Below are 56088 nucleotides of genomic sequence, written 5' to 3'. Positions count from 1 at the left end.
CCGTTATTTCGCAGAGCAGTTGTTCGGTTTCGAAGATCACTTCCAGGGCACCCTGGGCGAAGTGGCCCGCGCCCCTGAACTGGGGAACAAGGGGGTGCAGTCGGCTGAAACCGGGCAGGGCGGCGGCCTGTTCCATGAACTTGGGGCTGTACTTCATGGTGCACGAACCCAGGGGATAGAAATGGCTGTCCACTCCGAAATTCAGTCGGGAAAGGCGGGTGAAATGGCGGACCACGTCCAGCTCCCCGACCTGGGGCAGACAGGGCAGGCTGGTTCTTGCCAGTTCCTGGGGGATCAGACCGGTCAGGTCCTTTTTCAGCTCGCGCATTCCAACACCGGGTCGCCCGGAGACGGATTGGTCGAATATGGTTTTCATAATGCCCCTCCCAGCAGTTCCTTGAGAATGCCGATGTCTTCGCGAGTGTTTTTTTCCGTGCAGGCCACAAGCAGAACATTCTCCAGGCCGGAATAATAGCGGCCCAGGGGAAAGCCGGGCAAAAAACCGCGCCGGGTCAACCGGTCGATGACGTGATAGGCCGGTCGCGGCAGGACCAGGGCGAATTCATTGGCAAAGGGCGCCGGGCTGAGCATTCTTGTTCCCGGGAGTTTGAGCAGCCGTCTGGCGGCGTAATGGGCCAGTTCAGTACAGTGGGTCGCCGTGTTGGCCAGCCCCCTGGGGCCCATCAGGCAGAGGTAGACAATGGCCCGCATGGCGCACAGGGCCTGATTGGAGCAGATGTTGGACGTGGCTTTCTGACGGCGGATATGCTGTTCCCGGGCCTGCAGGGTCAGGACGTAGCCGGTCCGCTCTTCGGCATCCGTGGTTCTCCCGACAATGCGTCCGGGCATCTGGCGGATCAAGGCTTTGGAGCAGGTCATCATGCCCAGGTAGGGCCCGCCGAAGCTCAGCGGCAATCCCAGGCTCTGGCCTTCTGCCGTTGCGATGTCCGCCCCCATGGCGCCCGGGGTCTTCAGGATCGCCTGCATCAGGGGATAGACGGAGATAATGTTCAAGGCGCCGTGGTTCCGGACGTGGGAGAACAGGTCGGTGAAGTCCTGGATGACTCCGAAAAAATTTGGGTTCTGGACAATAACCCCGGCGGTGTTTTCATCCACGGCCGCGGAAAGGGCCTCCATGTCGGACGAACCTTCCTGGTGCGGCACCAGGATCATCTCCAGGGACAGGTTCGAGGTGTAGCAGTCCAGCATGCGGCGATAGATGGGGTTGACGCATTCATCCACCACGATTCTGCGACGTTTGGTCTGGCGCACCGCCATCATCATGGCTTCGTAGAGGGCGGTACCGCCGTCGTAGACCGATGCGTTGGCGAAATCCATGTCCAGAAGCCTGGCAATGGCCGTCTGGTATTCGAAAATGGCCTGCAGGGACCCTTGGGAGGCTTCAGGCTGATAAGGGGTGTATGCCGTGGCGAATTCCCCCCGGGAGGTCAGAAAGTCCACGGCCGCGGGAATGGCATGATCGTAGAAACCGGCGCCCAGAAAGCTGATCAACTGGGTATTGTTCTTGTTCGCCAAGGCTTCCAGTCGGCTCAGCACTTCATGTTCGCCAAGGCCTTCGGGCAGGTCGAAGCTTTTGGGACGAAGCGTCTCGGGAATTTCCGCGAACAGATCGTCCATGCCGGCCGCGCCGATCACATCCAGCATCCGTCGCTGTTCATCCGGGGTGTGAGGAATATAGGGCATGGGCTACTCGCGGCATTCGGCCAGGACTTTGTATTGCTCTGATGTGAGCAGCTCCCGCGGCGTTTCGGAGAGTTTGACGCGGATCATCCAGCCGGCGCCGTAGGGATCCCGGTTGATTTTTTCCGGGGCGCCGTCCAGTTCTTCATTTACTTCCAGAACCGTTCCGGTAACCGGACTGTTCAGTTCGGTTGCCGCCTTGACCGATTCGATACTGCCAATTTCCCGGCCCTGAGCGACGCCGTCGCCCGCCGAGGGCAGTTCGATGAAGGTGATGTCGCCGAGCTGGCACTGGGCGAAGTCCGTGATTCCGACCAGCGCTTCCTGGCCGTCTATACGGGCCCATTCATGAGATGCGGAATACAACAGGTCGTCGGGGATCATGTTTCTCTCCTTGGGTGGACATGGAAGATGGTGTCGGAAAGGTAGGCGTGATGAGCACGCTCAGTCGCTGGGCGGTGATAACGGTTCAAGCAGGATTCTGGCAATATCCCGGGCCAAGGATATGACCTGGAATGGAGACCGGCTATAGACGGCCTCGGCTTGGGCGGGGCAGGAGTCCGTGATCCAGATGGTTTGAAATCCTTCATTCTCCAGACGCATCCATGCCCTATCCGGAAATACTCCGTGGGTTGCAAAGGCGCTGACGCAGGTTGCGCCTTTTTCCAGGAGAACGTTCTTGCACTCGATCAGGGTCCCACCGGACATGATCAGGTCGTCCACAATGAGGACGTGCCGGTCGCGAGGATCGCCTTCCTTGATCAGGACGCCCCGGCGATCTCCCTGTCGGGCCTTGAGGCAGACAATCTGCGGAAATTCCGAAAAGAGTCGCCCGAAGCGCTTCCAGGCGCCTTCATCCGGAAAAGCGATAGACACGTCGGGCAGACTCTGGATCTCTTCCTTGAGCAGATGCACGGCGGTTTCAAGCCGGGGAATGACGCTGTCCGAAAAATAGAAGCGCTCCTGCAGGGCATGGATGTCGTAGATGACGATCTGGGCCGGGCCGGACATGGATAGCGGAATGTCCGAGAGCAGGCGGGCCAGAGTGGCGGCCGTGGCGATCTGGCCTTCTTCCTCGACCCGTTCCATGGTTCCCGTGGGAAAGTAGGGCAGGATCAGCTTGAAGGAGCGTACGGCATACCGAGGCAATTCGAAAAGCACGGCCAGTTGGGCGAACATCTCTCCGGGGGTGGTCAGGGTTCCGAGAAAGGCCACGTCACGGTTGCGGAGATTGGGAGCGTTTTCGATCCGCAGGTTGGGAAAGCCATCCTGGAAATAGGACCAGTCGATCCGCCCGAGGGTGATATCTTTCGGATGGGCCGTGTGGATGCGCAGAGCTGTTTCCGTCATTTGCGGGCAGAAGAAAAGATGGATCATGCGGGTCTCCTGTTCAAGTCGAGGGAGTCGAGCAGGGCGTTGATTTCCTTGGGAGTCAGGGACCGGCATGCGCCGCTGGGCAAATCGCCGAGCTGGATGGGACCCTGGCTCAACCGTCGCAGACCCAGAACATGCAGGCGAAGATCGCGGCACATCCGCCGGATTTGCCGGTTCACGCCCTGGCGCAGCGTCATTTCCAGAATCACGCCTCCTTCGGAATGGCGGCCATTTTGGCGGTATGACGTTCCATCATTGCCAATGATGCGAACCTCCACGGGTGCCAGCCGCTCGCCCTCGGCAAGCTGCATTCCGCTGCGCATGGTCTCGAGTTTCTCCCGCGTCACGTGACCACGGACCCGAACATGGTATGTTTTGGGATGTTCCCAGCGAGGGTGGGTCATGCGCAGGGCCGTTTCGCCGTCCGTGGTCAGCAGGAGCAGTCCTTCGGACAGTAGATCCAGGCGGCCAACGGGAAACGGCCTTCGGCGGCGTATTTCAGAGGAAAGGAGGTCCATGACGGTCTTCCGGCCCTGGGGATCGTGGGCCGTGGTCACCACGTCGGGGGGCTTGTGCATGGCCAGATACAGGAGTTCGCGGTGTTTCTCCGGGGTAAGCGGGATATCCTTGCCGCGAACCCGAACGCGGTCCCGGCCTGGATCAATGCGGATACCCGGAGTTCTCGTCACTTCGCCGTTGACCATGACGGCTCCCTCCAGAATCATTTCATCCGCCGCCCGGCGTGAGCAGAGTCCGGATTGCGCCAGCACCTTGTTCAGGCGTACTGTTTGGTTTGATTCAGGATGAGTCACTCGCTGACAATAGGGCGGCGGCCCCCGCCGGGTCAAGATGACGATCTGCCCGGCCTGCCCAAGCGGGTAACAGGGCAAGACTTGTTCTCGATTCTCACGCTCTATTCGATTAAGTATCGCAATCGCTATCGCAATCGTAATCGTAATCGCAATCGAATCGCAATCAGACGACATACCAAGAAGATGGCGTAATCATGAGGTGGTGTAATATTTTCGATTTCGATTTCGATTGCGATTTGGATTTGGATTATTGCTGAGAACACAGATTTTGCTCTGCGCGGGCGAGGCGTCCATTTGACCGTTTTTTCCGGCGTGGTTATAGGCAATATGAATGGAGCCGTAAAAGTGGCGTAGTTAGAATTCGGTTCGGAAAAACTTTGATTTCCTTCCTGACGGCCTGAAGCGTTCATTATGGCGACGAAGGCATCAATTGTTCGTATCCGGCAAGTTCTTGCGGTACTCGATTTTATCTTGCAAATATTATACTCAGTATCTCTTGCCGAACGTTGCAAGGCCAAGCTCATCTAAGATTAAGCTTCAGCCGTGTGCGCGCCGCGAATACGGTAGATAAACGATTTGATCCGAGGTGGAGGATCCATGCATCGAAAAATACTCATTGGGCTTGTCTGCCTGCTGGTTGTGGGCTTTTTTGTTTTTTCAAAGGATTCGGAACAGGAGCGGCGAACCATCGGTCCCATGGCCGAGGATGTCGACGTGGATGTAAGCATGAGCGGAGTGGAAATGCGATTGGGACAGCAGGGACGAATGCTTTGGACCTTGAAGGCCAATTCGGCGTCTTATGACCAGGGACAGCAGGTGGTTCTGCTCAATTCTCCGTACATCACCAAGAATCTGGTCGGAAATGATGTTCCGGTGATCGTCAACGCGCCCCTGGGCGAGGTGGATCAAGCCTCCAGCGATATCCGGCTCTGGTCAGGAGTGCATATGGAATACGGTCCGACATACCTGAATTCTCGGGAAGCCATTTTTGTCCAGATGGACGACACCATCTTTTTGTCCGGAGACATCCTGCTGGACCGTCAAGGGTTGCAGCTGCGTTCCGAAAAAGGGGATGTCGATCTGACGACCTGGGTGGTCAATGCCGAAGGCGGCGTGGAGGTTATCATTACCAAAAACAATTTTTCCAAAGGGTTGTAAGTGGCTGTTCGTCGCCCATTGAACATGGCTTGGAAATCCGTATTGTTGTGCCTCGTCGCAGTCACGGCCTTCGCGGCATGGAGCTGGGCGAATGACGAGGAGGCCGTGCCCACCCGGATCACGGCTGAGCGTTTGCGCTATGATCACCATAAACACCAGATAGAGTTCATCGGAAATGTGCATGTGGACAGGCCGAATTTTCAACTCCGCTCGGAACGGCTGCTGATTTTTTTGCGGACCTTGCCCCGGGAGGATCGTCCGGAAGACGTGTCCGTGGAACAGGACATGGAAGCCCAGGTGGATATTGATAAGATGATCGCCCTAGGCAAGGTTTTTTTGAAGCATGAAGAGCGGATCGGCCACGGGGATATGGCTACATATTGGGTCGATCAGGGGGTGCTGCGCCTGGAGGGAAATGCCATTGTGGAAGGCGGAGGCACCAAGCTGGAAGGCAATGTAATCACGCTCAACGTCCAGGAGAAAGAGGTAGACGTGCAGGGACGCAAGGATCGGAGAGTGGAGGGCGTTTTCATGCTGCCCCGCGAGCAGGGGGAGCAATGAGTTCAATACTGATCGGCAGTGATCTGCGTAAATCCTTCGGCCAAAAAGAGGTAGTCCGCGGAATCACTGTTCGTGTGCGGCAGGGAGAAATCGTTGGGCTGCTGGGGCCCAACGGCGCAGGCAAAACCACGACGTTTTACATGCTGGTCGGAGTGGTTAAGCCTTCGGGCGGATCCGTCGAGCTGGACGGGCAGCAAATCACGACATGGCCGCTGCATGAGCGAGCCCGTCTGGGGCTGAGTTATCTGCCCCAGGAAAGCTCGGTTTTCAAAAAGTTGACTGTCCTGCAAAACCTGCAGATTATTTTTGAATACACTGATTTATCCCGTTCCATTCAGCACAAAAAAGCGGAAGCCTTGATGGAAGAGTTGGGGATTTCCAAGCTGGCAGATCAGAAGGCCATGTATTTGTCCGGTGGTGAACGTCGAAGGCTGGAGATCGCCCGCGCCCTGATTCGCAATCCAAAATTCATGTTGTTGGATGAACCATTTGCGGGTATTGATCCACTTGCGGTGGATGATATTCAGGTCATCATTACTTCGCTCAGAGAACGGGGCATCGGGGTGTTGATTTCAGATCACAATGTCCGCGAGACATTGAAAATTTGCACCAGAGCCTCCATTGTTTTCGAAGGGAAAGCCATTTTTGAAGGCTCTCCGGAGGAAATCGTGGCGGATTCAAGTGCTCGAAAAGTATATCTTGGTGAGGATTTTTGTCTATGATCACGCATTCCGCCTTGTGCAAGCAAGGCTTCCCTGCTCAAATGCATTCAACATCGAGGGTAGGGCATGGCTCTTGAACTACGCCAGCAGCTGAAGCTGACGCAACAACTGGTGATGACTCCCCAGTTGCAACAAGCCATCAAGTTGCTTCAGCTTTCCCGAATGGAGCTGGTTGAAAGCATTCAACAGGAATTACTTGAAAATCCGGTTTTGGAGATCGTCCCGGAAAGCCTCGATGAGGCCGTCATGGAGGTGGAGAAAAAAGATCCTGCCGACGAGCGTTTTCAATCCGTCAATGTTGAAGAGCCGCGTCAACTGCATGACCCGGAATGGCAGGACTATCTTGGGGAATTTTCCAGCGTCAGCCGGCAGATGCAAGGCAGGGACTGGGAAGTGCCTGAAGAAGGAATGAGTTTTGAGGCCCGGCTGGCGGGCAAGTCGACCTTGACCGGTCATCTTTCCTGGCAGTTGCGGCTTTCGTCATTGCCGCAAAAAGATCTTGCCATCAGCAACGTGATCCTTGGCAATCTTGATTCGGTGGGGTACCTGTGCGAGCCCCTCGAGGAGATTGCGCTCATGGCGGAGTGCAGCGTCGAGGAGGCTGAAAGGGTGCTCCGGATCATGCAACGGCTGGATCCTATCGGAGTATGCGCCAGAAACCTGCAGGAATGCCTGATGGTTCAGATGGAGGAATTGGGGCTGGATGATCCGGTGCTGGTTTCTTTCGTCAAGGATCACATGGAGGAACTGGAAAAGCGCCGCTACAAGCCTCTGGCCAAGAAGTTCAAGCTCACCATGGATGAGATCAGGGAGTACCTGGAGTGCATTCAACGGCTTGATCCCATGCCCGGGAAGAGCTTCAACACCGATGATCCGCAGTTTACCAGCCCGGATGTGTATGTGCATCAACAAGGCGAGGATTTCATCGTTGTCCTGAACGAGGACGAAATTCCGGGACTGATGATCAATGAGGCCTATGCCAAAGACATGGCCATTCATGGGAAGGGGGCAAAAGAGTACATTCAGGAGAAAGTGCGTTCCGCTCACTGGCTGATGAAAAGTCTGTACCAGCGTCAGCGGACCCTGTACAAGGTCGCGGAAAGCATTGTCCGGTTTCAGCTGGAATTTTTTCGTCACGGCGTGACCCACTTGAAACCGATGATTCTGAAGGACGTGGCTTTGGACATCAGCATGCATGAATCCACTGTGAGCCGGATCACAACGAACAAGTACATGAACACGCCGCACGGCATTTTTGAACTGAAATTTTTCTTTAACAGCGCCTTGGGAATGGATGACGGCAGTGAGGCCGGCTCGGAAAGCGTCAAGGCGGAAATCAAGAAATTGATATCCGAGGAGGACCCTAAACGACCGCTGAGCGACGAGTTGATCTCCCAGTTGTTGAAAAAATCCCTGGGGGTGAATATTGCCCGCCGAACCGTGGCCAAGTATCGTATGGCGTTGAACATTGACTCATCATCCAAGCGGAAATCGATATTTTAACCGGAGATGCCAGGAGTGAAAATCTGATTGCCGTGCAAGCCGAACCACGACAGGCCGCTGGCGCTTTCCCTCCGTCGGCAACACATGTTGCATGTCCGGCGCGGATGGCTTGGCGGATCAGAAATGCACCTTGTCCGAAACAATCAACCTTGAACCCTTTCTCTGGAGGTGTCTGCATGGAAATCACATTCACGTTTAAGAATTTTGAGCCGTCGAATCACCTCAAAGGGTATGCCCGTGAACGTTTTGACAAAATCAACCGCTACCTGCGGCCGGACGATGACGGCGAGATCGCGGTGAATCTCTCCGTGGAAAAATACCGCCACATGGCCGAGGTCATATTGACGGGCAAGGACATGCATTTTTCCGCGACCAGCGAGAGTGAGGACATGTATTCCACCATCGATCTGGTTCTGGACAAGCTCGAGGCCCAGGTCCGCAAGATCAAGGAGAAAAGCAAGGACCACCGTCGCGGCCAGAAAGGGCAATCCGCAAGGGTTGATGTGATCTCCTTCACCCAGGACGAAACCGGAAAGCGTGAACAGACCATTACGGAAACGGACAATTTTGAACCCAAGCCCATGTCCGTGGACGAAGCGGCCATGCAGCTTGAAGCTCTGGGCAACGAATTCCTGGTGTTCTTCAATGCGGATATTGAGCGCGTGAACGTAATTTATCGCCGAAAAAGCAGCGATTTCGGCTTGATTGATCCGGGAATATAACCTGATGATCCTCCGGGAATATCTAAGCAAGGACCTGCTACTTCCTGAACTGCAGGCCCGGAACAAGACTGAGGTTCTGGCGGAGCTGGTCTCCGCCCTGGCCCTGAAGTGGCCGAGCTTCGACGCCGAGACTGCGTTCCGGGTCCTGCGGGACAGGGAGAGTCTGGGCAGTACCGGAATAGGCGACGGGATCGCCATACCCCACGGCAAATTGGAGGGGCTTGAGCAGATTGTGCTCGTGGTCGGCCGCAGTTCCGCGGGGGTTGATTTCGAGGCCCTGGATTACAAACCGTGTCATATTTTTTTCATGGTTCTGGCCCCGGAACATGTAGCCGGAATGCATTTGCGCATACTGGCTTCCATCACTAGACTGCTGAAGAACGAAGAATTTAGGCACGCCTTCCTCACAGCCCAAGACAAGGATCATTTCTGGGATGCACTCAACACTGCCTGAGCAAACTTCTGTGCAGGAGCCGGAACAGCCTGGACAACCTCCCCGCGGCATCCATGATGTCTCGCTGGTGATGATTACAGGCCAATCCGGGGCCGGTAAAAGTACGGTCTTGAACGTCTTTGAGGATCTCGGTTTTTTTTGCGTGGACGGACTGCCGGCTGGACTGGCCGGACAGCTGGTCACGCTGGCCGAGGAAATGAAGCTGGATCGCTACCCCGGCGTGGCCCTGGGGCTGGATGTTCGGCTCCCTGATTTTGCGCTACAGTGGGAAAACTTCGTCCAGGAGATGGATCAGGCCGGGATTAGCCTCAAACTGGTTTTTCTGGAGGCCAGGGACGCGGTGCTCATCCGGCGATACGCCACCACGAGGCGGCCTCATCCCCTGGAAGCGCAGGGCATGGGATTGGACCAGGCCATATTTCAGGAACGGGTCATGCTGGAAGGCTTGCGCAATCATGCCGATCTGGTGGTGGATACTTCGGATTTTTCGATTCACGATCTGCGCAGGGTGATCCAGGAGAAATGGCCTCTGGAAAAAGAAACCGGTGAGGGAATGCGGATCCATCTCATTTCCTTCGGCTTCAAGTACGGTGTTCCCCTTGAAGCGGATCTGGTCTTCGACCTTCGGTTTTTGCCCAATCCCTATTTCGATCCGGAGTTGCGGCCTCTGTCAGGGTTGGACGAATCCATCGCCCGATACGTGCTGCAGCATGATCCCGGGAAAGCTTTTATTGACCGTTTCGAGGATTTTTTGCGATACCTGCTGCCTCTCTATGCCGCCGAGGGCCGCTATCGTCTGACTCTGGCCCTGGGATGCACGGGGGGGCGGCATCGGTCCGTCGCCGTATCCCAAGCGCTTCTGACCTCTTTGCAGGCCACGGGATTTGCCGTGACCATTGAACATCGTCACCTGGATCTGGGATGAACCCGATCGCAGGCATTTGGAGTTTATGGTGATTGGAGTCGTATTAGTCACCCATACCGAATATGGGGCGTATCTGCTCAAGGCAGCGGAATTAATTCTCGGGCCGCAGCAAGACTGCTATTTCGTCAGCGTGGATGTGACCAAGGAAGTGGAGAAGTCCCTCGCGCAGATCAAGGCCAGCGTAAAAAGCGCGGACCATGGGCCCGGGGTCGTCATCCTCACGGACATGTTCGGGGGGACCCCGACAAACCTGAGTCTTTCCTTGCTGAACAAGAACGACCACCAGCTGGAAGTGATCACCGGCGTCAATCTGCCCATGTTGCTGCGTGTGCTCGGTTCCCGCAAACTGCCTCTGGCCGATTTGGCCAGGGAAGCCAAGGCCGCCGGATCCCAGGGTATCGTGGTGGCTGGAGAGTTGCTGCGCAGCAAGGTGGCCAAAGGATAGTACGGTATCGTCATGAACTGGGTGCGAATTGATAATCGACTGGTCCATGGTCAGGTCATCGAAGCGTGGGTTCCCTATCTGGGAGCAAAGAGCATTATCGTGGTCAACGACGAGTTGGCCGAGGATGATTTGCGGCAAGAGATTGTCAGGTTGGCCGTGCCCGCGAACGTGGAGTTGCTGTTCACCACGGTGGAAGGGGTTGCGAAGTTTTTGGACCAGTGCGTGCAGTCAAAACGGCAACGGGGCGGCATTCTTGTTCTTTTCGCCACCTGCGGGGACGTCCAGCGGGCTTTGCAAAACGGTTTCGCGCTGACCACGGTCAACATCGGCAACCTGCATTATTCTCCGGGCAAGCAGCAGCTCTGTCCGCATGTGGCATTAAGCAACGAGGACATCGGTTGCCTGAAGTCCTTTTGCAACCGGGGCATTCAGCTTGATTTCCGCTGCGTGCCCAATGATTCGACGCAGGTGAAGGCGTCATGGTGAGCTTTGAATTGAATTCCCTGACCTGGGTCGGACTTGCGTGTTTTTTTTTGTGCTTTTTTCCCTGGCCCGTTTCGGGCTGAACATCGGTTTCCTGGATCGTCCCCTGGTGATCGGCATGATCTGGGCCGCCGTGACCGGACATTGGGAAACGGCGTTGCCGGCAGCGGTCTTTTTTGAACTTTTTTTTCTGGATCTATTTCCCATCGGAACATACATCCCCCCCCATGGGCCCTTTGCTCTGCTGACGACATTGGCTCTCGCCCATACCTTTGATATTTCCCAGCCGCCCGCGATCTTCATGCTGATGCTGCTGTGCCTGCCCATGGCATTTTTGGGCAGCAAGCTGGAGCATGCCCATCGGCGAAGACAGAATGTCGAATACACGCGCATGCTTCTGTCCACCAGGTCTGGACGAGAACACTCCGTTGCCATGTCGAGCCTTGTCGGCAAGTCTTTCTTTCCGCTGTGCATGTTGAACCTGGTTGTCTTTGTTCTGGTCATGGCCCTGCTTGTACCGCTTACCGACTGGCTCTTGCATCATGTCCGCGGTCGTGTCCTGGTCCTTCCGATTACATGGCCGATGATCTGGATGCTTGGGACCATCGGTGCCCTGCTTTCCCTGCGTTCGCGCAGGGTATATGCCATTTTGCTCGTAGCCGTGTTCCTGGCCGGCGGGATCTATTGGGTCAACGTGATGTAGTGGGGGCAAAGGAAGCTCCGAACTGTCAGACATGAACATCCCGGCTTCATCAGACATGAGAGGCCGCAGTATCAAAACCAGCCGAACCAGGTTACCCGTCTTGTGTGTTCAAAATTTGCTGAAGTTGCTTCGAATCTTCCCCAACCTGTTTTTCCCTTCGAAGGAGGATGTGGCGTGATTTACGATGTTGATAAGGAGACAGCGCCCCGTGAGGATCTGGAGCCGTTGCAGTTGACCAGATTGAAGAGCCTCGTGGAACGCGTCAATGCCAATGTTCCGTTCTATCGGCGCAAGTTTGAGGAGGCCGGCATTCGGCCTGTACACGTCAAGAGCCTGAAGGATTTGCAACATCTGCCCTTTACGGAAAAACAGGACTTGCGCAACAATTATCCCTACGGGCTTTTTGCCGTTCCCAAAGAGAATGTGGTCAGGATTCATGCCTCATCCGGAACAACCGGCAAATCAACGGTTGTCGGTTACACGCACCGGGACGTTCGCAACTGGGCCGGTTTGATGGCCCGCGCTTTCATGGCCGCAGGGGTGAATCGCGGCGACGTGGTGCATAATGCCTACGGCTACGGCTTGTTCACCGGCGGGCTGGGGGTACATTACGGCGCCGAAGAACTGGGAGCGACCATCGTGCCGATTTCCGGTGGCGGAACGAAGCGACAGGTCATGCTGCTTCGGGATTTCGGTCCCACGGTGCTCTGCAGCACGCCGTCCTACAGCCTCTTTTTGTATGAGGCTGCGCTGGAAGCGGGGATCTCCATCAGCGAATTGCCCATCCGGATCGGCATCTTCGGCGCCGAACCCTGGTCCGAGGAGATGCGTCACGACATCGAAACGAAACTGGGCCTTATCGCTCTGGATATTTATGGTTTATCCGAGATCATGGGCCCTGGAGTGGCGATGGAATGCGCCGTGGCCCAGAAAGGTCTGCATATATTCGAGGATCATTTCCTGCCGGAAATCATTGATCCGGTAACGGGAGAGGTGCTTCCGCCCGGTGAAACAGGCGAACTTGTCCTGACCACCCTGACCAAGGAGGCCCAGCCTTTAATCCGCTATCGGACCCGGGACATAACTTCTTTGAACTACGTCCCCTGCCTGTGTGGGCGGACCCACGTGCGCATGAGCCGGATCAAGGGACGCAGCGACGACATGTTGATCATCCGCGGCGTGAATGTCTTTCCTTCCCAGATCGAGGCCATACTGGTGGAAACCGAGGGCCTGACGCCCCACTATCAGTTGATCCTGGATCGGCAGGGCGTTCTGGACACCCTGGAAGTCCAGGTGGAGGTGAATGAAAACATCTTCTCAGACGAAGTGCGTCACCTGCAGCGTCTGGAAGCAAAGATTCAGGGGAACATCAAGGAATTTCTCGGCGTCACGGCAAAGGTCAAACTGGTCGAACCGCGCAGCCTCGCCCGATCCGAAGGCAAGGCCAAACGGATCGTCGATCGCCGCAACGCAGCATAAGAAAGCCGGGAAGAGGCGGCATGGGGAGGTTCAAACTATTGGCCTCCCCATAACCATTTGCCAAAAACAAGAACTCCGCAAAGGGAGGACTCAATGATGAAGGTGGAACAGATTTCTATTTTCCTGGAGAACAGGGCTGGTCGCCTGACCGATGTGACGCGGGTCTTGTCCGAATCCAAGGTGAACATCCGGGCTCTTTCCCTGGCCGACACGTCGGACTTTGGCATTCTCCGCCTGATTCTCACGGATCATGAGCGGGCAAAGCAGATTTTGAAAGACAACGGCTTCACCGTGGGGCGAACTTCCGTGGTGGCCGTGGAGGTGGACGACAGGCCGGGCGGGCTGCATTCGATCCTCGAACTGCTGAGCAACAGTCAGATCAATGTCGAATACATGTACGCCTTTGTTCAGCAGTCCGGCAAGAACGCCGTTTTGATTTTTCGTTTCGATCGGACGGATCAGGCAATCGATATTTTGCAGAAAAACAATATCCGGATCATTCCCGGCGATGAATTGTACAACTTGTAACCTGTTCGGCGGGAATGCAAGTGGTCAACTGCATCCATCTGATCGATATGCCACTTTTTTCGGCGCGGGATGTGCTTTTATGACCTTGCGCCGGATGATCTACCCAACAAGTTGAGGAATTTATGATGAACAGAATTGGCGTAACAATATTGGCATTGCTGATGACGCTGGTTATGAGCGCGGGTAGCGCCGGAGCGTCAGGGAAAACTGTGACGTTGCGCTTGGCCCATTTCTTCCCGGCAACCCATCCGGCGGAAACGGTCATGGTGCAGGGCTGGGCTCAGGCCTTGGCCGAGGCTTCCGATGGTCGAATAAAAATTGTCAGTTTTCCTGGACAAACTTTGCTCGCCGCGTCTGAAGTCTATGACGGCGTGGTCACAGGAATCGCGGATATCGGTTTGTCCGCTTTCGCCTATACCCGGGGCCGGTTTCCGTTGCTGGAAGTTTTCGAATTGCCAGGCGTGACCTATGAAAATTCGAAGGTTGCCAGCCAGGTGGCCTGGGAGGCGATCAAGGAACTGAATCCGACGGAAGTGCGGGATACGAAGCTGTTGATGGTTCTGGCCACCGGGCCCGGCGATCTGTTCACGAAGTCACCGGTTCGGACTCTTGAAGATCTGCAAGGAATGGAAATCCGGGCCACCGGTCTGAGCGCCAAGACCTTGTCCGTCCTGGGAGCAATCCCCGTGGCCATGCCCCAATCCGAGGCCTACGAAGCCCTATCCCGCGGACTCGTCAAGGGCAACCTCTCTCCCCTGGAAGTTCTGCAGGGATGGCGGCACGCCGAAGTGACGGAATATCTGACCCTGACGCCGTTCTTGTACAACACGCTGTTTTTCGTGACCATGAACCAGCGAACCTGGAACTCTTTGCCCGCGGATTTGCAGGCCGTAGTGGAAGAGGTTTCGGAACGGTTTTTTCAGGATGTGGCCATGGGGCTGTGGGATACGCAAAATGAGGCCGCGCTGAAGTACGCGGTGGAAGACACGGGCCAGCAGGTGGTCACTTTGTCTGATGAGGAAACTGCCCGTTGGACCGAATTGGTGCTGCCCATCCAGGTTGAATTTGTCGAGGAAATGAGGAAGAAGGGGCTGCCCGGGCAACAGGCCCTGGATCTGGTCCAGGAATTGTCTGAAAAATATAATGCGCTCTATTGAGAAAGAACTAATTGTTATTGAGTTGAGTTTTTACTTTGTATCCCACAACTGATGGGGGACTCTCCGAATGGAGCGTCCCCCCTTTCTGACAGCGCTTCGCTGCTGATTATCCAACCATATCTTTGAGTACCATGCCGTCACGTTCGACCATCTATTTGAAACAAGCTGAAAAACATGTCTGGGGCGCGTGCAAGGTCTTCGATGCCATTGCCGGAATCAGCCTCATCGCCGTCATGCTGTTGATCGTTTTGAACATCATTTTGCGGGCTTTTTTCAAAAGCCCTATCCTTGGAACCTACGAGTATGTTGGATTTTTAACTTCCCTCACGGTGAGTTTGGCATTGGCCCATTGCGCATTGAAAAACGGACATATTGCCGTGGGCTTTCTGGTGGCCAAGCTGCCGGATCGCCTCCGGGCGGGCATTGACGCCATGACCAACGCCGTATCCGCGGTTTTTTTCATCTTTTGTGCAAAGCACATGCTGGACTACGGAAGGAGCTTCGCGGCCAGCGGCGAAGTCGGTCTGACCACAAAGATTCCATTTTACCCCTTTGTTTACGGACTTGCGGCTTCATTGATCCTGCTTTGTCTGGTCCTGTTCCTGCGTACCCTTGAGATGATCGGAATGGCGGTGCGGCGGTGAGTGCGACGCTTGTGGGGCTGGGGGGAATCGGACTTTTCTTCCTGCTGCTGATTGTCCGGATGCCCATCGCCTATGCCATGGTCCTGTCCGGATTCCTGGGGTTCAGTTGGCTGATTACCCCGGAAGCCGCCTTCCGGGTCGTTTCCAAGGATCTCTACGCCACCTTTTCCTCCTACTCCTTGAGCGTCATCCCCATGTTCATTTTCATGGGGTTTCTGGCGTTCTACTCCGGCATCGGAGCCAGGCTGTTCACGTTTGCCTACAGGACTATGGGGCATTTCCCCGGTGGATTGGCCATCGCCACTCAGGCCACGTGCGCACTTTTCGGCGCGGTGTGCGGTTCGAATACGGCCACGGCCGCGACCATCGGCGCGATTGCCATTCCGGAGATGAAAAAATACCGCTATGCCGACACCCTCTCCACAGCCAGCGTGGCGGCGGGCGGCGCCCTGGGCGTGCTGTTTCCCCCCAGCGTGATCTTCATCGTCTACGGCATGGCCACGGAGCAGTCCATCGGCAAGCTGTTTCTGGCCGGAATCATTCCCGGCTTCGTGCTCATGTTCCTGTACATGGCCACCATATTCATCATGGCCAGGATCAATCCGGCTTTGGGGCCTGCAGGTCCGAAATTTACCTGGAAAGAACGACTTGCCGCGCTCAAAGGCGGAATCTGGGAAGTGTTCGTGATCTTTTCGCTTTCCCTGGGAGGGCTTTTCGCCGGCTGGTTCACGCCCACCGAGGCCGGAGCCGTGGGGGCGGGCGGCGTTTTTTTCCTGACCCTCATCCAGCGCAAATTGCGCTGGGAAGGATTGAAACGCGCCCTGGCGGACTCCACCCGGACCACTGCCATGATCATGCTGCTGGTGGCCGCCGCGGTCATCTTCGGGCGGTTCATGGCCGTAAGTCGTATTCCCTTCGAACTGGCCACCTGGGCCGGACAGCTGGACCTGCCGGCATATGTGGTCATGGCCTTGATCCTGCTCATCTACCTGGTACTGGGGTTTTTCATCGACGCTCTGGCCCTGGTGTTGTTGACCATCCCGATCTTTTATCCCGTGGTGGTCAACGTGCTCGGGTACGACCCGATCTGGTTCGGCGTGATCATGGTCATGGTCGTGGCTATGGGCGTCATCACCCCGCCAGTGGGCATGAACGTCTACATCATCAAGGGCATTGCCGCTGATGTGCCCCTGGAAACCATATTCAGGGGAATCTGGCCATTTCTGGCCGCGCTGATCCTTTGCATCGTCATTTTACTCGCTTTTCCCTCCCTGACGCTGTTCCTCCCGAACATGATCTGATCCAAACACCAGACAACCGACTCATCTTTTTGAGATCCCAGCAAATCCCTTCGCCGACTTCAGGACATCCCGCGTTTATCCTCCTGCATGCGGAGCAGCATCAGGGGGAGAACGGATTTCGCACTTCTTCACAAGCCGAGGTTTGGTCTTAGACTTATCAGAAGTTGGTTTCGGCTGTGGCACGAACCGTGTTCTGGAGGTCGATGATGGAAGGCATTTTCTTCAGTGACTGGGAGACCCTGCTTCGAACATTTATTGTGGGCTGTATCGCCTATGTTGTCTTGGTCTTTTTTCTGCGGATATCGGGGCGGCGAACGCTTTCCAAGATGAATGCCTTCGATTTTGTCGTGACTGTCGCGCTGGGATCTACCCTGGCAAACATACTGCTCAACCCGGAAGTGAGTCTTGCGGAAGGCGCGCTGGCTATGGGGCTGCTGATCGGGATCCAGTTCGCCGTCACCTGGTCGAGCGTCCGTGCTCAATGGGTCAGAAAGGTGGTCACGGGAGAGCCTGCGCTGCTGCTGTACCGCGGGGCATATCTTACGGACAGCCTTCGCAAAGCACGGGTAACGCGGGATGAGGTGCGTTCAGCCGTGCGGACTTCCGGAACGGCCGCGCTGGGTGAGATTGAAGCCGTGGTCCTGGAGACCGACGGTTCGTTCAGTGTGGTCAAAAAAAGCAATACTCCCGGCGAATCGGCTCTGGCCGGCATTGATGCCCCTGATGCATCCAAAATAATTAATAAAGGTCATTAATCTGCTCGCCAGTGTAGAAGAAAAAAATGCGACCAACCTCCTCGGACATGGCTTGTTCCTTCGTGCTCGTCGTCGTGATCAAAAGCGAGATGAATCAAGAACCAGTCCGCATCAGGATTTGCTGATAACTATTCAGCTGAGGCCCGGAGTGCCTTGATTTTGCGGCCTCGCACACTCCTTCGCCAACTTTTTAACATCTTACCACTACAGTATCCAGATCACATCCCTCTTTTCGTCTCCCGTTGTTGGATCCCGATACATCCACAGCTTTCCTTGCATCGCATATGATTACCTAATATTGCGTCCGGCGTACTGCATGAGCCGGTATTGGAATAGCTACGAGAATATCTCAAAGCGGCAGTACTGCCGGACTTTTCCAAAGGTCCGGCTGATGCGCGGGCTGTTTCCACACCATGAGAAAAAGGTTCTCAATCTCGGAAACCTGCTTGCGTCACGCTGGATTTCCGCATCTGGGCTTGTGTCCCTGGGTGGTCCACCTGCCGTGGACGCGTCATAGGCCAGTACCGTCACGCCACGATCCCGTCCTTCTCCGTCATGAGACAAGCTGATGTGGATCTGTTTCGCGGAACCGCCGACGATTTCCTGAGGAGAATTTATTTTTTCCAAGGCCCGAGATACGGCCAATTCTTCCGGGGATTCACGTCGGATGCCCTTTCCTGAAAGAAGGCTTTTGACTTCTGTCCACCAGGGGTCGCGTTCGCCCTTGACACGGATTAAGAAAGACTTCATTGGAGGTGCTCCTTTTCATTATTGCAATTGTAAAGTAAAGTGCCGCATTCTTGCAATGGCGGCAAGACCTCTCTCTGCAGCGATCTGTACATTTCGAGACGTACATTCAACAGTGCCAGACGATCGCCATGTCAAACAGCACAACATTTGGAGATAGAAACGGTGTCCGACACGGAACAAAGATATCGACGGTTTTATGATTTCGTGGTCGAACAAGCCGTACGCAGGAAGTGGGTTGGAAAGGATAACGAAACCCAGTGGCTGCAGATGGCGACTTTTGATCTCGATCTTGAACCCTTTTCCGCAAGGGCGCTGGTTCTGGGCGCCGCTGCCGCACGTGATGCCTTCGTGGAAACCGAAGTCGAGCGTGTGCTGGATGAGCTCGTCAAGCAGGCAGCCGGTCGTTCCAGGCGTCTGAGTAAGAAGGATTTCACGCGTATTTCCATGTTGTTGCAGTCTTTCTCTCGAAATGTACTGGATCAAGATCATGCCGAGCAATTGGTCAAGGACGCTGTACTGCGCAACAATCTCAAACCCCGCGGCAACGGCCTGTTTCGCTCCCGCCGATGGTTTCGAACAAAAGGTTTGTCGCAATTGAAAGTCTGATCCTAATCATGGATCAACCCAGAATCCAACTGAACTGGATATTATTTCATTCCAAAGTGTAAGCATGCCCGAAAACGTCTTTGAATGGGTCGCGGTAACCCCTTTTCTGATAGCATTTCTAGTGCTTGCCATACCTTCTGTGGTGCTCTCGGTAATTGGCATCATTCTGATCCGCATCGCGTATCCCCCGTTAGAGCGTATGCAAAGTCAGATCGCGAGCGGCAAGGTCAACTACATGGCGGAGACGTATGCCGTTGTATTGGGTTTTTTTCTGGTTACAGCGTATGAAATGTACCAGGATATGCAGGTTACGGTCAAAACGGAAGCCATGTCCGTGCGTGCCCTGGATCAGGTCGTGCGGAGTCTGCCGGATTCCGTCCGAAAAGACCTGACAATGCACCTTGAGGCATATGTGCACACCGTAGTAGAAGAAGAGTGGCCCCTGCTTACTTTCGGAGACTGGAGTCCGCAAGCCCAGGCCCATCTGGATGCCGTTTTTCTGGCGGTCGGAGAAATCGCGGTCAGCGGCGTTGAATACCAGGCAAGCGCTCTTCAGGCGGAGCAGTTGGCACGCCACATCATGCTCAACCGCGCGGACCGCATTGCGGCTGGCCCGGGTGACATCCTCGGCGGCAAGTTGTCCTATGTTTTACTGGTGGCAACGTTGATTGCCTTTGCCATGCCCTGGTTTCTCTTCACGCCCTATCTCGAGGTGCACATCATTCTCGGCACGTTGCTGGTGGTGGTCTTTATTTCCCTCATCGTTATGTCCGCAAAGTTAATGTATCCATTTGCCGGCGAACTGACGATCCCTCCGGAACTCTTTCATGATTATCTTACGCAGATAGCTGGCCGAAGAGGAGGGTAGACAGATGAAGTTCGGCGTGTACAGCGTATTGCTGCGATGGATGCTCATCGCGGGTATTGTGCTGGGAACCTACAATCCGAGCGGACGCTCATACTATCACTGGGCAACGACCTCGGATGTCGAAATCAGCCTTAAGATTTCCATTGGATTGATTCTTTTTGCTCTGAACATGATCTTTGTCCGTCTCACGTTTCGCTCCATGGGACTGTCTGGAGCCTTAGTGTTGACTCTGGTTGTCACCTCCGTGGCCGTGACTTTGCCCAGAATGGGCTGGGTCTCCCTGGTCAATTTGGACATGTTTATTCTGTATGTAACTCTTTTCTTCAGCTTTGCCCTCACACTTGGGGTTTCCTGGTCCGCGTTGCGCACCCGGTTATCTGGACAGGTAGATTCCGACGACATCAGCAAGAGGCTTTGAACATTATGAAACGATTAATGTACGCTTTGGCGGTTTGTTCTCTGTTCGCGTCAATGAATGTCGGGACCCTGAATGCTGAGGATGATCCCAGTGTGATGGTCAGACCGAAGGAAAATACTCCACCCCATGAGCGTTCCGATGGTTATATTTTGTTGGATGCGGATGTGCAGTCGGCACATCCGCTGTTTCAGCTTCTGGTTGAGCCGCTGAGTGCCGAATGGGAGGCTCGTCTTGTCCCACCGCTGCTGCACAGCCTTCTACGTCTAGCACCGTTCACGACGTTACGCGTGGAGCCGGAGCTTGGTTTGCGAGCTGTGGCCGTGGCACCCGGCCGATTGGCCTTGGTCCATCGTTCCAGCGCTTTGGATCTGGGAGCCGCGGAGCTTGGTCTGGAACTGCTAGAGGTGGGGCCGGCATCCTGCATGCTCCTGGCAGTGCGGCAGGATGCGCTGTGGAATGGTTTTTCCGATCTCAACTACGGCTCGACGCAACCACTCCGGGTGGAGGCTGTCAGCCCGGCTGCCAAGCGAAAATTTGAACGCATTCTTGAAACATTTCCGCTGGCAACGGATGTCGCGCTGACGGTCAGGCCCACCCATATCGCGGTGCAGCGACTTATCTCCAGTGATTCGGATGTGCTGGTCATTGATGCGCCTCGCCTCGGAGTGTCCGGTGAAATGGCGGATGTTGTGGCTTTTGTGAAAGAGAAAAAACTGCGGCTCCTGCCTGTACCCATGTATCTTTTCAAGCACCACGATCGATTGAGCCCGGGACATGTGGTGATTGATCGGGCATGGTTCTGGCAAAACCCTCAGGTGTATGAAACGGTTTGTGATCCTTTCGTTTTGGCCATGCCTCGGGAAGGCGCCGACGAATTGATCTATGCACTCTACAATGCATTGGCGGACGTCAATGTAAATGACCGCATCGAGACCAAGGTCGTGTCAGCTGACAATGGTAATGGCAATGGTGGAAAAGGCGAAAGTTTTTTCGACAAGTTCCTCGATGCAAGTCGCAGCTTTCTGGTCATGATAGGGCTGCTCAGGTAGATACGTCAGGGTAATCTTTCTCGTCGGCGGACCCCTTACCGCTGGTTTCTTATTTTTCCTCCGCGGCTTGCGTGATGATTCCCTCGTCCATGTCCATGATAATATTCAGGTCCCGGGCAAGTGGCGGGTAGAGCAGTGGAAATTCCGATGCCCGAAAGAAGGTTTCATAAGCCCAGTTGATCGAATAATAGGTTATGGCAGCCGCTGCGCCGGCACTGCATCCAAGTAGCGTTGCGCCGGTTGTTGTCACGGATGCCGGCATTACCATCGTCCCTCCGGTCAAAGCGCCAACGACAGTCGGTCCAACGGACAGGGCCGCGACTCCCATAACCGCTCCGCCAACAAGACAGGCGGTCCCGGTCCCCTGTAGGAACTCTTCTCCCGTCGTAGTGGCTCCCGCCAGAGCAGGATTTGCGAGCCACAGCCAGACTGCCATACACATAGCGATCGTACTTTTCATGATTTCACCTTTGATGAGGTCATGGCGAACCTGGTTAGGAGTTACCGCGTTGCCGTGGAAAATTGTGAATCATAATTCAAAGCCGCCCGACGATGCGTTATTACGCCCTGCAGAGCCTGAGTAAGTAGGATGTGTGTCTCGACATCGTCGCCCCTTTTGATGACGGCCTTTTCCAGAAGGGCAAGAGCAGGTTCGGGCTGTCGGTGATCGAGATATAAGCGCGCCAAACTGATTTGAAGTCCCGGATCATCAGGAGTCTCTTGCAACCCCTGAATATATGCCTCACGGGCCTCTTCCGGAAAGCTGTTGCGAGCCAGCGTGTCCCCCAAAAGCTGAAAAATTACCGCCGTAGCGTTCTTTTTCGATACTGCCAGCCGCATATTATCGAGTCCTCCCTGCACATCCCCCATGGCCACCAAGGCTTCGCCCCAGCGCGCCAAGGCAAAGGCAAAATCAGGATCCAGAGCCAAAGCTCTTTGATATGATGCTATGGCCTCTTCATATTGTCCGGCACGATACGCCATGCGTCCCTTGAGCAGCATCGGCCACTGCTTCTGAGGGGTGGGCAACACGCTGATACAATGTTCCACAAGAGCAGGGGCATCGACAAAATTTCCCGAGGGATATTCTTTCCGAAAATAATACAGGGCCAGAACGTACGGGTCCACACGTTCAACAAACATTTCAGCCATTTTGTTGATGAGTGTCCGAATGTCACGACCACCGCTGGCGGACAAGAAAAACACTTCTCCTTTGGCCGTTTCCACGCGGGTTCCAATTTTCATTTCTCCGTTCTCGAGCAGGAGGTATCCCCCTACCGAATAAACCTGCAGATTCATGAACTCTTGTACCGCATCCACAAGTCCACCTAGCTGCAGCCGTTCGGCCAGAATTTCGATGGCCGACACGTCGTCGTGAAACACGCTGAGCACTTCACCACGAGCTGTTCCTGCCTCTTGGGCAATGTGCCGGATTCGTTCTCGTAGAAATTTGCTGACAATTTCGCCGGAATAACCATGGTATTCGGCATAGGCCGGCACGGAGAACTTGCGAATGGAAACCGGATCAGTGGCCAGCATGGCCGCGAGCACCAAGACGGAGGTGCCGCTTGTCAATAATGTGGTCAGGAACATGGCTTGGCCCTCTCGGTTTCAATTATATTCAGAAATGGGTTGCCTAATACTCTGCTCGTCGAATACGCCTGCAAGACCTGCAGGTTGTTCGGTGTTGTTCCAGGTTGGCGCCCATTCCAATCCCTGGTCCCACCACCAGTTGGTAAACAAACTGGAAGCAGATGCTCCGGCAAATCCGACCACGCATCCCAGGGCGGCGGCGCCGACTGCAATGCCGAATGTGGCGGAGACGGACAGCCCTTGTCCGGCAAGAGGCAGGCTGGAGATCAAGGTGCTGGCGGATCCAGCCCCAGCACCAAAAAAACAGGCCTCTCCCATTCGGCGCATTAATGGGTACGGTTCGGCAAGATTCGGTGATTCATCAGAATTCATGCCGTCCGTGTATTCCGAATCTTGTGCTTGAACCGGATACGTCGAAAAAAACAAGCAGATCGTTAAGGCGACTATTATTTTAAAATTGCGAGGATCACATACGTCCATCGTAGTCCTGCTGAGATGTCAGCTGCCGAGCTACTCAAAATCCTTCATCCCTGAGCTGAATCCTGAAGGACAAGGAGAATGAATAGACATGTTAAAATTTTGATCATCCTATCCACGATCACCAACACGCGCAATAAGATTGCCTCGGGCGGGATCTTTTAAGCATTTGGATGTAAATCTATAACGGATGCCGCAATATATTATAAAATGATTTTGCTCCTATGAAGTAAAGCACGGCAAAGATCAGCAGCAGCAACCAGAAATTCAGCCAGTGCACCAGCCAAGCAATCAAGATCACGGAAAGATAAAACCATGATGCGGCAGTCAGGGCGAGCAAGAAAAAAAGGGCGATTCCACGCCAGGCTTGACGATTGCGCCAAGCTAATCCGGCTACCGCGATCGCCACAATAAGAATTGTCAGAAATGATGCCGCGAGCCAACTGAATTTGAGAACTTCCGAAAAAAGCACTGCCATGCCGGCAATCCATGCCTGATACATAGCCAGGGGAGAAAGCCAGAGCAGATAGAGTTCCATGGGAGTAAGAGCCCAGTAGGTTGAGAACCAGATGCCCTGAACCGTAAATGACCGAGGAATATGCATTGCCGTAAGCATGGCCCAGCAAAAAATGATCCCGGCGGCGATGGGCAGTCCGGAGAAAGGAAAAACAGCGTACATGCCCCGGTCGTCAAGCCGCCGGACAAGCCAAGCGCTCATCAGGATGAGGGCTGTTGGCAGCAGAGGCGTAAGCAATGCTGCAAAGAGAATATCGGATACTGACAAGGGAATGTCTCTGGCTGTCAAAAAATGTTGGTAATTTAGTTCATCGCTGTAAAACGGCCCGCCTTTGCGGATATGAGAGATAAAAGACGGTACGATAAAAAATTCGTTCCCGTCCAAGCTGGTTCGCGCAGGTTCTGATGACGTTTGGTACCATGAATCACGGGGGATCTCGCAGTATCGTCGCCTGGCCGGCAAGCTGGCGAACATAGAATGGCAGGACATGTCCCAGGGTCAGATAGGCGGTGATGACCATCAGGCTGGAGAAGTACTGGGTCATGTAGTTCTGGGTAACCCATTCGCGAATGAACCAGAGCAGGGATAGGGTTGAAAGGAGGAGAGCCCCCAGGATTGTTGGGCCAAGAAGTCGAAAAGATGTCCACATATGCCGAACCAATACCAGGAGAACGGCGAAAATGAAGATGAGCAACGTGATGCGCAGTTCTATGCGAACCGTAGCATCACGAAGGAGATCCAATGCTGAAATATCGGTGGGATTGTGTATCAGGAACAGCAAGCCAGCAAAGTAGACAAAACGACGTTTTGTCGAGCCGGGATCAAGGCGTGTTCTGTAGGACACGGCTGGTGCTGTCTGTAGTTTACTCAGGAGTGAGGGTTCAACATCACTCCCGAGTTATAAGTCAACTATCGAGTAGTTGATTTAATCGACAACAAGATTTCGAGCATACATGCCGCCCGCGTAAGTACCGGAGACGACGCCAAGAGTCGTGACCGAAGCCGAAAGGAGTCGAGCTGTCATCCATGATAATCCGACACCGGTCGCCAAGCTGTGGGTCATCGGACCCAAAACGCCGGTCATCACCAGTCCCGAAGCCAGAAATCCAAGTCCGGCGCCTGCTCCGATGGTCAGGAAATCCCGCGTCTCATGCGACGTGGTTTCTGGGGCCGGAATGGAATTGACAGTCATCGGAGCGGACAGCTTTTCCAGTTCCGCCAGTTTGGTCGACAGGGCCAGGATATCTAGCATGGATGGCGAAGGATTTCGTTGAAGGACGTCGATATCAGAGTGCAGGGCATCAATTGCCGCATCCAGATTGGAACTGTTCGCCGGGGAACGTTCTGGCGAGGTAAGTGGTTGCTGGGCCATGACCGGAGAGAAGGAGAGGAGCAGTACGAGGGACAGGATGGGGATAATTTTCACGGATGTTACCTCGGCGTCTAGGGTGATCGCAGATGCGAACGATTGCGGTGAAAGATACACTGTCCAATACAACAAGGTCAAGGTGAAATCATGCATGCTTTCTGTAGTAAAATAAAAAGGTACATTGGGATGCACCTGTAAGTAATGCGACACATGAGACGGGTGTCGCAAATAGGGCTCCGGTATAAAATCGTTTATGTATCGGCATGGTATCGCTCCGGGGCGGCTAGAACTGCAGCACGGCGATGCTGGCGTGGACCAGGAGGGTGACAGAAGTACCGTAGACAATAGAACGAGCTATGGCGTTGTTGATGTCAATCACCGAATTCTTGCGACCCATGCCGGAGTGGATGGCGACCAAGGAAGCCAAAAACGTGCTGATGACGGTCTTAAGGACCACCCATCCCGCATTTTCCCAGAATATGTCCGGGCGCATCACAAAGAGCCGGAAGAAGTGTTCGCGCCACAACTCGAAGGGTTGGCCTGGAAATATCAACCGCCATGTCTGCAGGGCGAACCACGTGGCGACCCCGCTGGAGAGCAGAATAAGGAGCAGAGAACCGACCACCATGTTCAGCACAATGGCGGTATTCAGATACTTTCGCCCCGGGATGTGCAAATTGTGCATGGCACGAAATTGTGCGGAATAAAGGCGGTTCCCGATATCGGCCGTAATGATGGCGTTGTTGCGGGCAACGATCAAAATGCAACCGATCAACGGCACCGCAATGGTCATGATGATGAATCCCACGCCAAGCAAGGCGTCGTCGTGCACGAAAGAACGCATATAATCGCCAAGCATGTCGTAGTTGAAACCAAACCACATGGTTACGAAGCTGACAATGGCCGCTCCTCCCAGGACGTAGGCAATGGTCAGCGGGGAGGCGGTCAGCACCCAGAAGTACTCCCAAAGATAATGGAAGAACCATAAAATGGGAGGCCGTTCGCGCAATCGTTTTTCCCAGGCTCTGGAGGGAACGCCTGGGATTTCGTCCTGTGCGCGTTCTTCAGCGACAGCGCCGATGGCATTCAGCCGGGCCGCGATGGTTTCCCGTTCCGGAGGAGTTTGATGCAGCGTTCGCTGTACCGGATCCAGGATCAGCACCCGATCCGCCATCTCCAGGAGATCGTCATAATGGTGAGCGACGATCATGGCCGGCGTGCCCATCTTGATGCACAATTCCTTGATCAGTTCAGCCAGGCGCTGAGCAGCATGGGGATCCAGCCCCGAGTTGGGCTCATCGAACAACAGAATCGGGCGTCGGGCCAGGACTGTGCGGGCAATGGCCACCCGTTGCCGCTGTCCCCCGCTGAGCGAGGCTACGGACTGATTCGGGTCGACGTCGCGCAGCAGAGATTCGATCAGGCGCGCAAGTTCCGGGGTTGGGCTTCCTGCATGATCCATGACGATAGCCAGGTTTTGAGCAGCGGTCAGATCATCGAAAAGGGCGTTGTCCTGAAACACCAGTCCGCCGGCATCGCATACATCGTCCGCCAGGTCGTAATACTTCTCGTTTAGGGTCAAGGAGCCGCGGATTTGCCATGCAGCGCCTTCTGATCCCAGAAGGCCGCTGAGGACATTGACAATAGTTGATTTTCCGCCGCCGCTGGGGCCGATCAAAAGGAGCAACTCCCCGGCAGCCATTGTGAAATTGCCGTTTTCCAACAGCACCCGACCTTCGGGGGTCGCGATACGCAGATTTTCCAGGACAAGTCTGGAGTCGGAAGGCGCTGCTTTTTTGGGGCTCATGGCATTGTCCGATGCAGCGGGATGCCGGCTGTAAAGCCAAGTTCCGCCGTCTGATCCATCTGGGAATAATCGAAAGCCAGAACAACATATCGCGTGTCGCCCCGAATAATGGCCCGGACCAGGTACGCGACGAGCGGGTTGTGATCCTTGGGATGGCGATACCGGAGCAGGCGTTTGGGCAGTTCGCGAATAAGAAAATCAAGGTCCAGCTTCAAACCGTGGCCTTCCGGAAAAAGCTGCGGGTCCATCAGCATGCGGTCGATCAGCGGCGGCAGCCGAGGATCGGTGAGCATATCCTTGATGAATGCCTGGCCAAGGTGGTTGGTCAAGTGGACGACCTGAGGTTCGGCCAAAAATTCCAAACCAATCTCGAAGGCAAGCTCCAGGCCCCGGGGGTCTTCCGCGATGGATTGCAACATCCGACCGGTGAAGGAACCACGATTCGTATCTTCCCCCCAGCCGATTATCCCTCCGGCAAACCCATGCAGGCTGTTCCACAGGCTGGATCCGGCCTTTTCACGTACCACAGGCCAGATTTCATTGACATAGCGGTCAACGTATTGCGGGTTCACCATGCGCACGGTTTCGATGATCATGGCCTGCTGTTCAGGATCTTCAATGACACGGCGCGCGGCGTCACGGGCTATGGCCATCAGGTCCTGGCGATAGACCCGCTCATAATGGCCTGAATCAAAAGCATGCGTCACATGTCGGCCCAGACCCTGGGCAGATCCCCAAAAACCTTTCGCCAACGCCTCGCGCGCGTCCGTAGGCAGAAGAGCCCAGAGCAGATGCAGGCTGGCGGGCTGCAGATACAGCATTTGGGCCTCGTTGACCCCCCGGATGCAGACATTGGAACGATAGGTGGTCAAGGTAATGGGATTGGTTTCCGAGAGCTCAGGGGAGGGATGATGAACAAGGTTGGCGTTGCCGCATTGCATGGGAAAAAAATCGGCGTCGAAGAGAAAGACAGGCGTTGGGTGTTGCGGATATACCCGTGGCGAAGATTCCGCGAACAGTTGAAATGACGTCTCAGTTCGAGGAAAAACATTGGGCGGCAAGGTGGATACCCCCAGCCATAAGGCCATCAGGATAAGAAGGAGACTTGTGATGGCCGGCAAGATGCGGCGATGCGTCGAAGGAGCGGTAGTCATTATCAAACACCATGATAAACATGCGCATGCCCATTGCAGGTTGTCTTCGCGAAGATCACTGATCGGAGAAGCTCATGCATGCGGAAAGAATATAAAAAACAAGGCTCCTCGTTTCGAGCGGAATGCATCATGATTTGTCGAGAAAGTTGCTTGAGAGCAACAATTTCGGAAGCTATGGGAGAGATCGCGGGCGGGAATATTACGGGGACCGCGGATGCGATCCCCGAATCCGTCTCATTAGTCCATGACTAGGTTGCGCGCGTACATGCCACCGGCATAGGTGCCGGAAACAATGCCGATGGTTGTCACTGAAGCGGTAAGCAAACTTGCGGTCAATTCGGAAAAGCCCACGGCTCCGGCATAACCATAGACCATGGGACTGAGGATGCCCGTCATCACCCACCCAGATGCCAAAAATCCCAATCCAGCACCTGTCCCAACCGCAAGTATTTCCTGCATGCCAGGGGAAGTATTTTGACGCAGGCTTTCAAGATCCGCATACATTGCGTCAATCAATCTTTCCAGTTCAGCAACTGTTGCCGATGAATGCTCCGGTGACGAAGCAACCTGCTGGGCCATAGCTGGGCTGAAAGACAGGAGCAGGGTCAGGGCCAGTAACAAGGCAAGAAAGTATTTCATCGCGGTTCCTCCATAGGGTTGGCGTTGTATAGACCTTCAGAAAAGATTTCAAATTCCACATCATGATGCAACTTAGACTGACACTGAACCTGCGAATAAAGATACATCTGGACAACCTTGTGCAAGAATCCAAACAACAAACGTCAAGGCAAGGACGTGAACGCTTTATTATGACATCAAAATTTATTGGTTGTCTTTACGATCCACTCAAACCATCATCTGAAGGTCTATGGTAGCGATAAATTCGCTGTTGCAACGATGACTAGTCGAGAGATGTTGGCAGGTCAAGGGGAGGGAGGCGGATGCAGCAGTTCTCCAATACGCAGCAACTCCATTGGAGGCAGCCCATCGGTGACGATGGCCGCTGGTACATTTACTACAAAGGTAAAACGGTTCAGCGACTCAATGGGAATTTCTTCCACCCGGGCAAGCCCGCGCAGGATTTGCACGGCTTTGTAGCCGGCAAACTGTCCGACATTGTAGTATGCGCTGGTCAATCCCATGACGGCGCCTGCGGTTCTGATCGGCGCCTCAGTGGCCGAAAAGGTCGGAATTCCGGAGGTGTTCGTCAGGTCTGTGATGATTTTGGCGTGGGTTATGATTGTTGAATCAGAAGGCAAGTAGATCACCTCTACGCCGGCGCCGAGCAAATCCTTTGTGGCAGCGGCAACGGTGGCCGCGTCTTCAGCAAATGCGGCTTGAACGGTGATCGGGGCGCGGATGACGGTGATGTCGTCATTCGCCAGTTCATTCGCCAATGCATCCACGGACAATCGCGAATTCACTTCCAGTGGATTGTAAATCACTCCCAGACGGTTGAAGGTCAAGGCCCGGCGAAGCGTGCGCCCTTGGGCATCAATGGGAACGGCATGCGTGGTTCCGGTGATGTTTCTGCCGCTTTTTTGCAGGGTCTCGACCAGACGCGCTCCAACGGGATCGGCAACAATGTTGAAGAGGATCGGAAGATCGGTGACATGGAGTTCGGGATCTCGTTCATCCCATGTACCCGCCAATATCGTTGCCACCGTGCTGCCAAAGGCGTAGACCAAGTCCGGGCGTAGTTCCTTGATTTCAGTGCGCATTGTTTCAACAGTAGCGGCATTGCCGGCAGCATCACGGATGATGAAGCGTGACTCCAGTTCGGAAGCACGCAGGTAGTCCATGAACCCCTGTTCGGCTTCGGTGATGCCGCGATACAGGGCCAGATATATTATCGCGGGGTCGCCGCTGGGGCTTGACGTAGCGCCAAGCGACTTCTCAACAGGACCAGGAAGTTGAGCGGTATGAACTACATCGAAGAAATGGACTGCATGATTTTTTGAAAAGGCGAGGTCCTGGAAAGGTTCGGCGGCGACGGTGGATGCGATGCCTATTAGCATTACCAGGGTGTACAACGTAACGCACCCGAACAATGTTGATACTTGACGGTGTGAGAATGTTGCGAGGAAAAGACGATCGCCTGAACAGGTTGCGCTCATGAACGCTCCTTAGCTGTCTCGGTTACCGCGTATGACTTTCGGTAAAAAAATAAGATCCCCGCGAAGAGGAGCATGGATATCAGCAGATAAACGGAAAAGACGGTAAAGGCGCCGGAAAAGCCGAGGGCCGCGATCAATAAGGAGATGATAATCGGCCCCAAGACATTTCCGATACGTTCCAGCAGCCGAAAAATGCCCATGACTGTACCAGGTCCGATTTCAGCAATCTCTTCCTTGCTCCATTCCATCACCAGAGCCAGTTGCGGTGATATGCCGATGGCATGGGCGGCTCCCAGGAGAAGAATGCTCAGGACGGAAGCAATGGGGCCGGGTTGCAGCGTGATCAGCATGATCGCCAAGGCGGCAAGCAATCCTCCCGTCAAAACAAAATAGTGCCTCCGTCCCCAGATATCCGCCAGCAGGCCCACCAGTGGGGACAAAAGAATCATCGCCAGGCCGTAACTCATCATCACCCGCCCGATGTCTCCCGGAGAGAGCCCCAGTGATTTCAGGTAGAGGGGCATGGCGAAAAACAGGAACCCGGTCAGGGCCATTTTCGCTGGAATGGCGTTGAAGATGGTCATTGCCAGGAAGCGTCGGTTCCGGGCCAGGGTGAGGACATTTCGGACCCGCAATTTCTCAGTCTTGCGCGATGGGTTTGCAGGGCTCCTGGAAATATATCGCCCGACGAACAGCGCCGCCAGCATCCCGAGTCCGGCGGATATCAAAAAGACCGGTGCAAAGCCGATTCGTTCCGAAACGATCCCGCCTATGGCCGCACCACAGAGCGAGCCGCCAAAAAAGACCGCCAGAAACATGGCCATTGCCCGGGCGCGTTGCGTGGGCAGGGAATGATCGACAACGTAGCCTTGGACCGTGATGAATACCAGCCCGTAGCCAACCGCGGTGAGAGACCGCCACAGCATCAGATCCAGGATTCCCTGGGAGAAGGCGGTCATCAGCAGACCAATTGAAGCAATGACCGCGCCTGTCAGAAATGCCCGTTTCCGTCCAACCTGATCGGACCAGAATCCACCCGGAGGCAGGGAGAGTGCCCAGACCAGCATGAACAGGGATATCGGCAGGCCGATTGCCAGACCCTGCGGCACACCCGACATGGGAGTGTACAGCTGCTCCACAAACAGAGGGAAGAAGGACAGGGAGAGGGATTCGGCAAAGATGAACAGGAAAAACGGCCAGCGGATAATCGCCAATCGATCCCCGACAACTGTTGTTGCCGATGCGGAATCCGCAAATTTGACGCGTTGTTCCAGATAAACAACCGCCGCCCGCAGGTCGGGATTGTTTCGCGAAGCGTCTCGCATCCGCTGAAAGAAATCGTTGATGCGATCCAGTGAAGCGTTCAGCGCTGCCGACAACCTTCCAATTTCATCGGTCCCGTGCACCATCAGGCGCTGAGAGAAGTCTCCGTTTCGGATCTGGTTGGACAAGGACAAGATGGCGGAGATTGGCCCCCTGATTCTGGAATTCATCACAAACAGCATGAGTTCAAAAGTGATCAAGAGAATCACCAGGAGTACAGTTCCGAGATCCCACCAGACTTCCCGGACCATCCGGTCCACAAAGCGGCGGTCCTGTCCCAGGTGCAGACGGGCCACGACGCTGCCGTCCACGGCCCGAAGCAGGATGGTTCGGTCGATAAAGTTTTTCAGTATCAGCAACCGTGCCTCTTCGTGCCGAGAGTCCTGATGGGAACCGTCCAAAGGAGCATCCTGCAAATAACGCCAAGCCTGTTCGGGGAAGGCCCCGCTCTTATGCAACAGAAGGTCACCTGCGGCCTCTTCGGAGTCATTTGAATAATCCGAACCGCTTCTGCGCATCTCAAGGCTTGAGCCCCTTTCTTTTACAATGGCGACGTATGCCAATTCCGGGTTCTCTTCCCGGAGGTGGTCGAAGTAAGTGGTCACGCCCTTCAGACGGTCAAGGGGTATGCCCTGGGCGTGCAGCCGTTCGAGGCTTCTGGCGAGGGATTGGCCAAGAGTATCGATTTTTTGGTGCAACTGCGGCTCGAAACGTTCACGGAATTCCAGCCATGCAAGTGTGGAGACTGCGGCAGCCGCAAACAGAACCATCAACAGCCCCAAGGCAACCAGTAGGCGCAGGCCGCGGTTCAATTCCCTCCAGGCGGCATTCTCGTCTGTGGATGAGTCAACTTGGTTCTGCTGCTGATCTTGCAACGGAGCAGCAGGGGGGGCTTTCGAAACTGCTCCGGCAACTTCGGAGGCGAGAATCTGTGGTTTTCCGTGCCCGTCCGCGACCTGACGGAGCCGTGATTCGATAGAATCACAGGTGTTGACCAGGGCCTCCATCCGCAGCGCCAGGGGGGACTTGGCAGGGACAGAATGATCCTGAACCGTCATCGATGGCGGCAGGATAACGGTCCGTTGTGTCAGATCGACCAGGTGACGGAAGAACCTTCTTTTCAGCAAGGTCAATCCAACTATGATCAGAATCGCGAAACAAAACGCTGTGAGCAGCAGATTGCGGAACAACATTACAAGCATGGCTTCAACGGGTTCGTCCACCGCGCGGTCGTAGCGCACTGTGAGCGTGCCGATCGGGACATTGAAGCTGTTGAACAAAGGCATTCCATACACATGATATTCGGCCTGGCTCAGGTGCCAATGCCCTTTCATTTGATGAGGAGAAACAATCCAGGTGGAAGGAACCTCCGGCGGTACGTTGGAATCTGTGTCGATCAGCCGCAATCCTGATGTATCATGGATTCCCGCGCCGACAATATCTGGATCTTCGGCAACGGAGTGCAGCACCATACGGGCTAGATCATATATCTGATCCAGGCGCAGCCCAAGATCCAGGTTCGCCACGATCTGTTGTTGGAGGTCCATGGCAACCACGTGCATTCGGGATTGGACGAGCGCAGCATGGGACCGCTGAAAATTCGTGTAGTTGAGATACGTGGCCAAGCCGGATCCGAAGACAAGGATCAACCAGACTGCGAGTCCAGTCGAGAGTATCAGGCTGGTATGGCCAAGGCGAGCGGAGAGAAGACTCATTTGGAGGCCTTCGGATGCGAAGGGTGGATGAAGACGCCTATAGCCGTTTTGTGCCGCTGACCATGTTGAGCACTCTGTCGCAGCATTATGAACTGTCTCTGCTTTTACCAAACCAAAGACATTTCACGAGCCATGACGGCTGCATGATGTTGAAGTCCTGGTGGCAGGATGGAAGGGTGGAGAAGACGTATAGGCTGTTGGTAACAGCAACGCAAGATTGGTTTGCCGGTATCGTGTTGTAAAAGCAGATCGGGATATGTTTATCAGTCTGCGAAGGGTAAATGATTGGATGTTCTTGCGCTGCTAAGCCGGCAAAACCACCTCGAAAACACATCCAACCGGTTTATTCTTACGGACCAGAATAGTGCCGCGATGTTCACCGACAATGGATTTGGCAATGGTCAGTCCCAGTCCGGTGCCGCCTTTTTTGCGGGAAAAATATGGTTCGAAGATGCTTTGGATGTCCTCCACCTGATTCAACCCCAATCCGTTGTCGGCAAATTTCACGACCACGGTCTGGTTTTCAGGGAGATACGCAGCCTGGATGACCACCTCCGGATGCGGCTGTTCATCCAGGGCTTCCACGGCGTTGGTCATCAGGTTGATCCATACCCGGCGCAAAGCTTCCGGGTCGAATTTAAGCGGCGGAATGGGAGTTGCTATTTCCAGATGCCACTGGATGCCCACGTGGCTGGTCCGGAACATGTCCACGATTTCTTCAAGGTCCGGCTCCAGTTCGCCCTCGGCGAGGCGAACCTCGGGAAGCTTGGCAAAGGAGGAAAACTCCTGAACCATGCGCTGCAGATGTTCCACCTGGCGGGTGATGATCCTGGTGCACTGGCTGAAGACCGTCCGGTCGTCCACCTGGGAGCTGAATTTGCGCTCCAGCCGCTGGGCGGAAAGTTTGATGGGCGTGAGCGGGTTCTTGATTTCATGGGCAATGCGCCGGGCCACGTCCTTCCAGGCTGCAAGACGATGCATTTTCTCCAGCTCCGTGACGTCCTCAAAAACCGCGATGATCCCGCCTTGATCCTGGAGATGAACAATGTTCACCAGAAGCTTGATTTCCCGCTTGTCCACGCGCAAGTCCAATTGCCGTTGCCATTTCGCCTGGGGATGGGTCTGCAGATGCTTGGCCACGCCCTGGAGCATGACCAGGTAGTCCTGGTGCAGGAACTGATTAGGCGTTTTTCCCAGGATCTGTCGGGAATCGAAATTCAAGATGGCCTCGGCGGCCTTGTTCACAGTAGTCACGCGGCCGTCCGCTCCGATGGAAACAACCCCCGAGGTGATGTTGTCCAGCACGGCCTCCATGTAGCGCCCTCTGGTCTCCAGTTCCTGATTTTGCTCTTCCAGGCGTAAGTTGGCTTTGGTCAGTTTGGCCCGGTTGGCTTCCAGATCCTGGACCATGTGGTTGAAGGACTGAACCAGCATGCCCAGCTCGTCCTTGGCGTCGTCGTGAAGTCGAAAGGCCAGGTCCCCTTCGGAGATGCGCTGGGTGCCCAGGGCCAGAGCGTGGACCGGGGCCGAGAGTTCCTTGGCCAGACGGAATCCGAACCAGATCGCGGCCAGGATGATCAACAGCGTGATCAGCCCCAGAACCAGGTAGAGGGTCACCTTCAGGGGATATTTCAAGGTTTGCAGCTTCTTGTATTCGTCCACGCCGCGCACGATCTGGCGCAACTTGAAAAGCAGGCCTTCACCCAGGCTGTCGCCGAGGACCAGATATCCTGTGCGTCCGTCGTCCACGGGCAAAATTCCCACGACCAGGTCGAATTCCGGGCCTGGATGGATGGCTGAGAGGATGCGCGGATTTTCAAGCAGGGATTCCAGGTTCATCTCAGAGCGCAATTCCGGCCAGACCTTGGCCCAGTCCTCGTCCGCATTCCAGTTCTGTTCCCGAAGCTGCGTCGAAAGCACCCCCACCAGCCCCAGGTTGTATTCCAGGCGCTTTTCGTCCAGAAACGCGTTCATGTTCCGCCCGCCCCAGGCCATTTGGCGGTCGCGAATCTGGTACAGAAGGAAGGAGCCGCGTTGTTCCAGGCGATCCTGGGCCGATGAATAGAAGGATTGGCCGACATTCAGGGCCTGCTCCAGAGATTTTTCCACTTGGCCCTGAAACCAATAGTCCACGGAAGTCCTGACGAAGATCAGCGAAATTACGAACAGCAAAACCGTGGGAACGAGAGACAACGACACGAAGGCCAGGACCAGCCTGGTCCGCAAGCGAACGCCGATGACTTTCCGTCTGCGCTCCAGAACGAGTTTGACGACGTTTCTGGCCACCAGTAACAGGACGACCAGAAGCAAAATAAAATTCAGGTTGTAGAGGGCAAAAAAGACGTAGGAATCAACCTGCAGAAAATTGAGCTGCACCCAGGCCAGGACTACAACGGCGATAAAGCCGAAGAGGGCGAGATACAATTCCCGCTGTTGGCGTTTACGCTGGTTGCTGTCCGGAACGCTGACCCTGATCGGCTCAGCTGGAGGCGGTTTTTCAGGCATTGGGAAGCACGAAGCGAGGCTGGCAAGTTGTGAAGTGTGACATGGGATGCGGTGGGTGTTGTCCACTCTTCATCAAGGAAATGCTGAGTCTAGGGAGCCGTAAACTCGAGTTCATACCGGATCGGGGCCATGACTTCCCAGGACCAAAAGAAAAGAACGCGCCGCATCCAGACAGGAATGTCACGTCTGTCAAAGTTGATTTCCAGTTCCACATGATATGTCTGACCGGAAGAAAGCTGAGACCAGTCCCCCATTTCAAGGCTGATCTCCCGCCAGTGACTGGAGGTCAACTCTTTGAGGTTTTTGGACTTGACCAAATGTTCCTTCTGGGGCAGCGTCAACTCAAAATCCTGGGTCAGTGGATTCCATTCCAGAACATGTTCAACCGATTGTTGATATAGGGTTCTGTTGGGAAGAAAGAGCCGTTTGGATACCAGGCTTGCCGTTCCCTTAAGCCAGAGGTCGACCCCCTCCTGCAGCACCGCCTTGACCGGCTCCGGATCTTCAAGGCGAATCCCGAAACGGAGGTGTATCCTGTCGGCATGGCTGTCCAGTACCAGGTTGTCCAATGCCAGCATCGATGCCCCCATGGCTGGAAAGGAATGCATGAGGGTGAACAGAATAATAATGCAACACAGGTAAAATCGGCGAATGATGTTCATTGATGCGCTGTTGAATGCTTAAGGGATCGTCTACTGCAAGAAGCATTGATCCCTACCCTTATTGGCATGCCTTTGACAACCTGTACGGCTTTGTTTTAGCGGAGCATCCATGCAACTGAACGAACATGACAGCAAGACCTTGTTTCAGGAGTCCGGAATCGCCACGCCTCAAGGGATTCTGCTTCAACGGGACTTGATGGTAAATCCGGCGGCGGATATGTCTGCCGAGAACTTTTCAGTACCTTTGCCGTGGATGTTGAAAATCCAGGTGCTCGCCGGAGGGCGGGGCAAACAGGGCGGGGTGGTTGCCCTGGATTCTCCGGAAGAGTTGCCTACTGCCGCCCAAAGGCTTTTCGAACTGGAGGTCAATGCTCGGCCCGCGCCCTTTTTGCGGCTCGAGCACCGGGCAACCATCGCACGGGAGTTCTATCTCAGTCTGAGCCTGCAGCGAGAATGGGGCTGCCCCGTGCTCACGATCGGCCGCCAAGGCGGAGTTGAGGTGGAAACCATCGGAGCCGAGGATCCGGAAAATCTTCTGGTGCAGCGGCTCAATGCTTTGGCCGGCCTGGGCGCACATCAAGTCCGAGCGGCCTTTTTTCATCTCGGCTTGGACAAGTCACTCTGGCCCGACTTCCATTCCCTCCTGAAAAATCTGTGGGACTGCTTCACGAACAATGGCCTGCTTCTGGCGGAGATCAATCCCCTGGTGCTGACCCGGGAAGACAAGTGGCTGGCCCTGGACGGCAAGATCGAAGTGGACGACAACTTCGCGGACCTGCGTCCGGAAGTGAAACGTTTCGCCCGTGAAGTCTACTTCAGCGACCAGGAGAACCGGGCCAAGGCCGCGGGGTTGAGCTACCATCGCTTCGAGGGCCGGGTCGGGCTGATGGTCAATGGCGCGGGACTGGCCATGGCCACCATGGACCTGCTGAATCATTCCGGCCTGCAGCCGGCGAATTTCCTTGATCTTGGCGGTGGAGCAGGGCAGCAGGCCATGGATGAGGCCATGAATATCCTGCTGGGCGATCCCCAAGTGGAAGCCGTGCTGATCAACCTGTTTGGAGGGATACTTTCCTGCGAGAAGGTGGCCATGGCCCTGATGACTGCTCTTGGCGGTCAGGCTCCGGTAAAACCGCTGGTGGTTCGATTTTCGGGCCATGGAGCGGACGCCGGCCGTTCCTTGCTGTCGGATGTGCCAGGAAAGACCCTGCATCTTGCCGATGACCTGAATCAGGCTCTGGATATCTTGCGGGATATCCTGCAAGCGGACTCCACGCCGTCCGGAAAATTACCGCGTTCTTCTGCTCCAGGTGCTGATTCGGTGAGCAAAAAATCCTCCGGGGCGAACCGATCCCCGCGAGCAGGATCGCTGGTCGCGCAACCTTTCGGGCTGGATCGGACGTCCCAGGTTCTGGTCCAGGGCCTGACCGGTCGCGAAGGCCGGCGTCATGCCGAGTTGATGCGTGAATACGGCGTGCAGATCGTGGCTGGGGTGACGCCGTTCAAGGAGGGCGAGAACGTTCTCGGGCTGCCGGTCTATTCCAGTGTCGCCCAGGCCGCGGCGCGCCACCACATCGATGCGAGCATCATTTTCGTGCCGGCCTCCGTGGCCGCGGATGCGGTTCTTGAAGCGGCCCAGGCCAACGTGCCCTGGATCATCTGCATCACCGAAGGCATCCCCCAGATGGAGATGCTCACGGTTCTAGAGCAGCTCAAAGGGTCGAACAGCAGGCTGATCGGCCCGAACACTCCAGGACTGATCGTACCGGGTGAAATAAAAATCGGGATCATGCCGGGAGGGATTTTTTCCCCCGGGCCGGTGGCGGTTCTTTCCCGGAGCGGCACCTTGACCTATGAAGCCGTCCATCGCCTGGGAGCCGCGGGGATCGGCCAGTCCGTCTGCATCGGCGTTGGCGGCGATCCGTATGTCGGCCTGGGACTGAAGGCCTGCGCTGAACTCGTGGTTGCGGACCCGCGCACGAAGGCGTTGCTGATCCTGGGCGAAATCGGCGGCCGGGCCGAGGAAGAGACGGCTGAACACCTCCGCGCCCAAGGCTGGACCGGTCCGATCCTGGCGTTCATCGCCGGACGCACCGCCCCTGAGGGCAAGCGGCTCGGCCACGCCGGGGCCATCCTGGAAAAGGGCGGCGGCGGAATCCAGGCCAAACTGGACCGGCTCCAGACAGCCGGCGTCACTCTTTGCTCGGATCTTGACGACGTCGCGCGACTGACTGGGGAAGCTCTGGACCTTATTTGAGGCTGGCCGAGGGCAATCCTCCCCGGTTTCCTCATGCCTGTTATAGATCTCCATGAAATCAATTTGTTGTCTGGCCGTGGGCAGGCTGAAAACTCCGCATTGGGTGGCGGCCGCCGAACATTATGTCAAACTGATCAGTCGATTCACGCGTCTGGACCAGTCGGTGGTCAAGGATGCCCCCGGTCATCTTTCTCCGGAAGCGAGAAACGAGTTTGAAGGCCGCGCCCTGCTGGTCGGACTTGGACCGAAGGATCTTTTGTTGGGTCTGGATGTTCGGGGCCATGCCTATTCATCCGAGGGTTTTTCCGCGGCCATGGCCCAATGGCTGGAAGATCCCGTACGCAGACCATGTTTCGTGATCGGCGGTGCGTATGGCCTTTCCCCGCCTGTCCTGGACCGCAGCGACAGGCTGATCAGCCTGGGAACGATGACGCTGCCGCACGAACTGGCCCGTGTTGTGCTGTTTGAGCAGATCTACAGAGCCATGACGATTTTGCGCGGCACGGGATACCACCATTGATCGATTTCAGCTTGCCGTGTGAACAGTTCGCGGCGTCTCGCGAAGGTTGCTCCGCGGCATGGTCAGGTGTAATCGGATGAACTGCAAGGAGAGAGAATGAAACCGATGTTCATGCGGATTGGCATCTTCCTGTGGTTGTCCGGGCTTGGGCTGAGCGGCTGCGCTTCGTCTCCCTCCCAGCAGGGCCGGATGGGCAATCTGGAATATGCCTTGGTGGAAATGCGCGATCGCCAGGATCGTCAGGCCGCGGAATTTCGGGAGCGGCTGGAGTCCATGGAGATGTCGCTTCTGCAGCAGGAGCGCTTTCTCCAGGATTTTTTGGGGGAAGGGCGACCGGACAGCATGCCGCGGCATGTGGGCGACGGCGAAAGAGCACGTGATCCCGACGTGGAACCTTCATCCTCCGGCGACAAAGATGCGCTTGTGGCGCCAAAAACACCTCCAGCCCTGATTCCGCCGCCGGTTTCGAAAACAGGGACCGAACCTGCTCCCAAACCCGACGCGGGGTCGCGGGAAGAGGCCAAGGCTCTCTACGATCAGGCCCTGGCCAAATATTTCGATGCCCGATATGCCCGGGCCCGCGCTGACTTTTTTGCCTTTCAGGAACGCTTCCCCAACCATCCCCTGCTGCCTAACGCTCTCTACTGGCATGCGGAAACGCTCTACGCCCAGAAGCAGTTCGCTCAGTCCATATTCGTCTTCAAGGAGTTGAGCAGGCGGTTTCCCAAACATGCCAAGGCTCCGGACGCTCTGTTGAAAGCCGGATACGCCTATGAGCAGCTGGAAGACATCCCCAATGCCCGGTTTCATCTCCAGATCGTGCTTGAGGACTATCCCAACGCCCCGGCAGCGGCTCTGGCCCGGGAACGTCTTTCTCGAATGCCCGCGTTCATGCCCTGATTACCGCCAGATGCAGACGGATCGAAAAGACGAATATCTGGCCAGTCTGGCCCTGCGCAACACTCTGGGAGTGGGGCCGCGAACCTGGAAGAAGATTTTGACGCATTACGGCAGGGCTGATGTCGCCGTGGAGCATGCCGGTCAGTGGCTGGAGCTTGGCCTGGTGAACAAGGCCCAGCTCCGGGATTTTCAGGCCAAATCATGGCAAAATTCTACGGAATTGGAGAGCGGGGCGGCCTTGAAGCGGGACATGGACGTACTGCTCTGGTCGGATTTGGACTATCCGGAAGTCCTGCGCCGGATTCCGGATCCGCCGGCCCTGCTCTATGTCCTTGGGGACAGGGGACTGCTTCGGTCTCCGGCTCTGGCCGTGGTCGGGTCGCGGAAATGTTCCCGGTATGGACTGACCGCGGCCGGCACGATCTGCAGGGACGTCAGCCGGGCCGGACTTTGCGTTGTATCCGGCTTTGCAGCGGGAATCGACCGCCAGGCGCATGACTCGGCTCTGGAAGGAATCGGTTCAAGCATTGCCGTGCTCGGCACCGGCCTGGATCTTCTGTACCCCGCCGCCAACAGGGATTTATGGCTGCGCTTGAGCCGCCAGGGACTGATCGTGAGCGAGTTCGCGCCGGGAACCAAGCCCGATGCCGCCAATTTTCCACATCGTAATCGGATTATCAGCGGACTGTCGCTGGGCGTGCTGGTGATCGAGGCCGCGGTGCGCAGCGGGAGTCTGATCACGGCGACGACCGCCTTGGAACAGGGACGGGAGGTTTTTGCCCTGCCCGGGCCGGTGAACCTGGAAAGCTACAATGGATGCCATCATTTGATTCGCCAGGGCGCCACCCTGGTCCGGACAGCGGAAGATATTCTTGTGGAGCTTCGAGCTCTGCTCGCAGCCGAAGGAATGTCCGATCTCTCCCCAGCCGTCTCTTCTCCAATAAACGCCGTGCCGCCGGACTGCCGCCCATCCCGGACCGACCGCCGGACCGAACTCGGCAAGGACGAACTGGCCCTGGTCGCGTTACTGGAAGAACAGGGCAAGGTGCATATTGATGCCTTGTGCAATTTTCTGGACAGGGATCCTGCGGAAATCAGCCGCAAACTTCTGCTTCTGGAAATGGAATCCTTTGTCACGCAACATCCCGGGATGTACTATTCACTGAGCGATTAATTCCACTTTGCGTTCAAAGTTAAGATTGGTTCACCTTGGCATTGTTGCCATAATCGTAATCGTAATCGTAATCGTAATCGTAATCGTAATCGCAATCGCAATCGATATCGAAATCGTAATAGTTTCATGATCCATCTGTTTTTTCTTTTCGATTTCGATTGCGACCCTGAGCCTGCACTGGATGTTCGCTTCCATTGGACGCAAGATTGGAGGCAGCACAGGGACTGTGCTGTGTCGTTACTTGTTCCACGTCTTTTTGCTGAAATACTTCACTCGGACCGGTTCCAACCCGCTGATACTGGAAAAATATGCAGAAAATCCCTTTGAATCTTGCTCGTGAGGGCATGACCCTGGCCAAGCCCATTCTGCGGGACAACGGCCTGGTGCTGGTGGCCGAGAATACGGAGCTTACCGGTTCTCTGCTGGAACGTCTGGAACGCATGGAAATCGCCATGGTCACTGTGCAGGGCAACCCGGTGGATCTTGGCTCCGGGGGGGGGGAGAACCCGTACAGTATCCGGGCCGGAAGACTGGACCGTCTCTTCCGGAAACATGCGGATGATCCCTGGATGCAGAAGAATAAAGAGCACCTGAAAAACTATTTCCTGCTCAAGGCCGCAAGCGCCTTGGCGGGAGGCGAAAAGGGCGGACAGGTTTCGCCTGGAGAGGGCGTATGACCGAGGATCTCCGTACGGAACGCAAGGGGCAACTGCTGGCGGTCAAGGATCTCCCGACCCTGCCCACGGTCCTGGAAGAGGTTTCCAAGCTGCTGGAGGATCCCCAATCTTCATCCCAGCAGATCGCCAAGCTGATCTCGCGGGATCAGGTGCTTTCGGCCAAGGTTCTGAAAATGGTCAATTCCCCGATTTACGGTTTTCCCGGGCGGATCAGCACGATCCAGCATGCCCTGGTGCTTCTGGGCTACAATGTGATCAAAGGCCTGATCATCAGTACTTCGGTCTTTGAATTGATGACCAAGTCCATGTTCGGCCTCTGGGAGCACAGCGTGGGATGCGCCATGGCCTGCAACGCCGTGGCCCGGGAGGCCGGATTCAAGGAGCCGGAGGAATACGCCGTGGCCGGGCTGCTCCACGATCTGGGCAAGGTCATCGTGGCGTTGCAGATGCCGCAGGCCAAGGAGGAGATTGATGCCCTGGTGCGCAGTGAGGATCTGCTTTACCTGGAGGCGGAGAAAAAAGTGTTGGGCTTCGGGCACGACAGGGTCAATGCCTGGGTGGCGGATCACTGGAACCTGCCATTGAATCTGAAAATCGGCATTGCCGGGCATCACCGGCCCGTGACGGCCCAGCATTACCCGAAAATGGCCTGCGTGGTTCATGTGGGGGATTACTTGGCCCGGGTGCTGGAAGTGGGCTCCGGCGGCGATGACCTTGTTCCCCGGCTGGACCCTGAAGCCCTGGCCCTGTTGCAACTGGACCTGAGCCACCTGGACAAGGTTCTGGATGCCGTGCTGGTCGAGGTCGAGGACGACGGTTTGTCCATGGGGCTGGGATGACCCGAGGGCGGAAGCTGCGTTTTTTCCTGGTCTGCGCGAATTCGGATCGGGTCGCGTTTTTTCAGGGGCTCCGGCTGGACCGCGAGGTGGAATGGACGGTCTTTCAGCGCGGCCCCATGGCGTTGGAGCAGGTTTTCAATGCCCCTCCGGACATGCTGCTGGTGGATGCGGATCTGCCGCAACTCTCCGGGCCGACCCTGGTGAACATGGTCAAAAGCGAGAACGTCTATCGGCAATTGCCCGTGGTGCTTTGTCTGACCGAGGAACAGCAACTGGAGACCATTGATTTTCACAGCGTGGAAGCGGATGATTTTTTGCTTTTTCCCGTTTCTGCACTGGAGGCGAAGTCCCGGCTCAGTTTGGCCCTGCACCGGGCTTCCAGGGAACTCGACGCCAACCCGCTGACCAAACTGCCCGGCAATACATCCATCATCCAGCGCATCCAGGACTTGATCGATCGCCGGGAACCTTTCGCCCTGGCCTACGTGGATCTGGATCATTTCAAGTCCTTCAACGACAAGTACGGCTTTTCCCGTGGAGACGAGGTGCTGATGATGGCCGGCCGTGTGATCGTGAACACCATCCGCTCTTTTGTCGGCAAGCTTTCCTTCGTGGGACACGTGGGAGGAGATGATTTCGTCTTCATCCTCCCGCCGGAGGTGGTGGAACCCGCCTGCCAACGGGTCATTGAAAGCTTCGACGGTATAGTTCCCCACTTCTACGACCAGGACGACCAGGAACGAGGATACATCCTTTCCACGGACCGCAAGGGAAACCCCCAACAGTTCGCCATGATGTCCGTCTCCATTGCCGTGGTTTTCAATACGGACGGTCGGCTCAAACACTTCGGCGAAGCGTCCCAGATCGCCATGAACCTGAAGAAAAAAGCAAAATCCATCCCCGGCAGTTCCTATGTCCTGGACCGCAGACAGTCCTGAGCTGTCCGCCCGCGGCCGGATGTTCATGGCACATCTGGGCGTTGAAAAAGGATATGCCCAAGCCACCATCGACGCCTATGGGTTGGACTTGCTGCAGTTCGAACGATTCATTCGGGACAAGGGCCTGGACCCGGACAATCCCAAAAGCATATCCCGGGACCATGTGCGGGGGTATCTGGCTGAACTGCACCGCAAAGGAATCAAACGCAGTTCCGTGGCCCGGAAACTGGCCGGACTACGTTCCTATTTCCGGTTCCTGATCCGGCAGGACATTCTCCAGTCCAATCCCTGCGCCTCCATTGCCAACCCCAAACAGGACGTCCGTCATCCCACGACCCTGAACGTGGACCAGGCCCTGCAGTTGATGGAAGCATCCCGAAAGCCTGATCCGCGTTCCCTGCGGGATATGGCGCTGGTGGAACTGCTCTATGGTTCTGGTTTGCGGATCAGCGAGGCCCTGGGACTGGACTTGTACGACATGGATTTGAAACAAGGGCTGGTCCGGGTGATGGGCAAGGGGAGCAGGGAGCGTCTCGCACCCATGACGCCGGACTCGGTGCAGCGGATGCGCTCCTATCTCGAACACAGGGGCGCGTTCAGTCCCCAACCGGAGGAGCGGGCCGTGTTTCTTGGCCTGCGCGGAGGCCGCCTGAACCGCCGCGAGGGTGACCGCATCCTGAACAAGGCGGCCAAATCGGCTGGGATCAGTCAGCACATCAGCCCCCATGTGCTCCGGCACAGTTTCGCGACTCATCTCCTGGAATCCGGTGCGGACCTGCGCAGCGTGCAGGAGCTTTTGGGCCATGCCCGCCTGAGTACCACGCAACGATATACGCACCTTGATCTGGCTCGGGTTGTCCGGATCTACGATCAGGCGCATCCCCTGGCCGTAACGCAAAAGACGCGAGAGAGAACAAAAACAGCAGCGGAACCGCTTGCCGACAGCCCTGAGAATGTCCGTAAGCAGGGGCAGTTGGTAAATCCGGATCCGGCCGATGAAGGCACGCATGGATGATGCGTCACCCGGGCGCGGAGAGGACAGCGTTGCCGCCGGAACAGCTTTGTCGAAGCATGCTGCGTTTGACATGGCTGGTCAAAGTCACTACTTCCGGCACATCCGGTGGTCGCAAGACTGCGGTGTCTTCAGAAGGGAGCAGTCAACATGCGCGAAAAAGTGGAGCAGGTTCTGGACAAGGTCCGGCCGTATCTGCAGCGTGACGGCGGCAACGTCGAACTGGTGGACGTGACGGACGACGGTGTGGTCACCGTACGTCTGACAGGAGCCTGCAAAGGATGCCCCATGTCCCAGGTGACGTTGAAAAATGCCGTGGAGAAGACCATTCTCAAGGAGTTGCCGGAAATCCATTCGGTCCGGGCGGCATAAAAATCTGTGAATACACAAACTCTTGAGAGCGGGCCCTGGCCCGCTTTTTCTTTCGTGTCCCCGCTACGGCGACTTTGGATCATGTTCAGGGTCTGCTTGCTATCGCTTTCATTCCATTCAGTAATCATCAAGGAGTTGTGAAATGTCACAGGTACAGGTTGTCACACGTTTCCCGCCCAGCCCTACCGGGCACTTGCATGTGGGCGGAGCCCGCACGGCCTTGTTCAACTGGCTGTGGGCACGCAAGAATGGGGGCAAGTTCATATTGCGGATCGAGGATACGGACGTGGCCAGATCCACCGATGAAATGACCCAGGGCATCCTGGACGGGATGCAGTGGCTGGGACTGGACTGGGATGAGGGGCCGTACTTTCAAAGCCGCAGGGTGGACTTGTACAACCAGTACATCGATCAACTCCTGCAGACCGGGCATGCCTACAACTGCTCCTGCACGCCGGAAGAGGTGGAGGCGATGCGCAACGAGGCCCGGGCCACGGGGGCAGTGCCCAAGTATAATGGCCGGTGCCGTGAAAAAGGTCTGGCGGCCGGTCCCGGCCAGGTGGTTCGATTTAAAACCCCGCTCAGCGGCGAGACCCAGTTCCGGGACCTTGTCAAAGGGCCGGTCAGCGTCCCCAACACCCAGCTCGACGACATGATCCTGCGCCGGCTGGACGGCATGCCAACGTACAATCTGGCCGTAGTGGTGGATGACGTGACCATGGGCATGACCCATGTCATTCGGGGGGACGACCATCTCAGCAACACGCCCAAGCAGGTTCTGCTCTACGAGGCTTTGGGGCGGGAACTGCCGGAGTTCGGCCATGTGCCCATGATCCTGGGGCCGGACAAAAAGAAGCTGAGCAAGCGCCACGGGGCCACCTCCGTGACCGTCTACCGCGAGATGGGCTATCTGCCCGAAGCCATGGTCAACTACCTGGTGCGCCTGGGCTGGTCCCACGGAGACCAGGAAATCTTCTCCATGTCCGAACTGGTCGAGCATTTCAGCCTGGACCATCTGGGGTCAGCGGCGTGCGTGTTTGATCAAAGCAAGCTGCTTTGGCTGAACAACCATTACATCAAGAACGAGCCGGCGAGCCGCCTGGCCGGACTGTTGGCAACGCATCTGGGAGAGCAGGGAATCGGAGGAGCGGATCAGGAGTATTTGCAGGCCATTGTGCCGCTATTGCAGCCCAGGGCCGGAACCATGGTCGAGATGGCCGAGATGGCGTCGTTTTTCGTGGTCGATGATCGGGACCTGCCGATGGACGAGGCAGCGGCAAAGAAGTTCCTGACCCCCGAGATTAAAGGCCGGTTCGGGGATTTGCGCCGCCTGCTCGAGGCAGTCTCCACATTCGGTCAACAGGAGCTGGAAGCCTCGTTTAAAACGTACCTCGAGGAGCAGGGCCTGGCGTTCAAGGTTTTGGCCCAGCCTTTGCGTGTGGCCTTGACCGGCAGAACCAAAAGTCCGGGATTGTTCGAAACGATGGAAGTGCTGGGAAGGGAGCGCGTGCTCCGTCGTCTGGCCAGAGCGGAGGAGCAGATCGCCGGAGAGTAGTTCGCACAGCACGGGAAGTGCTGATCGAGATCAACAGGAAAGCAAAAGGGGCGATCAGATCGCCCCTTTTGCAAGGAAAATAATTATTGCAGGGACATGTAAAAAGACCGCTCAGGATGATCAGCTACTGAGCAGGCGAGAAGGACGGTTCTCCCCAGATGATGCTTTCCTGCCTGCCCCGTGATCCCTCTGGTTCATCTTCAGCGATTTTTAGACAAAAAATGTCGCTGACTGTCGCTACGATTATGCCGCGACGGCTTTGGCCGTGGGCTTGGTCACCGCATCGGAGCGGATGCACCTGGTGCACACTTTCAACCGCTTGGTTTCGCCGTTGGGCATTTCCGCGCGAACCTGCTGGAGATTGGGCAGGAAGCGCCGCTTGCTCTTGTTGTTGGCATGGCTGACGTTGTTGCCGGTATGGGGACGTTTCCCGCAGATGTCGCAAACCTTGGACATGATATTTCTCCTCAAATGGTTGACAAGTGCTCAATGCAGAATGAAGCTCAAGAAAGGGCGTCGGCAAAGCGGATGTCGCCGTGGAATGCCGCTGCATTACTTTGCCGCATTCACAAAAACAGAATCGAATGTATTAGCCGGACTCCTTTTTTTTGGCAAGAGTTTTCTTGACATCCAAAGCAAGGAAGGGATACTGAGTCCTTTTTGGGAGAGAGAAATGATTGAACTGCTTATCGAGACCTCGAATCTCCCGGTTGACGGCCGGGAGTTTTCTTTTGGTGAACAACGCATCTGGTCCGATCCCATTGCTGAGTTTCAGCTTCCGATACGCATTGCCGCTCCCTTGACCGCGGAGATGCGGATCCAGCCCCATCCGGATGGTTGCCTTATTGAGGGCACGATTCGCGGTGCGCTGGTCATGGCTTGCGATCGTTGCGTCGAGGAATTCGAATATGCCCTGGACGTCCATTTTCAGGAATTCGAGGCATATCCCGGCGATGAGGCCAGGCAGGAGGACGTCTGGTGGATTGTCGCCAAGGATGGCCTGAACTACTTGAATGCGGCAGGTTTTCTTTGGGAGCAGTTCCAGTTGGCCCTGCCGGAGAAACCCCTGTGCAAGGTGCTCTGCCGGGGCGTGTGTGTCACATGCGGCGTGAACGCCAATTTGCAAACCTGTGACTGCGACAAGCCCGAACCTGATGCACGGCTGGCGGTTTTTCGATCGATGAAACTCTCCTGACCTTTTTGTCTTTTATCCACCTTGACCCACTTGTGAAGGATACATCATGGCACTTCCCAAAAAGAAAACTTCCCGTTCCAAACGAGGCATGCGCCGTTCCCATGACAGCGTGGCAATCCCCAATCCCATTTACTGCGAGTGCGGTGAATTGGCGCTATCTCACAGGATTTGTTCCGCGTGCGGCTCGTACAAGGGAACGCAGCGCATTGCGGTAAAAGAGCCGGATGCAGAAAAATAAGCCCTGCATCGCCATAGATGCCATGGGTGGGGACTTTGGTCCCTCCGTGGTGGTTCGCGGCGCCCTGGATGCCTTGCGTTCCGATGAATTGAAAGTGATTCTCGTCGGGCGGGAGGCCGAGATCAGGGCGGAACTTGAGGCCGCGAACGCGAGGGATGCCGATGTGGAAATCGTGCATGCCGAGCAGGTCATTGAAATGCAGGACAAGCCTTCGGATGCCTTGCGCCGCAAGAAAAGCAGTTCCATTCAGATTGCCTTTCGCCTAGTCAAAGAAGGGCGGGCGGATGGGGTGGTCAGCGCAGGCAATTCCGGGGCAACCCTGGCCTGCGGAATGTTCACCCTGGGGCGGATCGAGGGCATTGACCGGCCGGCGCTGGCCGGGATTCTGCCCACGGAAAAAAAGCCCATGGTGCTCATCGACGTCGGCGCCAACGTGGACTGCAAACCGCACAACCTTGTTCAGTTCGCCTTGATGGCCGATGTTCTGGCGCGGAGCGTGCTCGGCGTGGCCAAGCCCCGGATCGGCTTGATGAGCATCGGTGAGGAGGAGGGCAAGGGAAATTATCAGGTCAAGCTGGCATATGACATGTTGCGCAAGTCCTCCTTGAATTTCAAAGGCAATGTTGAAGGGCGCGACGTGTTCACCGGCGATGTCGACGTTGTGGTCTGCGATGGGTTTGTCGGCAACGTCGTTCTCAAACTCAGCGAAGGGTTGGCTCTGTCCCTGGGGCGCTTGTTGAAGCGTGAACTGCTGGCCGGTTTCTGGTCCAGGTGCGGTACTTTGTTCTCAAAGGGCGCCTTGCGCCGCTTTTCGCGACGTATCGATTATGCCGAATATGGCGGCGCTCCCTTACTGGGTTTGAAAGGCATCGGCATCGTCTGTCACGGAGCGTCCAATGCCAAAGCTCTGAACAATGCGATTCACATGGCCGCCACCTTCGTCAAGAACCGCTCTAACGACCACCTGCTGCAGGAACTGAGTGTAAACCGGGATCTTGTCCAATACAGGCGAAGCGTTCAGTCATCTTCGGCTTCAGCAGTCAAAAAACTTGACGATCCGCTCGATATTGATGCAGCCAACCTGGCCAATCCTTGACGTGGAGCGGCATCATGTATTTTCGTTCAGCATGCGGCGCCATTTACGGGGAGAACCCTGGCCGGTGCGCATCCGCAGTATGCCCGTCTTAAACAAACACTACTGATTACCCAAATGGATACGAATATGCCGATTCATATTGTCGGAACTGGGGCCTTCGTTCCCGAGCGGGTGATGACCAATCTGGAAATCCAGCAATTTGTCGATACCACGGACGAATGGATCGTCAGTCGGACCGGGATTCAAGAACGGCGCATCGCCGGCCCTGATGAGTCCTGTTCCGTTCTGGGCGCCAGGGCAGCCGAACTGGCCCTGGCTGACAGCGGCCTGTCCGCGGATCAGGTCACGCATGTGATTTTGGGCACCTTTACCCCGGACGGCTACATTCCTTCCTCGGCCGCTTACGTTCGTCGTATACTGGGAATTCCGCACGGCATGGCCATGGATGTTTCCGCGGCCTGCTCCGGTTTTTTGTTTGCCTTGGAAACCGCACGGGCCATGGTCACGCTGCATCCGGAAGCCGTTATCCTTGTCGTGGGCAGCGAGGTGGTCACTTCGCGATTGAACTGGCAGGATCGCGGAACATGTGTTCTTTTCGGCGACGGCGCCGGAGCGGCCGTGGTCACTTCCCAACCCCGTCCCGGGAGCGGCATGATTGTCGATGTTATCCTGGACGGCGATAGTTCGCAGAGCGAATTGCTGGTGGTTCATGGCGGCGGTTCCGCCGCGCCGCTCAAGTTTGGTGAGCCGACAGGTGAGGATTTTTTCGTCCAGATGCAAGGACGCGAAATTTTCAAACACGCGGTCCGGTCCATGGCGAGTATCGCCAATCAGATTCTGGTTAGAAACGGCTTGCATCCTTCGGACATCGACCTGGTCATTCCGCACCAGGCCAATATCCGGATTATCGAATCCCTGGCAAAAAAGATGGATCTTCCAATGGAAAAAGTTTTCGTGAACATCGAGAAGTACGGAAACACTTCAGCGGCATCCATTCCCATCGCCATGGCCGAAGCCAGACATAAGGGATTGATTCCACCTGGAAGCAAAGTTATGTTGACCTCTTTTGGGGGAGGACTGAACTGGGCCGCGGCCTTGCTGCAGTTCTGACAATCTGCATTCGAGAGCATTTCTGAGCCATTCGTTCAGTTGCCGGCATGCATGCGTCGTATCAATCCAAAACATTACCTACCGGATGAATCACATGAGTGAAATGATGAAAACCGCCCTGGTCACCGGTGCTTCCAGAGGGATCGGCAGATCCATTGCGCTGCGTTTGGCGCAGGATGGATACCAGGTCTATCTGACCTATGTCAGCAAGCCGGAACTGGCCGAAGCAGTGCGGGACATGATTGTCTCCCGTGGTGGCAACGCCGCGGCTTTCCGGCTGGATGTGGGAGATGCGGCCGCCGTCACGGCTTATTTCAAGGAGCACGTCAAGGACAAGGTCCGCCTTGAGGTTCTGGTGAACAATGCCGGATTGACCAAGGACAACCTGATCATTCGCATGAAGCCGGAGGATTGGGATGCGGTTATGCGCGTCAACCTGACCGGAAGTTTCGTTTGTCTGCAGGAAGCGGCCAAGGTCATGATTCGCCAACGCTATGGCCGGATCATTAACATTTCCTCCGTGGTCGGACAGATGGGCAATGCCGGGCAGGCCAATTACGCCGCCTCCAAGGCCGGATTGATCGGGTTGACCAAATCAGCGGCTCTGGAACTGGCCTCGCGGGGAATCACGGTCAATGCCGTGGCGCCCGGATTCATCGATACGGACATGACCGCCGGCTTGTCCGAGGATATTCAAAAAGTATACATGGATCGCATTCCTGCCCGCCGTTTCGGTCAGGCCGAGGAAATCGCGGAAACGGTTGCCTTTCTGGCAACCGAGAGCGCCAGCTACATCACCGGGCAGGTGATTGGCGTGACCGGCGGATTGTACATGTAGTCCGGCCTTGTGCCGCGGGACGAACGGGATGTTCGTCATCGAACGATAGCTGAAATCGCTGCCTGAATGCTTTTGCAACAATAACCCATCTACTTATTTCACATGAGAGGAGATTAGCATGTCACTGGAAGAAAAAGTTAAGAAAATCGTCGTTGATCAACTTGGCGTTTCCGCTGATCAGGTTACGCCGGATGCTTCCTTTGTCGATGACCTGGGCGCGGATTCTCTGGATCTGACGGAATTGATCATGGCCATGGAAGAAGAGTTCGGCGTTGAGATCGAGGATGAAGATGCCCAGAAGATGACCAAGGTCAAAGACGCTTTGGCATATATTCAATCCAAGATCGGATAATTTCGATTTCGAGGGTTCTCGCATATGTTCCGGGCGTCTTGTGATCCATGTCGCATGATCACGAGACGCTCGTTTTTTTCCCGTCCTCACCCGTAAGGTGGAAGCGATGTCCAAAAAACAAATTGTGGTAACCGGTCTGTCGGCACTCACTCCCTTGGGGGTGGATCTTCAAACAAGTTGGGAGAGGCTGCTGAAGGGGGAATCGGGGATAGGACCGATGACTCGTTTCGATGTTCAGGAGCATGCAACCAAGATTTCCGGAGAAGTCAAAGGCTTCGATCCGGAAAAATACATGCCCGTCAAGCAGACTCGCCGCATGGAACTCTTTGCCCAGTTTGCCGTGGCAGGCGCGAAAATGCTTCTGGAGAACGCCCGCTGGGAGATCCCGGCGGATCTTGCCCACCGGACCGCGGTGATCATCGGATGCGGCATCGGTGGACTCGACGCCCTGGAGCGTTCCCAAACTCTGATGCTCAGTGGCGGGCCGCGCAAGGTTTCTCCGTTCTTCATCCCCTCCCTGATCGCCAACATGGCTTCCGGTCAGGTCTCCATTTTCACCGGCGCCAAGGGCAACAACGTCGTGACCACTTCGGCCTGCGCCTCGGGGCTGCACGCCATCGGAACCGCCTACTCCGAACTGCTGCTCGGCCGGGCCGATGTCGCCATCTGCGGCGGCACCGAAGCCAGCCTGACGCCATTGGCTCTGGCCGGATTTAATGCACTGCGCGCCCTTTCCACCCGCAACGACGATCCCCTGACCGCATCTCGTCCCTTTGAAAACAATCGAGACGGTTTCGTGATGGGCGAGGGCTGCGGACTATTGCTTTTGGAGACGCTGGAACACGCCAAGGCCAGAGGGGCGACGATCCTGGCCGAGGTCGTGGGCTACGGGGCTTCATCGGACGCCTATCACATTACCGCTCCCCATGAGGACGGCGAGGGCATGGCCCTGGCCATGCGGGCCGCTCTGGATGAAGCCGGAATTCCACCCGAGGAATTGGACCATATCAATGCCCACGGCACTTCCACCAAGCTGAACGACATCACGGAAACCCGCGCCATCAAGACGGTTTTCGGCAAACATGCCTCGTCCATTCCCATCACGGCCAACAAGTCCATGATCGGCCACCTTCTCGGAGCCGCCGGCGGCGTGGAGAGCGTTTTTTCCGTGATGACCCTGCACCATGGGGTGATCCCCGGAACCATCAACATGGTCGAGCCTGATCCGGAATGCGACCTGGATTACGTCACGGACGGTTCCCGAAAAGCGCAAGTCCGATACGTGCTGTGCAATTCCTTCGGCTTCGGCGGGACCAACGCCACCATTATGTTCAAGCGCTGGGAAGGATGACGATTGTTGATTGAAAGGCTTCGGCATTTACGTATTCAGCAAGCTTCATCTCGTTTATACAATTCATTGCCTAACAGAAAAATACTCCCGGAGACCACATGAACCTCGACGACCTCCGTCGCCACGACCCGGACATTGCTGAAGTCATTTATCTTGAAGAGCAGCGACAACTGAACAAGCTGGAGCTGATCGCTTCGGAGAACTTTACCTCGCCGTCCGTGCGCATGGCCATGGGCAGCGTCCTGACGCACAAATACGCGGAGGGCTATCCGGGGAAACGGTATTACGGCGGTTGCGAGTATGTCGATATGGCCGAAACCCTGGCCCAGGACCGGGCTAAGAAGCTGTTCAAGGCCGAATACGCCAATGTCCAGCCGCACTCCGGCTCCCAGGCCAACATGGCGGTCTATTTCGGAGCCCTGAATCCCGGGGATGTGATCCTGGGCATGGATCTCTCCCACGGCGGTCACCTGACCCACGGCAGCCCGGTCAATTTTTCCGGCAAGTTGTACAAGGTGGTTTTCTACGGGGTGCACAAGGATACCGGCGTTATAGATTATGATCAGGTCCTGGCCATGGCCCGGGAGCACAAGCCCAAACTGATTGTGGCAGGAGCCAGCGCCTATTCGCGGACCATTGATTTTCCCAAATTCAGGGAGATCGCCGACGAAGTCGGGGCCAAGCTGATGGTGGATATGGCCCATATCGCCGGCTTGATCGCCGCGGATTTGCATCCTTCGCCCGTAGGCAGCGCCCATTTCATCACCACGACCACTCACAAGACCCTGCGCGGACCTCGCGGGGGGATGATCCTGTCCACCGAGGAGTTCGGCAAGATGCTCAACTCCCAGATTTTCCCCGGAATCCAGGGAGGCCCCCTGATGCACGTCATCGCGTCCAAGGCCGTGGCCTTCGGGGAAGCCTTGCAGCCAAGCTTCGTCCGCTATCAGCAGCAGGTGATCAAGAACGCCCAGGTCATGGCCAAGACACTGGTCGACGCCGGTTTTTCCCTGGTCTCCGGCGGCACGGACAACCACCTGATGCTGGTGGATTTGACGTCCAAGGACATCACGGGCAAGGACGCGGAGATCGCCCTGGACAAGGCCGGAATTACCGTGAACAAGAACACCGTGCCCTTTGAAACCCGCTCTCCGTTCGTGACGTCAGGCATCCGACTGGGAACGCCGGCTCTGACCACGAGGGGGATGACCGAGGAGCACATGGCGACCGTGGTTGAATGGATCGTGGCCGCGCTGGAGCACCGCGACAATGAAAGCGAACTGCAGCGGATCAAAGCCGACGTCCAGGCCTTTGCCGGTCGCTTTCCGCTGTTTGTGGCCTGATAACGGATGAGTTTCAGGATCTTTTGAGAAATCCGCGGAGGCTCTGCACTATTGTGAACAGACTGGAAACTCGTCCGTAATGCGTCTGCCTTGGCCGGACTATTTCATGGGCATCGCCAGACTCGTGGCTGAACGCTCCACCTGTTTGCGGCGCCGGGTCGGCGCTGTTGCCGTGCAGGACAAGCGGATATTGGCCACGGGATACAACGGTGCGGCGGCCGGTCTGGACCATTGCCTGGATATCGGATGCCTGCGCGAACAAATGGGCATACCTTCGGGGCAACGCCACGAACTCTGCCGCGGGTTGCATGCCGAGCAGAACGTGATCATCCAGGCCGCCATGTACGGCATTCGCCTGTCCGGCGCCCAACTCTTCTGCACCACGCAACCCTGTCTGATCTGCACGAAAATGCTCATCAATTGCGGCATCGGGGCCATTTTTTTCGAGCAAGGTTATCCGGACGAACTGGCCGTGAACATGCTGCGCGAAGCAGGAGTGCGCTTTGAACAGCTTTCCGCTTCCTGACAACGCTGAAGCGATCATGCTGGAGGCTGTTGCTCTGGCAGAGCTGGGCAAGGGGCTGACCGTTCCCAACCCTTGCGTCGGAGCCGTCCTGACCCGAGATGGTCAGATCGTTGCAAAGGGCTATCATCACGGCCCAGGTCAGGCCCATGCCGAAGTGGAAGCCCTGCGCGACGCAAGAGAACGCGGCGTGGACCCTCGCGAATGCATCCTTTGGGTGACGTTGGAGCCCTGCAATCATACCGGGCGCACCCCCCCTTGTACTCAGGCCATTATCCAAGCCGGCGTCTCCCGTGTCGTGGTGGGGGCGACGGACCCGAATCCGCGCGTGGTGGGAGGCGGGATCGCCTTTCTACTCGATCATGGCGTGCAGGTCGTGACCGGCATCGCCGAAACGGCCTGCGAAGATCTGATTGCCGATTTTCTGACCTGGGTGCACACTCCCTGCCCCTACCTCTATTTAAAGCTGGCCGCGACCCTGGACGGACGTATTGCCGCACGTTCCGGGGATTCCCAATGGATCACCAACGCCGTCTCCAGGGCAATGGTCCATGAACTGCGCGGACGGGCCCAAGCCGTGATGGTGGGGGCCGGAACATTGCGCGTGGACAATCCCAGGCTGACCTGCCGCGGAGTTTCCGGCGCTGCACCGCAAAGCTCAAGATTCCAGCCCCTGGCCGTGGTGGTCGGGTCCAGTCTGCCTGAACCGGGCGCCGACCTGTTCCTCCTGCGCGAACGCCCCATGGAAACAATTTTTCTGACAACCGTCGAAACAGCGTCCAGCGCCCGGGCGGACGACTTGCGCGAGCTTGGCGTCCGGGTCTGGGGGGCAGGGACCGGCGATCTCGTCGATCTCCGGTCAGGTCTTGTCCGGCTGCGATCCGAGCTGGGCGTGATGGATGTCCTTTGCGAGGGAGGCGGCGGATTGGCCCAGCATCTGGTCTCCGAAAATTTGGTGGGCGAGTGGTGGCTGTTTCTCGCGCCCAAAACCCTTGGCGACGCCCAGGCCGTGTCCATGCTTTCCGGTTCCACGGTGGAGCGGATGAACGGAGCCCGGCATTGGCGAACAGCCCGGGTGCGCCGGCTTGAGAATGATCTTCTGCTGGTTTTGCGCCCGGATGATATGGCTGCGGGCAAGGCTGAAGACAAGGAGCGAAGCTGATGTTCACAGGCTTGATTCAAGGCCCAGGCAGGGTGCTCGGCGTGATGGGGCAGGGCGCCTCTTCGGCCCGGGAACGGGAAACCCGTCTGGAAATTTCGCCGGATACGCCCATGCAGGGGTACGTACGTGGCGAGAGCATCGCGATCAACGGCGTTTGCCTGACCGTGGAATCCTTCAGTGCCGACCGGTTTGCCGTGTATGCCTCCGGTGAGACCCTGAAGCTGACCAACCTGGGTAAATTAAAACCGGGAATGCGCGTCAACCTGGAGCGGGCTTTGG

62 protein-coding genes (2 of these 62 running past the window's edge) are annotated in these 56088 nt (G+C 56.1%); 42 read left to right on the top strand and 20 right to left on the bottom strand.

The genetic code is table 11. The features are described 5' to 3' along the window. The 5 genes in view from gcvPB to BLP93_RS12525 are tightly spaced (at most 60 nt apart) and all read right to left on the bottom strand, a layout consistent with a single transcriptional unit that may run on beyond the window. Nucleotides 1-376 carry the 5' portion of an aminomethyl-transferring glycine dehydrogenase subunit GcvPB gene (gcvPB, locus tag BLP93_RS12545; protein WP_092122227.1) on the bottom strand. It extends 1076 nt beyond the left edge of the window, so 376 of the gene's 1452 nt are visible here — the first part of the coding sequence; the start codon lies at nucleotides 374-376; the stop codon falls past the left edge of the window. After that, on the bottom strand, nucleotides 373-1704 hold the full coding sequence (gene gcvPA / locus BLP93_RS12540; RefSeq protein WP_092122224.1) for an aminomethyl-transferring glycine dehydrogenase subunit GcvPA: 1332 nt from the start codon (nucleotides 1702-1704) through the stop codon (nucleotides 373-375). Before gcvPA ends, gcvPB begins: the two co-directional genes overlap by 4 nt. Before the next feature lie 3 nt (nucleotides 1705-1707). Continuing rightward, entirely contained in the window at nucleotides 1708-2085 is a 378-nt protein-coding gene (gcvH, locus tag BLP93_RS12535; protein ID WP_092122221.1) for a glycine cleavage system protein GcvH, read from the bottom strand. 60 nt (nucleotides 2086-2145) lie between these two features. Beyond that, the gene (locus BLP93_RS12530) at nucleotides 2146-3078 is read right to left on the bottom strand and encodes a phosphoribosyltransferase family protein (protein WP_161946324.1); all 933 of its coding nucleotides are present in this window, start codon (nucleotides 3076-3078) and stop codon (nucleotides 2146-2148) included. Continuing rightward, nucleotides 3075-3965, bottom strand: a complete 891-nt coding sequence (locus BLP93_RS12525; RefSeq protein WP_244148745.1) for a pseudouridine synthase — start codon at nucleotides 3963-3965, stop codon at nucleotides 3075-3077. Before BLP93_RS12525 ends, BLP93_RS12530 begins: the two co-directional genes overlap by 4 nt. A gap of 519 nt (nucleotides 3966-4484) precedes the next feature. Between BLP93_RS12525 and BLP93_RS12520 the strand changes: the two genes are divergently transcribed. The 16 genes from BLP93_RS12520 (at nucleotide 4485) to BLP93_RS12445 (ending at nucleotide 17427) form a co-directional block, all read left to right on the top strand. Beyond that, nucleotides 4485-5045 carry an LPS export ABC transporter periplasmic protein LptC gene (locus BLP93_RS12520; protein ID WP_092122212.1) on the top strand — a complete coding sequence of 187 codons (561 nt, stop codon included), beginning with the start codon at nucleotides 4485-4487 and terminating at the stop codon, nucleotides 5043-5045. Between the two features lie 24 nt (nucleotides 5046-5069). Continuing rightward, nucleotides 5070-5606, top strand: coding sequence for an LptA/OstA family protein (locus BLP93_RS12515; protein WP_092122209.1), 537 nt, complete (start codon nucleotides 5070-5072; stop codon nucleotides 5604-5606). Next, on the top strand, nucleotides 5603-6328 hold the full coding sequence (lptB, locus tag BLP93_RS12510) for an LPS export ABC transporter ATP-binding protein (RefSeq protein ID WP_092122206.1): 726 nt from the start codon (nucleotides 5603-5605) through the stop codon (nucleotides 6326-6328). The genes BLP93_RS12515 and lptB overlap by 4 nt, the downstream gene beginning before the upstream one ends. 66 nt (nucleotides 6329-6394) lie before the next feature. Then, nucleotides 6395-7831 (top strand): RNA polymerase factor sigma-54, encoded by a 1437-nt coding sequence (rpoN, locus tag BLP93_RS12505; RefSeq protein WP_092122203.1) that lies wholly within the window; start codon nucleotides 6395-6397, stop codon nucleotides 7829-7831. 176 nt (nucleotides 7832-8007) lie between these two features. Continuing rightward, nucleotides 8008-8553 (top strand): ribosome hibernation-promoting factor, HPF/YfiA family, encoded by a 546-nt coding sequence (gene hpf, locus BLP93_RS12500; protein WP_092122200.1) that lies wholly within the window; start codon nucleotides 8008-8010, stop codon nucleotides 8551-8553. Between the two features lie 4 nt (nucleotides 8554-8557). Further along, a complete protein-coding gene (locus BLP93_RS12495; protein WP_092122197.1) occupies nucleotides 8558-9007 on the top strand; it encodes a PTS sugar transporter subunit IIA in 450 nt (149 codons plus the stop codon). After that, nucleotides 8988-9932 (top strand): RNase adapter RapZ, encoded by a 945-nt coding sequence (rapZ, locus tag BLP93_RS12490; protein WP_092122194.1) that lies wholly within the window; start codon nucleotides 8988-8990, stop codon nucleotides 9930-9932. The genes BLP93_RS12495 and rapZ overlap by 20 nt, the downstream gene beginning before the upstream one ends. 25 nt (nucleotides 9933-9957) lie before the next feature. Continuing rightward, nucleotides 9958-10377 carry a PTS sugar transporter subunit IIA gene (locus BLP93_RS12485; RefSeq protein WP_092122292.1) on the top strand — a complete coding sequence of 140 codons (420 nt, stop codon included), beginning with the start codon at nucleotides 9958-9960 and terminating at the stop codon, nucleotides 10375-10377. Nucleotides 10378-10389: 12 nt separating this feature from the next. Further along, the gene (locus BLP93_RS12480) at nucleotides 10390-10863 is read left to right on the top strand and encodes a PTS sugar transporter subunit IIB (protein ID WP_092122191.1); all 474 of its coding nucleotides are present in this window, start codon (nucleotides 10390-10392) and stop codon (nucleotides 10861-10863) included. 37 nt (nucleotides 10864-10900) lie between these two features. Beyond that, a complete protein-coding gene (locus tag BLP93_RS12475) occupies nucleotides 10901-11563 on the top strand; it encodes a PTS sugar transporter subunit IIC (protein ID WP_092122188.1) in 663 nt (220 codons plus the stop codon). A gap of 174 nt (nucleotides 11564-11737) precedes the next feature. Continuing rightward, complete coding sequence (locus BLP93_RS12470; protein WP_092122185.1) at nucleotides 11738-13042, top strand: phenylacetate--CoA ligase family protein; 1305 nt, start codon at nucleotides 11738-11740, stop codon at nucleotides 13040-13042. Nucleotides 13043-13138: 96 nt separating this feature from the next. After that, on the top strand, nucleotides 13139-13570 hold the full coding sequence (locus BLP93_RS12465; RefSeq protein WP_092122289.1) for an ACT domain-containing protein: 432 nt from the start codon (nucleotides 13139-13141) through the stop codon (nucleotides 13568-13570). 122 nt (nucleotides 13571-13692) lie between these two features. Continuing rightward, nucleotides 13693-14727 carry a TRAP transporter substrate-binding protein gene (locus BLP93_RS12460; RefSeq protein WP_092122182.1) on the top strand — a complete coding sequence of 345 codons (1035 nt, stop codon included), beginning with the start codon at nucleotides 13693-13695 and terminating at the stop codon, nucleotides 14725-14727. A gap of 131 nt (nucleotides 14728-14858) precedes the next feature. Further along, nucleotides 14859-15371 carry a TRAP transporter small permease gene (locus tag BLP93_RS12455; RefSeq protein ID WP_092122179.1) on the top strand — a complete coding sequence of 171 codons (513 nt, stop codon included), beginning with the start codon at nucleotides 14859-14861 and terminating at the stop codon, nucleotides 15369-15371. Continuing rightward, the gene (locus BLP93_RS12450) at nucleotides 15368-16672 is read left to right on the top strand and encodes a TRAP transporter large permease (RefSeq protein WP_092122176.1); all 1305 of its coding nucleotides are present in this window, start codon (nucleotides 15368-15370) and stop codon (nucleotides 16670-16672) included. The genes BLP93_RS12455 and BLP93_RS12450 overlap by 4 nt, the downstream gene beginning before the upstream one ends. Nucleotides 16673-16875: 203 nt before the next feature. Then, on the top strand, nucleotides 16876-17427 hold the full coding sequence (locus BLP93_RS12445; RefSeq protein ID WP_208596642.1) for a DUF421 domain-containing protein: 552 nt from the start codon (nucleotides 16876-16878) through the stop codon (nucleotides 17425-17427). 336 nt (nucleotides 17428-17763) lie between these two features. Here BLP93_RS12445 and BLP93_RS12440 read toward each other — a convergent pair whose 3' ends face one another. Further along, a complete protein-coding gene (locus BLP93_RS12440) occupies nucleotides 17764-18177 on the bottom strand; it encodes a hypothetical protein (protein ID WP_092122174.1) in 414 nt (137 codons plus the stop codon). A 162-nt stretch (nucleotides 18178-18339) separates the two neighbouring features. Here BLP93_RS12440 and BLP93_RS12435 point away from each other — a divergent pair, with 162 nt between their 5' ends. The 4 genes from BLP93_RS12435 (at nucleotide 18340) to BLP93_RS12420 (ending at nucleotide 21118) form a co-directional block, all read left to right on the top strand. Beyond that, the gene (locus tag BLP93_RS12435; RefSeq protein ID WP_092122171.1) at nucleotides 18340-18783 is read left to right on the top strand and encodes a hypothetical protein; all 444 of its coding nucleotides are present in this window, start codon (nucleotides 18340-18342) and stop codon (nucleotides 18781-18783) included. A gap of 199 nt (nucleotides 18784-18982) precedes the next feature. Next, nucleotides 18983-19651: a bestrophin-like domain gene (locus BLP93_RS12430; RefSeq protein ID WP_161946323.1), complete on the top strand. Its 669-nt coding sequence runs from the start codon at nucleotides 18983-18985 to the stop codon at nucleotides 19649-19651. Nucleotides 19652-19655: 4 nt separating this feature from the next. Next, the gene (locus BLP93_RS12425; RefSeq protein ID WP_092122166.1) at nucleotides 19656-20069 is read left to right on the top strand and encodes a DUF6524 family protein; all 414 of its coding nucleotides are present in this window, start codon (nucleotides 19656-19658) and stop codon (nucleotides 20067-20069) included. Between the two features lie 5 nt (nucleotides 20070-20074). Further along, entirely contained in the window at nucleotides 20075-21118 is a 1044-nt protein-coding gene (locus BLP93_RS12420; protein ID WP_139162999.1) for a hypothetical protein, read from the top strand. 49 nt (nucleotides 21119-21167) lie between these two features. Here BLP93_RS12420 and BLP93_RS12415 read toward each other — a convergent pair whose 3' ends face one another. The 11 genes from BLP93_RS12415 to BLP93_RS12365 form a co-directional block, all read right to left on the bottom strand. After that, nucleotides 21168-21578, bottom strand: a complete 411-nt coding sequence (locus tag BLP93_RS12415; protein WP_092122160.1) for a hypothetical protein — start codon at nucleotides 21576-21578, stop codon at nucleotides 21168-21170. Between the two features lie 41 nt (nucleotides 21579-21619). After that, a complete protein-coding gene (locus tag BLP93_RS12410) occupies nucleotides 21620-22711 on the bottom strand; it encodes a tetratricopeptide repeat protein (RefSeq protein ID WP_092122157.1) in 1092 nt (363 codons plus the stop codon). Nucleotides 22712-22729: 18 nt separating this feature from the next. Then, nucleotides 22730-23191 (bottom strand): hypothetical protein, encoded by a 462-nt coding sequence (locus tag BLP93_RS12405; RefSeq protein ID WP_092122154.1) that lies wholly within the window; start codon nucleotides 23189-23191, stop codon nucleotides 22730-22732. 178 nt (nucleotides 23192-23369) lie between these two features. Beyond that, nucleotides 23370-23972, bottom strand: coding sequence for a hypothetical protein (locus tag BLP93_RS12400; RefSeq protein WP_139162998.1), 603 nt, complete (start codon nucleotides 23970-23972; stop codon nucleotides 23370-23372). A 157-nt stretch (nucleotides 23973-24129) separates the two neighbouring features. Beyond that, nucleotides 24130-24549 carry a DUF6524 family protein gene (locus BLP93_RS12395; RefSeq protein ID WP_092122148.1) on the bottom strand — a complete coding sequence of 140 codons (420 nt, stop codon included), beginning with the start codon at nucleotides 24547-24549 and terminating at the stop codon, nucleotides 24130-24132. An 81-nt stretch (nucleotides 24550-24630) separates the two neighbouring features. Beyond that, nucleotides 24631-25131, bottom strand: coding sequence for a hypothetical protein (locus BLP93_RS12390; protein ID WP_092122145.1), 501 nt, complete (start codon nucleotides 25129-25131; stop codon nucleotides 24631-24633). A gap of 226 nt (nucleotides 25132-25357) precedes the next feature. Next, nucleotides 25358-26881, bottom strand: a complete 1524-nt coding sequence (locus BLP93_RS12385; RefSeq protein ID WP_092122142.1) for an ABC transporter ATP-binding protein — start codon at nucleotides 26879-26881, stop codon at nucleotides 25358-25360. Next, nucleotides 26878-28035: a hypothetical protein gene (locus BLP93_RS12380; protein WP_092122140.1), complete on the bottom strand. Its 1158-nt coding sequence runs from the start codon at nucleotides 28033-28035 to the stop codon at nucleotides 26878-26880. Before BLP93_RS12380 ends, BLP93_RS12385 begins: the two co-directional genes overlap by 4 nt. Before the next feature lie 237 nt (nucleotides 28036-28272). Continuing rightward, entirely contained in the window at nucleotides 28273-28674 is a 402-nt protein-coding gene (locus tag BLP93_RS12375; RefSeq protein WP_092122138.1) for a hypothetical protein, read from the bottom strand. Between the two features lie 284 nt (nucleotides 28675-28958). Continuing rightward, nucleotides 28959-30152, bottom strand: a complete 1194-nt coding sequence (locus tag BLP93_RS12370; RefSeq protein ID WP_092122136.1) for an ABC transporter substrate-binding protein — start codon at nucleotides 30150-30152, stop codon at nucleotides 28959-28961. Beyond that, nucleotides 30149-33190, bottom strand: a complete 3042-nt coding sequence (locus BLP93_RS12365; protein ID WP_092122134.1) for an MFS transporter — start codon at nucleotides 33188-33190, stop codon at nucleotides 30149-30151. The genes BLP93_RS12370 and BLP93_RS12365 overlap by 4 nt, the downstream gene beginning before the upstream one ends. Before the next feature lie 23 nt (nucleotides 33191-33213). On the opposite strand from BLP93_RS12365, the gene BLP93_RS12360 reads away from it, so the two are divergent. Next, complete coding sequence (locus BLP93_RS12360; protein ID WP_139162997.1) at nucleotides 33214-33432, top strand: hypothetical protein; 219 nt, start codon at nucleotides 33214-33216, stop codon at nucleotides 33430-33432. Nucleotides 33433-33493: 61 nt separating this feature from the next. Here the strand turns inward: BLP93_RS12360 and BLP93_RS12355 are convergent, their stop codons facing one another. Beyond that, nucleotides 33494-35695, bottom strand: a complete 2202-nt coding sequence (locus BLP93_RS12355; protein ID WP_092122130.1) for a sensor histidine kinase — start codon at nucleotides 35693-35695, stop codon at nucleotides 33494-33496. Between the two features lie 89 nt (nucleotides 35696-35784). Next, nucleotides 35785-36357: a DUF4390 domain-containing protein gene (locus BLP93_RS12350; RefSeq protein WP_092122128.1), complete on the bottom strand. Its 573-nt coding sequence runs from the start codon at nucleotides 36355-36357 to the stop codon at nucleotides 35785-35787. 109 nt (nucleotides 36358-36466) lie between these two features. On the opposite strand from BLP93_RS12350, the gene sucD reads away from it, so the two are divergent. The 10 genes from sucD to gltX all read left to right on the top strand — a co-directional run bounded on the left by sucD (nucleotide 36467) and on the right by gltX (nucleotide 46601). Continuing rightward, nucleotides 36467-38614, top strand: a complete 2148-nt coding sequence (gene sucD / locus BLP93_RS12345; protein WP_092122126.1) for a succinate--CoA ligase subunit alpha — start codon at nucleotides 36467-36469, stop codon at nucleotides 38612-38614. Nucleotides 38615-38666: 52 nt separating this feature from the next. Next, nucleotides 38667-39134, top strand: a complete 468-nt coding sequence (locus BLP93_RS12340; RefSeq protein ID WP_092122124.1) for a 23S rRNA (pseudouridine(1915)-N(3))-methyltransferase RlmH — start codon at nucleotides 38667-38669, stop codon at nucleotides 39132-39134. Between the two features lie 96 nt (nucleotides 39135-39230). Further along, complete coding sequence (gene ybgF / locus BLP93_RS12335) at nucleotides 39231-40034, top strand: tol-pal system protein YbgF (RefSeq protein ID WP_092122121.1); 804 nt, start codon at nucleotides 39231-39233, stop codon at nucleotides 40032-40034. A 10-nt stretch (nucleotides 40035-40044) separates the two neighbouring features. After that, a complete protein-coding gene (gene dprA / locus BLP93_RS12330) occupies nucleotides 40045-41208 on the top strand; it encodes a DNA-processing protein DprA (protein ID WP_092122118.1) in 1164 nt (387 codons plus the stop codon). Nucleotides 41209-41516: 308 nt separating this feature from the next. Further along, the gene (locus BLP93_RS12320; RefSeq protein ID WP_092122111.1) at nucleotides 41517-41885 is read left to right on the top strand and encodes a hypothetical protein; all 369 of its coding nucleotides are present in this window, start codon (nucleotides 41517-41519) and stop codon (nucleotides 41883-41885) included. Continuing rightward, nucleotides 41882-42724 (top strand): HDOD domain-containing protein, encoded by an 843-nt coding sequence (locus BLP93_RS12315; RefSeq protein ID WP_092122108.1) that lies wholly within the window; start codon nucleotides 41882-41884, stop codon nucleotides 42722-42724. The genes BLP93_RS12320 and BLP93_RS12315 overlap by 4 nt, the downstream gene beginning before the upstream one ends. After that, the gene (locus BLP93_RS12310; protein ID WP_092122105.1) at nucleotides 42721-43662 is read left to right on the top strand and encodes a GGDEF domain-containing protein; all 942 of its coding nucleotides are present in this window, start codon (nucleotides 42721-42723) and stop codon (nucleotides 43660-43662) included. Before BLP93_RS12315 ends, BLP93_RS12310 begins: the two co-directional genes overlap by 4 nt. Further along, a complete protein-coding gene (locus BLP93_RS12305) occupies nucleotides 43637-44677 on the top strand; it encodes a tyrosine recombinase XerC (RefSeq protein WP_092122103.1) in 1041 nt (346 codons plus the stop codon). The genes BLP93_RS12310 and BLP93_RS12305 overlap by 26 nt, the downstream gene beginning before the upstream one ends. A 147-nt stretch (nucleotides 44678-44824) precedes the next feature. Beyond that, nucleotides 44825-45046, top strand: a complete 222-nt coding sequence (locus BLP93_RS12300) for a NifU family protein (protein WP_092122100.1) — start codon at nucleotides 44825-44827, stop codon at nucleotides 45044-45046. A gap of 142 nt (nucleotides 45047-45188) precedes the next feature. Beyond that, a complete protein-coding gene (gltX, locus tag BLP93_RS12295; protein WP_092122097.1) occupies nucleotides 45189-46601 on the top strand; it encodes a glutamate--tRNA ligase in 1413 nt (470 codons plus the stop codon). Nucleotides 46602-46844: 243 nt separating this feature from the next. On the opposite strand, the gene rpmB is transcribed toward gltX, so the two are convergent. Then, a complete protein-coding gene (rpmB, locus tag BLP93_RS12290; protein WP_092122094.1) occupies nucleotides 46845-47057 on the bottom strand; it encodes a 50S ribosomal protein L28 in 213 nt (70 codons plus the stop codon). Nucleotides 47058-47274: 217 nt separating this feature from the next. On the opposite strand from rpmB, the gene BLP93_RS12285 reads away from it, so the two are divergent. The 11 genes from BLP93_RS12285 to BLP93_RS12235 form a co-directional block, all read left to right on the top strand. Then, complete coding sequence (locus BLP93_RS12285) at nucleotides 47275-47796, top strand: YceD family protein (RefSeq protein ID WP_161946322.1); 522 nt, start codon at nucleotides 47275-47277, stop codon at nucleotides 47794-47796. Between the two features lie 46 nt (nucleotides 47797-47842). Next, nucleotides 47843-48034, top strand: coding sequence for a 50S ribosomal protein L32 (rpmF, locus tag BLP93_RS12280; protein ID WP_092122088.1), 192 nt, complete (start codon nucleotides 47843-47845; stop codon nucleotides 48032-48034). Then, complete coding sequence (gene plsX / locus BLP93_RS12275) at nucleotides 48021-49130, top strand: phosphate acyltransferase PlsX (protein ID WP_092122085.1); 1110 nt, start codon at nucleotides 48021-48023, stop codon at nucleotides 49128-49130. The genes rpmF and plsX overlap by 14 nt, the downstream gene beginning before the upstream one ends. A gap of 126 nt (nucleotides 49131-49256) precedes the next feature. Beyond that, on the top strand, nucleotides 49257-50240 hold the full coding sequence (locus BLP93_RS12270) for a beta-ketoacyl-ACP synthase III (protein WP_244148744.1): 984 nt from the start codon (nucleotides 49257-49259) through the stop codon (nucleotides 50238-50240). Nucleotides 50241-50334: 94 nt separating this feature from the next. After that, entirely contained in the window at nucleotides 50335-51078 is a 744-nt protein-coding gene (gene fabG, locus BLP93_RS12265) for a 3-oxoacyl-[acyl-carrier-protein] reductase (RefSeq protein ID WP_092122079.1), read from the top strand. Nucleotides 51079-51196: 118 nt separating this feature from the next. After that, complete coding sequence (acpP, locus tag BLP93_RS12260) at nucleotides 51197-51430, top strand: acyl carrier protein (protein WP_092122076.1); 234 nt, start codon at nucleotides 51197-51199, stop codon at nucleotides 51428-51430. Between the two features lie 106 nt (nucleotides 51431-51536). Next, nucleotides 51537-52781 carry a beta-ketoacyl-ACP synthase II gene (fabF, locus tag BLP93_RS12255; protein ID WP_092122073.1) on the top strand — a complete coding sequence of 415 codons (1245 nt, stop codon included), beginning with the start codon at nucleotides 51537-51539 and terminating at the stop codon, nucleotides 52779-52781. Nucleotides 52782-52879: 98 nt separating this feature from the next. Continuing rightward, complete coding sequence (gene glyA, locus BLP93_RS12250; RefSeq protein ID WP_092122070.1) at nucleotides 52880-54124, top strand: serine hydroxymethyltransferase; 1245 nt, start codon at nucleotides 52880-52882, stop codon at nucleotides 54122-54124. Nucleotides 54125-54203: 79 nt separating this feature from the next. Beyond that, complete coding sequence (locus BLP93_RS12245) at nucleotides 54204-54650, top strand: deoxycytidylate deaminase (RefSeq protein ID WP_092122067.1); 447 nt, start codon at nucleotides 54204-54206, stop codon at nucleotides 54648-54650. After that, nucleotides 54628-55809 carry a bifunctional diaminohydroxyphosphoribosylaminopyrimidine deaminase/5-amino-6-(5-phosphoribosylamino)uracil reductase RibD gene (ribD, locus tag BLP93_RS12240; RefSeq protein WP_244148743.1) on the top strand — a complete coding sequence of 394 codons (1182 nt, stop codon included), beginning with the start codon at nucleotides 54628-54630 and terminating at the stop codon, nucleotides 55807-55809. The genes BLP93_RS12245 and ribD overlap by 23 nt, the downstream gene beginning before the upstream one ends. Further along, nucleotides 55809-56088, top strand: partial view of a riboflavin synthase gene (locus BLP93_RS12235; protein WP_092122064.1) — the 5' end (the start) only. The gene runs 392 nt beyond the window's last position; the window shows 280 of its 672 coding nt (coding positions 1-280); the start codon lies at nucleotides 55809-55811; the stop codon falls past the right edge of the window. The genes ribD and BLP93_RS12235 overlap by 1 nt, the downstream gene beginning before the upstream one ends.

The organism is Desulfonatronum thiosulfatophilum, assembly GCF_900104215.1.
Classification (GTDB): domain Bacteria; phylum Desulfobacterota; class Desulfovibrionia; order Desulfovibrionales; family Desulfonatronaceae; genus Desulfonatronum; species Desulfonatronum thiosulfatophilum.
This window is presented reverse-complemented; position numbering and strand designations above follow the sequence as displayed.

Bases quoted from the DNA above. Each gene is read 5' to 3' on its own strand.
- gcvPA (WP_092122224.1), bottom strand. From the start codon at position 1,704: ATGCCCTATATTCCTCACACCCCGGATGAACAGCGACGGATGCTGGAT.
- gcvH (WP_092122221.1), bottom strand. From the start codon at position 2,085: ATGATCCCCGACGACCTGTTGTATTCCGCATCTCATGAATGGGCCCGT.
- BLP93_RS12530 (WP_161946324.1), bottom strand. From the start codon at position 3,078: ATGATCCATCTTTTCTTCTGCCCGCAAATGACGGAAACAGCTCTGCGC.
- BLP93_RS12520 (WP_092122212.1), top strand. From the start codon at position 4,485: ATGCATCGAAAAATACTCATTGGGCTTGTCTGCCTGCTGGTTGTGGGC.
- BLP93_RS12515 (WP_092122209.1), top strand. From the start codon at position 5,070: ATGGCTTGGAAATCCGTATTGTTGTGCCTCGTCGCAGTCACGGCCTTC.
- lptB (WP_092122206.1), top strand. From the start codon at position 5,603: ATGAGTTCAATACTGATCGGCAGTGATCTGCGTAAATCCTTCGGCCAA.
- rpoN (WP_092122203.1), top strand. From the start codon at position 6,395: ATGGCTCTTGAACTACGCCAGCAGCTGAAGCTGACGCAACAACTGGTG.
- hpf (WP_092122200.1), top strand. From the start codon at position 8,008: ATGGAAATCACATTCACGTTTAAGAATTTTGAGCCGTCGAATCACCTC.
- BLP93_RS12495 (WP_092122197.1), top strand. From the start codon at position 8,558: ATGATCCTCCGGGAATATCTAAGCAAGGACCTGCTACTTCCTGAACTG.
- rapZ (WP_092122194.1), top strand. From the start codon at position 8,988: ATGCACTCAACACTGCCTGAGCAAACTTCTGTGCAGGAGCCGGAACAG.
- BLP93_RS12485 (WP_092122292.1), top strand. From the start codon at position 9,958: ATGGTGATTGGAGTCGTATTAGTCACCCATACCGAATATGGGGCGTAT.
- BLP93_RS12480 (WP_092122191.1), top strand. From the start codon at position 10,390: ATGAACTGGGTGCGAATTGATAATCGACTGGTCCATGGTCAGGTCATC.
- BLP93_RS12465 (WP_092122289.1), top strand. From the start codon at position 13,139: ATGAAGGTGGAACAGATTTCTATTTTCCTGGAGAACAGGGCTGGTCGC.
- BLP93_RS12460 (WP_092122182.1), top strand. From the start codon at position 13,693: ATGATGAACAGAATTGGCGTAACAATATTGGCATTGCTGATGACGCTG.
- BLP93_RS12455 (WP_092122179.1), top strand. From the start codon at position 14,859: ATGCCGTCACGTTCGACCATCTATTTGAAACAAGCTGAAAAACATGTC.
- BLP93_RS12445 (WP_208596642.1), top strand. From the start codon at position 16,876: ATGATGGAAGGCATTTTCTTCAGTGACTGGGAGACCCTGCTTCGAACA.
- BLP93_RS12440 (WP_092122174.1), bottom strand. From the start codon at position 18,177: ATGAAGTCTTTCTTAATCCGTGTCAAGGGCGAACGCGACCCCTGGTGG.
- BLP93_RS12430 (WP_161946323.1), top strand. From the start codon at position 18,983: ATGCAAAGTCAGATCGCGAGCGGCAAGGTCAACTACATGGCGGAGACG.
- BLP93_RS12425 (WP_092122166.1), top strand. From the start codon at position 19,656: ATGAAGTTCGGCGTGTACAGCGTATTGCTGCGATGGATGCTCATCGCG.
- BLP93_RS12420 (WP_139162999.1), top strand. From the start codon at position 20,075: ATGAAACGATTAATGTACGCTTTGGCGGTTTGTTCTCTGTTCGCGTCA.
- BLP93_RS12415 (WP_092122160.1), bottom strand. From the start codon at position 21,578: ATGAAAAGTACGATCGCTATGTGTATGGCAGTCTGGCTGTGGCTCGCA.
- BLP93_RS12410 (WP_092122157.1), bottom strand. From the start codon at position 22,711: ATGTTCCTGACCACATTATTGACAAGCGGCACCTCCGTCTTGGTGCTC.
- BLP93_RS12405 (WP_092122154.1), bottom strand. From the start codon at position 23,191: ATGGACGTATGTGATCCTCGCAATTTTAAAATAATAGTCGCCTTAACG.
- BLP93_RS12385 (WP_092122142.1), bottom strand. From the start codon at position 26,881: ATGAGCCCCAAAAAAGCAGCGCCTTCCGACTCCAGACTTGTCCTGGAA.
- BLP93_RS12380 (WP_092122140.1), bottom strand. From the start codon at position 28,035: ATGACTACCGCTCCTTCGACGCATCGCCGCATCTTGCCGGCCATCACA.
- BLP93_RS12375 (WP_092122138.1), bottom strand. From the start codon at position 28,674: ATGAAATACTTTCTTGCCTTGTTACTGGCCCTGACCCTGCTCCTGTCT.
- BLP93_RS12370 (WP_092122136.1), bottom strand. From the start codon at position 30,152: ATGAGCGCAACCTGTTCAGGCGATCGTCTTTTCCTCGCAACATTCTCA.
- BLP93_RS12365 (WP_092122134.1), bottom strand. From the start codon at position 33,190: ATGAGTCTTCTCTCCGCTCGCCTTGGCCATACCAGCCTGATACTCTCG.
- BLP93_RS12355 (WP_092122130.1), bottom strand. From the start codon at position 35,695: ATGCCTGAAAAACCGCCTCCAGCTGAGCCGATCAGGGTCAGCGTTCCG.
- BLP93_RS12350 (WP_092122128.1), bottom strand. From the start codon at position 36,357: ATGAACATCATTCGCCGATTTTACCTGTGTTGCATTATTATTCTGTTC.
- sucD (WP_092122126.1), top strand. From the start codon at position 36,467: ATGCAACTGAACGAACATGACAGCAAGACCTTGTTTCAGGAGTCCGGA.
- BLP93_RS12340 (WP_092122124.1), top strand. From the start codon at position 38,667: ATGAAATCAATTTGTTGTCTGGCCGTGGGCAGGCTGAAAACTCCGCAT.
- ybgF (WP_092122121.1), top strand. From the start codon at position 39,231: ATGAAACCGATGTTCATGCGGATTGGCATCTTCCTGTGGTTGTCCGGG.
- dprA (WP_092122118.1), top strand. From the start codon at position 40,045: ATGCAGACGGATCGAAAAGACGAATATCTGGCCAGTCTGGCCCTGCGC.
- BLP93_RS12320 (WP_092122111.1), top strand. From the start codon at position 41,517: ATGCAGAAAATCCCTTTGAATCTTGCTCGTGAGGGCATGACCCTGGCC.
- BLP93_RS12315 (WP_092122108.1), top strand. From the start codon at position 41,882: ATGACCGAGGATCTCCGTACGGAACGCAAGGGGCAACTGCTGGCGGTC.
- BLP93_RS12310 (WP_092122105.1), top strand. From the start codon at position 42,721: ATGACCCGAGGGCGGAAGCTGCGTTTTTTCCTGGTCTGCGCGAATTCG.
- BLP93_RS12305 (WP_092122103.1), top strand. From the start codon at position 43,637: ATGTCCTGGACCGCAGACAGTCCTGAGCTGTCCGCCCGCGGCCGGATG.
- BLP93_RS12300 (WP_092122100.1), top strand. From the start codon at position 44,825: ATGCGCGAAAAAGTGGAGCAGGTTCTGGACAAGGTCCGGCCGTATCTG.
- gltX (WP_092122097.1), top strand. From the start codon at position 45,189: ATGTCACAGGTACAGGTTGTCACACGTTTCCCGCCCAGCCCTACCGGG.
- rpmB (WP_092122094.1), bottom strand. From the start codon at position 47,057: ATGTCCAAGGTTTGCGACATCTGCGGGAAACGTCCCCATACCGGCAAC.
- BLP93_RS12285 (WP_161946322.1), top strand. From the start codon at position 47,275: ATGATTGAACTGCTTATCGAGACCTCGAATCTCCCGGTTGACGGCCGG.
- rpmF (WP_092122088.1), top strand. From the start codon at position 47,843: ATGGCACTTCCCAAAAAGAAAACTTCCCGTTCCAAACGAGGCATGCGC.
- plsX (WP_092122085.1), top strand. From the start codon at position 48,021: ATGCAGAAAAATAAGCCCTGCATCGCCATAGATGCCATGGGTGGGGAC.
- BLP93_RS12270 (WP_244148744.1), top strand. From the start codon at position 49,257: ATGCCGATTCATATTGTCGGAACTGGGGCCTTCGTTCCCGAGCGGGTG.
- fabG (WP_092122079.1), top strand. From the start codon at position 50,335: ATGAGTGAAATGATGAAAACCGCCCTGGTCACCGGTGCTTCCAGAGGG.
- acpP (WP_092122076.1), top strand. From the start codon at position 51,197: ATGTCACTGGAAGAAAAAGTTAAGAAAATCGTCGTTGATCAACTTGGC.
- fabF (WP_092122073.1), top strand. From the start codon at position 51,537: ATGTCCAAAAAACAAATTGTGGTAACCGGTCTGTCGGCACTCACTCCC.
- glyA (WP_092122070.1), top strand. From the start codon at position 52,880: ATGAACCTCGACGACCTCCGTCGCCACGACCCGGACATTGCTGAAGTC.
- BLP93_RS12245 (WP_092122067.1), top strand. From the start codon at position 54,204: ATGCGTCTGCCTTGGCCGGACTATTTCATGGGCATCGCCAGACTCGTG.